The sequence below is a fragment of the Winogradskyella sp. ABM4_392 genome (genome assembly GCF_056160445.1).
The window spans coordinates 115,343-173,013 of the sequence record NZ_JBSWXE010000001.1 but is presented as its reverse complement, the minus strand read 5'-3'; the positions used below and the strand labels follow the sequence as shown (position 1 = coordinate 173,013).

The 57,671-nt window shown below is 33.7% G+C and carries 46 protein-coding genes (3 of these 46 only partly in view); 28 read left to right on the top strand and 18 right to left on the bottom strand.

The window, feature by feature from the left end:
* Window positions 1–4, top strand: the 3' end of a protein-coding gene (locus tag ACXAFS_RS00645) for an aminotransferase-like domain-containing protein (protein WP_475304628.1). The gene continues 1,493 nt to the left of window position 1, outside the view; the window shows 4 of its 1,497 coding nt (coding positions 1,494–1,497); its start codon lies beyond the left edge, outside the window; its stop codon occupies window positions 2–4.
* Here ACXAFS_RS00645 and ACXAFS_RS00640 read toward each other — a convergent pair.
* Window positions 1–410: the 5' portion of a putative signal transducing protein gene (locus ACXAFS_RS00640; protein ID WP_475304626.1), read on the bottom strand. The gene continues 10 nt to the left of window position 1, outside the view; 410 of the gene's 420 nt are visible here — the first part of the coding sequence; it begins with the start codon at window positions 408–410; its stop codon lies beyond the left edge, outside the window. The two genes, ACXAFS_RS00645 and ACXAFS_RS00640, sit on opposite strands and share 14 nt — an antisense overlap.
* A gap of 114 nt (window positions 411–524) precedes the next feature.
* Between ACXAFS_RS00640 and ACXAFS_RS00635 the strand changes: the two genes are divergently transcribed.
* Entirely contained in the window at window positions 525–1,334 is an 810-nt protein-coding gene (locus ACXAFS_RS00635; protein WP_475304625.1) for a DUF2975 domain-containing protein, read from the top strand.
* A 2-nt stretch (window positions 1,335–1,336) separates the two neighbouring features.
* Window positions 1,337–1,543, top strand: a complete 207-nt coding sequence (locus ACXAFS_RS00630) for a helix-turn-helix domain-containing protein (protein ID WP_475304624.1) — start codon at window positions 1,337–1,339, stop codon at window positions 1,541–1,543.
* On the opposite strand, the gene dinB is transcribed toward ACXAFS_RS00630, so the two are convergent.
* Together dinB and ACXAFS_RS00620 are read right to left on the bottom strand one after the other, a co-directional pair.
* On the bottom strand, window positions 1,544–2,761 hold the full coding sequence (gene dinB, locus ACXAFS_RS00625; protein WP_475304623.1) for a DNA polymerase IV: 1,218 nt from the start codon (window positions 2,759–2,761) through the stop codon (window positions 1,544–1,546).
* A gap of 117 nt (window positions 2,762–2,878) precedes the next feature.
* Entirely contained in the window at window positions 2,879–5,986 is a 3,108-nt protein-coding gene (locus ACXAFS_RS00620) for a DNA polymerase III subunit alpha (RefSeq protein ID WP_475304621.1), read from the bottom strand.
* A gap of 51 nt (window positions 5,987–6,037) precedes the next feature.
* Between ACXAFS_RS00620 and ACXAFS_RS00615 the strand changes: the two genes are divergently transcribed.
* A complete protein-coding gene (locus ACXAFS_RS00615; protein WP_475304620.1) occupies window positions 6,038–6,802 on the top strand; it encodes an XRE family transcriptional regulator in 765 nt (254 codons plus the stop codon).
* Window position 6,803: 1 nt separating this feature from the next.
* Window positions 6,804–7,778 (top strand): Gfo/Idh/MocA family protein, encoded by a 975-nt coding sequence (locus ACXAFS_RS00610; protein ID WP_475304619.1) that lies wholly within the window; start codon window positions 6,804–6,806, stop codon window positions 7,776–7,778.
* A gap of 57 nt (window positions 7,779–7,835) precedes the next feature.
* On the opposite strand, the gene ACXAFS_RS00605 is transcribed toward ACXAFS_RS00610, so the two are convergent.
* From ACXAFS_RS00605 to ACXAFS_RS00575, 7 genes are all read right to left on the bottom strand, one after another.
* Window positions 7,836–8,129 (bottom strand): F0F1 ATP synthase subunit delta/epsilon, encoded by a 294-nt coding sequence (locus ACXAFS_RS00605; protein ID WP_475304617.1) that lies wholly within the window; start codon window positions 8,127–8,129, stop codon window positions 7,836–7,838.
* Window positions 8,130–8,153: 24 nt separating this feature from the next.
* Window positions 8,154–9,662: a F0F1 ATP synthase subunit beta gene (gene atpD, locus ACXAFS_RS00600; RefSeq protein ID WP_475304616.1), complete on the bottom strand. Its 1,509-nt coding sequence runs from the start codon at window positions 9,660–9,662 to the stop codon at window positions 8,154–8,156.
* 181 nt (window positions 9,663–9,843) lie between these two features.
* Window positions 9,844–11,376 (bottom strand): SGNH/GDSL hydrolase family protein, encoded by a 1,533-nt coding sequence (locus tag ACXAFS_RS00595; protein ID WP_475304615.1) that lies wholly within the window; start codon window positions 11,374–11,376, stop codon window positions 9,844–9,846.
* Window positions 11,377–11,395: 19 nt separating this feature from the next.
* Entirely contained in the window at window positions 11,396–14,197 is a 2,802-nt protein-coding gene (locus ACXAFS_RS00590; RefSeq protein WP_475304614.1) for a TonB-dependent receptor, read from the bottom strand.
* 167 nt (window positions 14,198–14,364) lie between these two features.
* Window positions 14,365–16,212 (bottom strand): glutamine--fructose-6-phosphate transaminase (isomerizing), encoded by a 1,848-nt coding sequence (gene glmS / locus ACXAFS_RS00585; protein WP_475304612.1) that lies wholly within the window; start codon window positions 16,210–16,212, stop codon window positions 14,365–14,367.
* Window positions 16,213–16,224: 12 nt separating this feature from the next.
* Complete coding sequence (locus ACXAFS_RS00580; protein WP_475304611.1) at window positions 16,225–17,979, bottom strand: DUF4270 domain-containing protein; 1,755 nt, start codon at window positions 17,977–17,979, stop codon at window positions 16,225–16,227.
* A 7-nt stretch (window positions 17,980–17,986) separates the two neighbouring features.
* A complete protein-coding gene (locus ACXAFS_RS00575) occupies window positions 17,987–18,799 on the bottom strand; it encodes a glycogen/starch synthase (protein WP_475304610.1) in 813 nt (270 codons plus the stop codon).
* A gap of 110 nt (window positions 18,800–18,909) precedes the next feature.
* Between ACXAFS_RS00575 and panC the strand changes: the two genes are divergently transcribed.
* From panC to ACXAFS_RS00515, 12 genes are all read left to right on the top strand, one after another.
* A complete protein-coding gene (gene panC / locus ACXAFS_RS00570) occupies window positions 18,910–19,761 on the top strand; it encodes a pantoate--beta-alanine ligase (RefSeq protein ID WP_475304608.1) in 852 nt (283 codons plus the stop codon).
* 13 nt (window positions 19,762–19,774) lie between these two features.
* Window positions 19,775–20,125 (top strand): aspartate 1-decarboxylase, encoded by a 351-nt coding sequence (panD, locus tag ACXAFS_RS00565; protein ID WP_138432327.1) that lies wholly within the window; start codon window positions 19,775–19,777, stop codon window positions 20,123–20,125.
* Window positions 20,126–20,131: 6 nt separating this feature from the next.
* On the top strand, window positions 20,132–21,091 hold the full coding sequence (locus ACXAFS_RS00560) for a lysylphosphatidylglycerol synthase transmembrane domain-containing protein (protein WP_475304607.1): 960 nt from the start codon (window positions 20,132–20,134) through the stop codon (window positions 21,089–21,091).
* 43 nt (window positions 21,092–21,134) lie between these two features.
* Entirely contained in the window at window positions 21,135–22,283 is a 1,149-nt protein-coding gene (locus tag ACXAFS_RS00555; RefSeq protein ID WP_475304605.1) for an alpha/beta hydrolase, read from the top strand.
* 77 nt (window positions 22,284–22,360) lie between these two features.
* The gene (locus tag ACXAFS_RS00550) at window positions 22,361–23,545 is read left to right on the top strand and encodes an alpha/beta hydrolase (RefSeq protein ID WP_475304604.1); all 1,185 of its coding nucleotides are present in this window, start codon (window positions 22,361–22,363) and stop codon (window positions 23,543–23,545) included.
* On the top strand, window positions 23,532–23,681 hold the full coding sequence (locus ACXAFS_RS00545) for a hypothetical protein (RefSeq protein ID WP_475304602.1): 150 nt from the start codon (window positions 23,532–23,534) through the stop codon (window positions 23,679–23,681). The genes ACXAFS_RS00550 and ACXAFS_RS00545 overlap by 14 nt, the downstream gene beginning before the upstream one ends.
* 179 nt (window positions 23,682–23,860) lie before the next feature.
* Window positions 23,861–25,219, top strand: a complete 1,359-nt coding sequence (gene radA, locus ACXAFS_RS00540; RefSeq protein ID WP_475304600.1) for a DNA repair protein RadA — start codon at window positions 23,861–23,863, stop codon at window positions 25,217–25,219.
* Between the two features lie 247 nt (window positions 25,220–25,466).
* Window positions 25,467–26,264, top strand: coding sequence for a T9SS type A sorting domain-containing protein (locus ACXAFS_RS00535; protein WP_475304599.1), 798 nt, complete (start codon window positions 25,467–25,469; stop codon window positions 26,262–26,264).
* Between the two features lie 279 nt (window positions 26,265–26,543).
* A complete protein-coding gene (locus ACXAFS_RS00530; RefSeq protein WP_475304598.1) occupies window positions 26,544–30,794 on the top strand; it encodes a LamG-like jellyroll fold domain-containing protein in 4,251 nt (1,416 codons plus the stop codon).
* 125 nt (window positions 30,795–30,919) lie between these two features.
* Window positions 30,920–34,351, top strand: a complete 3,432-nt coding sequence (gene ileS / locus ACXAFS_RS00525; RefSeq protein ID WP_475304596.1) for an isoleucine--tRNA ligase — start codon at window positions 30,920–30,922, stop codon at window positions 34,349–34,351.
* 5 nt (window positions 34,352–34,356) lie between these two features.
* Window positions 34,357–34,740 carry a TraR/DksA family transcriptional regulator gene (locus ACXAFS_RS00520; protein ID WP_475304594.1) on the top strand — a complete coding sequence of 128 codons (384 nt, stop codon included), beginning with the start codon at window positions 34,357–34,359 and terminating at the stop codon, window positions 34,738–34,740.
* A gap of 226 nt (window positions 34,741–34,966) precedes the next feature.
* Entirely contained in the window at window positions 34,967–35,632 is a 666-nt protein-coding gene (locus tag ACXAFS_RS00515; protein WP_475304592.1) for a lipoprotein signal peptidase, read from the top strand.
* Here the strand turns inward: ACXAFS_RS00515 and ACXAFS_RS00510 are convergent.
* From ACXAFS_RS00510 to ACXAFS_RS00495, 4 genes are read right to left on the bottom strand one after another with little or no spacing between them, the layout of a single operon-like run.
* The gene (locus tag ACXAFS_RS00510) at window positions 35,586–36,149 is read right to left on the bottom strand and encodes a 5-formyltetrahydrofolate cyclo-ligase (RefSeq protein ID WP_475304591.1); all 564 of its coding nucleotides are present in this window, start codon (window positions 36,147–36,149) and stop codon (window positions 35,586–35,588) included. The genes ACXAFS_RS00515 and ACXAFS_RS00510 overlap by 47 nt on opposite strands.
* Window positions 36,149–37,114, bottom strand: coding sequence for a succinylglutamate desuccinylase/aspartoacylase family protein (locus ACXAFS_RS00505; RefSeq protein WP_475304589.1), 966 nt, complete (start codon window positions 37,112–37,114; stop codon window positions 36,149–36,151). The genes ACXAFS_RS00510 and ACXAFS_RS00505 overlap by 1 nt, the downstream gene beginning before the upstream one ends.
* A 41-nt stretch (window positions 37,115–37,155) precedes the next feature.
* Window positions 37,156–38,031, bottom strand: a complete 876-nt coding sequence (rimK, locus tag ACXAFS_RS00500) for a 30S ribosomal protein S6--L-glutamate ligase (protein WP_475304588.1) — start codon at window positions 38,029–38,031, stop codon at window positions 37,156–37,158.
* Window positions 38,006–38,449, bottom strand: coding sequence for an ATP-dependent zinc protease family protein (locus ACXAFS_RS00495; protein ID WP_475304587.1), 444 nt, complete (start codon window positions 38,447–38,449; stop codon window positions 38,006–38,008). Before ACXAFS_RS00495 ends, rimK begins: the two co-directional genes overlap by 26 nt.
* Window positions 38,450–38,543: 94 nt before the next feature.
* Here ACXAFS_RS00495 and uvrC point away from each other — a divergent pair, with 94 nt between their 5' ends.
* From uvrC to ACXAFS_RS00450, 9 genes are all read left to right on the top strand, one after another.
* Window positions 38,544–40,337 (top strand): excinuclease ABC subunit UvrC, encoded by a 1,794-nt coding sequence (gene uvrC, locus ACXAFS_RS00490; protein ID WP_475304585.1) that lies wholly within the window; start codon window positions 38,544–38,546, stop codon window positions 40,335–40,337.
* Between the two features lies 1 nt (window position 40,338).
* A complete protein-coding gene (locus tag ACXAFS_RS00485; RefSeq protein ID WP_475304584.1) occupies window positions 40,339–42,603 on the top strand; it encodes a patatin-like phospholipase family protein in 2,265 nt (754 codons plus the stop codon).
* Window positions 42,604–42,815: 212 nt separating this feature from the next.
* Entirely contained in the window at window positions 42,816–43,973 is a 1,158-nt protein-coding gene (locus tag ACXAFS_RS00480; protein ID WP_475304583.1) for a homogentisate 1,2-dioxygenase, read from the top strand.
* Window positions 43,974–44,060: 87 nt separating this feature from the next.
* The gene (gene hppD, locus ACXAFS_RS00475) at window positions 44,061–45,221 is read left to right on the top strand and encodes a 4-hydroxyphenylpyruvate dioxygenase (protein WP_475304582.1); all 1,161 of its coding nucleotides are present in this window, start codon (window positions 44,061–44,063) and stop codon (window positions 45,219–45,221) included.
* 284 nt (window positions 45,222–45,505) lie between these two features.
* Window positions 45,506–46,300 (top strand): DUF3108 domain-containing protein, encoded by a 795-nt coding sequence (locus ACXAFS_RS00470; protein ID WP_475304580.1) that lies wholly within the window; start codon window positions 45,506–45,508, stop codon window positions 46,298–46,300.
* A gap of 3 nt (window positions 46,301–46,303) precedes the next feature.
* Window positions 46,304–47,236, top strand: a complete 933-nt coding sequence (locus ACXAFS_RS00465; RefSeq protein ID WP_475304579.1) for a tryptophan 2,3-dioxygenase family protein — start codon at window positions 46,304–46,306, stop codon at window positions 47,234–47,236.
* A 10-nt stretch (window positions 47,237–47,246) separates the two neighbouring features.
* The gene (locus ACXAFS_RS00460) at window positions 47,247–48,563 is read left to right on the top strand and encodes a peptidoglycan DD-metalloendopeptidase family protein (RefSeq protein ID WP_475304578.1); all 1,317 of its coding nucleotides are present in this window, start codon (window positions 47,247–47,249) and stop codon (window positions 48,561–48,563) included.
* Window positions 48,563–50,212: a glucose-6-phosphate isomerase gene (gene pgi / locus ACXAFS_RS00455; protein WP_475304577.1), complete on the top strand. Its 1,650-nt coding sequence runs from the start codon at window positions 48,563–48,565 to the stop codon at window positions 50,210–50,212. Before ACXAFS_RS00460 ends, pgi begins: the two co-directional genes overlap by 1 nt.
* 159 nt (window positions 50,213–50,371) lie before the next feature.
* Window positions 50,372–53,128 carry a TonB-dependent receptor gene (locus tag ACXAFS_RS00450; protein WP_475304576.1) on the top strand — a complete coding sequence of 919 codons (2,757 nt, stop codon included), beginning with the start codon at window positions 50,372–50,374 and terminating at the stop codon, window positions 53,126–53,128.
* A 67-nt stretch (window positions 53,129–53,195) separates the two neighbouring features.
* On the opposite strand, the gene gldD is transcribed toward ACXAFS_RS00450, so the two are convergent.
* The 4 genes from gldD to mutY form a co-directional block, all read right to left on the bottom strand.
* Complete coding sequence (gene gldD, locus ACXAFS_RS00445) at window positions 53,196–53,768, bottom strand: gliding motility lipoprotein GldD (protein WP_475304575.1); 573 nt, start codon at window positions 53,766–53,768, stop codon at window positions 53,196–53,198.
* Between the two features lie 28 nt (window positions 53,769–53,796).
* Window positions 53,797–55,143: a gliding motility-associated protein GldE gene (locus tag ACXAFS_RS00440; protein WP_475304573.1), complete on the bottom strand. Its 1,347-nt coding sequence runs from the start codon at window positions 55,141–55,143 to the stop codon at window positions 53,797–53,799.
* A 16-nt stretch (window positions 55,144–55,159) separates the two neighbouring features.
* Window positions 55,160–55,606, bottom strand: coding sequence for a single-stranded DNA-binding protein (locus ACXAFS_RS00435; RefSeq protein WP_138432303.1), 447 nt, complete (start codon window positions 55,604–55,606; stop codon window positions 55,160–55,162).
* A gap of 83 nt (window positions 55,607–55,689) precedes the next feature.
* The gene (gene mutY / locus ACXAFS_RS00430) at window positions 55,690–56,730 is read right to left on the bottom strand and encodes an A/G-specific adenine glycosylase (protein WP_475304572.1); all 1,041 of its coding nucleotides are present in this window, start codon (window positions 56,728–56,730) and stop codon (window positions 55,690–55,692) included.
* Window positions 56,731–56,863: 133 nt separating this feature from the next.
* Between mutY and ACXAFS_RS00425 the strand changes: the two genes are divergently transcribed.
* Both ACXAFS_RS00425 and ACXAFS_RS00420 read left to right on the top strand, forming a co-directional pair.
* The gene (locus ACXAFS_RS00425) at window positions 56,864–57,154 is read left to right on the top strand and encodes an HU family DNA-binding protein (protein ID WP_076619727.1); all 291 of its coding nucleotides are present in this window, start codon (window positions 56,864–56,866) and stop codon (window positions 57,152–57,154) included.
* Window positions 57,155–57,474: 320 nt separating this feature from the next.
* A protein-coding gene (locus tag ACXAFS_RS00420; protein WP_475304570.1) for an Rne/Rng family ribonuclease crosses the window boundary here: on the top strand, window positions 57,475–57,671 show its 5' portion. 1,348 nt of this gene lie beyond the right edge of the window; the window shows 197 of its 1,545 coding nt (coding positions 1–197); the start codon lies at window positions 57,475–57,477; its stop codon lies off the right edge, out of view.

The following is a 57,671-nucleotide window of genomic DNA, read 5'->3' as shown; positions in this document are numbered from 1 at the left end:
TTAAAGTTAACAATAGTATTGCAATTATCGCATTTATACTCGTAACGTGCGCTTAGCGGAAGTGAGCCAAAAACAAAACCTATTATAAAATGAACCAAGGATTTAAAACTATTAATAGTAGAGTAGAGGCTAATATTGTTGCTACCGCAATTAGAACAGGTAACAGCATTACCATTATCATCTAAAGTATAAGCCGAAATAGAATTTAAAACAGCTTTCGCTTTGCTTTCATCTTCGGCCAAAACATTCAATTTTACACCACCAATGGCATTACTAACTAAAGGATCGGTATCTATGGTAATGCTATCTTTTAAAAATACTTTAATGCCTTCAGCTTCGAGACGACCTTTTATGATTTCGGCTTCAGAAGAGTAGGTGTAACGTGCTATAGTTGTGAATGTGTTTTGCATAGCTCAAATATAGGCAATATTGAAAGCAAATAAATTTGCCATGTTATTATGATTTATTCTTAAAATTATTGTTTTTCGATAATTTTTTATATTTGTTATCGTTAAACGATAATTATGAAGGTAACATCTTTTTTTACAGATATATTATATCTAATATGTAATATTTTCTTTTATATATTAATTACAGTCTTTGTATTTACATTAATCATAGAAATTTTTACAAACAATGGTAAAATAGGTACCTTTTATTCTAAGTTTCACAGCTCTTTTGGTTATGAGTTGCCTGTTGATATTAGTATAGAACCTCAGGATTTAATGTTTAATGATATTCTTTATGATGATTATAAACAAAAGATTGAGAAAAATGATAGTAGAGTATTTCATTGGGTTATCGAATATACAGATAAAATAACCTTAGAAGATTCTTTAAGATTCAAATCAATTGTTGGTCCCTATAATTATGGATTGGAAAATAGTTTAGAGCTTACTTCTGATATATACAAAGGTGAAGGCTATGTGCGTGTAAAACCTAAAAAGCTTTTCGATAGAATTATTATAATCTTTAGAAGCTATGCGAATTTTATTTTGTTGATAGCCATTTTCTTTATTCTTAAGAAAATTTTTAGGACATTAATTACAAGTATTAAGTTTTCACATAAATTATTTAAGTCAATACAGGTTTTAGGTATATTGATTATTCTGATGGTTTTTATTTCTGTAATATCTAATTCAATTTTAGGTGAACAAGTTAATTACTTTGCAATTGAGCCTTTAAACAATAGTGTAAAATATATTAAAGTAAGAATGACTCCACGTTTAGATTTTAACTTCACATTATTTATCGCAGGACTGTCAATACTAGTTTTAAGCATGCTGTTAAAGGAAGGTCATAGGATTCAAAAAGAGAATCAGCTAACCATATAATTATGCCAATAGTAATCAACTTAGATAAGGTACTCTCAGAACGCGGTATAAAAAGTTATGAATTAGCTGATACTATAGGTATTACTACAGCCAATTTATCCATCCTAAAAACAGGTAAGGCAAAGGCGATTCGATTTTCAACTTTAGAAGCTATTTGTAAAACACTAGATTGTCAACCGAGGGATATCTTAGAATATGTAGAGGATTAACTAGCGATGTCTATTAGCAAGTAGAGGAGGAGGCTCACCAGTAAATGGATTCCAACGACTAATGGTTTTGGCTTCCATTCCTGCAGCAGACATTACGGCTCTGTCACCAAAACGTTCACGCATTTTGTCCATAGCTTTACTTAAGTTGAGGTGTGTTTCATTATCTTCAAATAAATTGATTTGATGGCCACCTTCTACCAAATGGCTAAACTTTACACCAATAAGTCTGACCAATAATCTACGGTTATAAAGTTTTTGGAACAAATCTAAAACTACCGGAATTATAGTATGATCCATAGCACTGTACGGAATACGTTGTTGTTGCGTGTAGGTTTGAAAATCGGAATACCGAATCTTAAACGTTACACAAGCAGTTAGTTTATTACCACGACGTAACTGAAAGGCTAAATTTTCTGCCATGGCAATTACTAAACCTTTTAATTTATGTATATCTGTGGTGTCTTGCCCAAAGGTGCGTTCTGTAGAGATGGATTTGCGTTCGTGGTATTGTATTACAGGACTATTGTCTATACCGTTGGCCTTTTTCCAAATAGAAAGGCCGTTTTTACCCAATACCTTATGCATTAATTCCATAGGCATATCTTGTACAGTCTTAATACGTTTTACACCCAAATCGCAAAGTGTTTTATAAGTAACATTACCAACCATAGGAATTTTTTTTACCGAAAGAGGAGCTAAAAAAGGCTTTTCAGTTCCTGAAATTATACGAATTTCATTATTAGGTTTAGCTTCGCCTGTTGCAATTTTTGAAACAGTTTTGTTGAGCGATAATCCAAACGAAATAGGAAGTCCGGTTTCTTTAATAATACGTTGGCGTAGTTCTGAAGCTAATTTGTGGCATCCAAAAAACTTGTCCATTCCGGTGAGGTCTATATAAAATTCATCAATAGAGGTTTTTTCATAAAGCGGTACGCTTTCTTTGATGACGTCGGTAACATCATTAGAAAATTTAGTGTAAATACCAGAATTACCTCTAAGTATAATAGCTTCTGGACAAAGCTGTTTTGCCATACGCATAGGCATGGCAGAATGTACGCCAAACTTACGAGCTTCGTAACTGCACGAAGCCACAACACCTCTATCACTTGTACCACCAATAAGCACAGGTTTACCTATAAGACGACTATCTTTTAGACGCTCACAAGACACAAAAAAAGTGTCTAAATCCATATGTACGATGCTACGGTTGTTGTTCATTCTTATATTTTACAATTGACGTCAGTTCGAGTGGCAATTTTGTAGCCTTAGCGAAAAAGTTGTTGTATCGAGAATTTCGCTATGGATAAAAACTTCTCGATACAATTTGCTTATGCTTCACAAATCACTCGAAGTGACATTGGTGGTATTATTTTTTGATATTCTATTTTGAAATCCAATCGGATTATGTGTCTTTTTCAAATCGTTAAAACTTTTCTTTCTTTGAAATGTTGGATTTGCTGACTTTACAGCATAACGTGGATCTTCAATCACTGCAAGACGTTCAAATTTGGAAACTTCAATAGAGACACAATCAAACTCTATCATCACCTTTCCTGTAATGGCATAAATGCCTTTTCCTCTAAAAGGATACTTAGAGGCAATTGGAGGAAAATGTACTGTATCTAAAAAATCTCCATCGCGATCTAAGAAAGTGCCAAAGTGCATTAATTTTCCATTTGCTGTTTTGGTGTTCTTGGTTGTAATTAAATAACCTTCTATAATTACTAGTTTACCTTCTAACTTTTGCAAGTGCTTAGCTCTTAATTTGCTTAAAGAGGTGTTTTCTAAAAGCTCAAAAGGATTGCAAAGGGGAAAACCTAACAGTTCTAATTCGTCAAAAGCATTTTCTAAAGCTGTACTAGGCAATTCTGGAGTATTATAATTAATGCGTCTGGTTTTGAATAGCGTTACGACATGCTCTTGAATTATGGTTTTGCTAATTTTTAGGTGAGCTTCCCAAAGCAGTTCACGCTTATTAATTTTTGTAAACCTGAAAGCATTTATTTTTATAAGAATTGAAATTTGCTCAATGGAAATAGAAACACGTTCTATAAAGTCATCCAAAGATTGAAACTTTCCGTTTTTCTCACGTTCTGTAACTATACGCTGTACAGTTTTAGCTTCTAAGGCATGCAAAAGCATAAAACCCAAATAGATAGTTTTGCCTTTGATAATTGCTTGGTTGTATGAGTTATTTATGCAAGGAGCTTCAATAATACCATTGTGCATTCGTGCTTCGTGTACATAAAGTTCTGTGCTATAAAAACCTCCAAAATTATTAATAGTAGCCGTCATATATTCCAGCGGGTAGTATGCCTTTAAGAATAAGCTTTGATAACTTTCTACGGCATAAGAAGCTGAGTGACCTTTTGCAAATGCGTAACCAGCAAAACTTTCTATTTGCCGCCAGATATCAGCCGTAAGTTCTTTAGATTCACCACGAGCAATACAGTTATCAAAAAACTTTTGTTTTACCTTAAGAAATTCTTCACGAGATCTAAATTTACCAGACATACCACGTCGCAGCATATCGGATTCTCCCAAGTCCAATCCGCCAAACATGTGAGCAACTTTTATAACATCTTCTTGGTAGACCATAACACCATAGGTTTCTGGCATAATATTTTGCAGTACAGGATGCGCTTCTTTTCGTTTTTCAGGATAGCGATAGCGCAAAATATATTCTCGCATCATACCACTTTTTGCAACACCAGGTCTAATGACCGAACTTGCGGCTACTAGCCCCAAATAATTATCTACTTGTAATTTTTTTAATAGCATACGCATGGCAGGAGATTCTACATAAAAACAACCAATAGCCTTGGCGTTTTTTAGTAAGAATTTTATACGCTCGTCTTCTTTAAAACGTTTGATATCATGAATGTCTAAAGGGGATTGATTGTTATAATTTTGATCAATGATTTCTACAGCATCTTTAATTTTCCCTAAGCCACGTTGACTTAAAATATCGAATTTATACAGACCAATATCTTCTGCTACAACCATATCAAATTGTGTGGTTGGAAACCCTTTTGGAGGCATAAACGTTGCTCCATAATTATGAATGGGCTGTTCTGAAATTAAAATTCCGCCAGCATGTATGCCCAAATAATTCGGAAAACCTTCAATATATTTACTGTATTTGATTACGAGTTGAGATAGCTGATCTAATTGATTAAAATTAAACTTACCACGGGTTAGGTTGTCCATTTCAGATTTTGGTAACCCAAAAACCTTACCCAATTCGCGTACGGAAGCTTTAAATTTAAAGGTGTTATAAACAGTAATAAGAGCTGTGTTTTTAAAGGTTTTGAATATAAATTCAGTAATATCATCTCTGTCTTTCCAAGAGAAATCAATATCAAAATCGGGTGGATTTTGTCTAAAGAGATTGATAAAACGCTCAAAATATAAGTCGAGTTCAATAGGATCTACATCTGTAATACGCAATAAATAAGCGATAATACTATTGGCTCCACTACCACGACCAACATAGTAATAGCCTTTGCTGCGCGCATATTCTAAAATTTTCCAATTGATTAAAAAATAGGAGACAAACCTTTTTTGTTTAATAATGTCTAACTCTTTTTTAATGCGCTCGAATATTTTAGGATCTGGATTATCTCCATATCTATAAGAAATGCCATTGTAGGTTAATTGCTCTAATAATGTATAATCGGTGGTTTCGTTAGCGGTTAGGCATTTCTGATTTTTGGGCTGTGGATTTTCAAAATCAAAATGAATAGAACAAGTGTTTAATAGCTGTTCTGTGTTTTTTAATAGAGAAGGGTAATCTTTATAAAGTTCGCACAACGCATCATATGGTAACATCTTATCATCTTCATGACCTTCTTCAGATTTTGGAAGTTTACTCAGTAAGGTGTTATTATCAATGGCACGTAGTAGGCGATGCGTATTAAAGCCTTTTTTATCTTGAAAGGAGACTGTTTTTAAAACCACCAATTTCTCTCGGTGCGCATTCCATTTAGAAAATTTTAATTGGTTGAAGTCTTTAGGTGTAATTCCTAAAAATTCGTTTTGTTTAAGTTCAAAATGCTTTCCTTTTTGGTAAGGATAGACGATGAAACAATCTTCTAAAACGTCATCAGGTTGTTCAGGAATTTTTAAATCTTGATTATGAAGAAATTTTGATAGATATGCGTTTATATTTTGAAAGCCTTGGTTGTTTTTTGCGATGATAATAAATTGTTGCTCTGCCTTATTTCTAAAGTCGACACCAAGTACAGGTTTTACCTTGTATTTTTTTGATAATCGTACAATATCTAAGCATGCTGAGGTCGTATTAATATCGGTTAGCGCCAAAGTCTGAACACCGTTTTCTGAAGCAATAGCAAGTAATTGCTCAGGTTTTATGGTGCCGTAACGCAGGCTGTAATATGTATGACAGTTTAAATACATGGGACTAACAAAATTAGCTACCATATGTAGTATATATTGCTTATATTTGTAGTAAATAGTGTTAAAATTATTTCGATGAAGCCAATACAAGCCAACATAAAACATCTTAGATCTTTAAAGAAGCTATCTCAAGAGCGTTTTGCAGACGATTTAGGATGGACACGCTCAATGGTAGGATCTTATGAAGAAGGACGAAGCGAACCACCAATTGAACGCTTAATAGATCTGTCAAATTATTTTAATATACCTATAGACATCCTGGTTCGTAAAGATTTGCGGAAAGCCAAGGACACCTCTTTTATTGAGATAGGGAATAAGCGCGTTTTATTTCCTGTAACGGTTAATGAAGACAATGAAGATTTAATCGAAATCATTCCAGCAAAAGCGTCGGCAGGATATTTATCTGGTTATGATGATCCGGAATATATAGAACAGCTTCAAAAAATAAAGTTACCGTTTTTACCTACAGGAACACACCGTGCCTTTCCTATAAAAGGAGATTCTATGTTACCGGTTAAAGATGGTGCTTTTGTCGTGGCAAAGTATGTGGAGGATATTAATGATATTAAAAACGGCAGAACCTATATTGTTCTAACAAAGGATGATGGTTTGGTTTATAAGCGTGTGTATAGCGCGGATGATGAGAATCTACTATTATTGAGCTCAGATAATAAGTCTTACAAACCTTATTTTGTATCAAAAGAGACTATCTTAGAACTTTGGGAATTTACATGTTGTATTAATACACAAGAGTACGATGAGAAGGAACTGAAGTTAAGTAGTATTATGACCATGTTTCAAGAACTTAAGGTAGAATTAGAAGCTGTAAAACAGATGTAGAATGGCAAAAACTGTTAAATGGGGAATTATTGGTTGTGGTAATGTTACCGAAGTTAAAAGTGGACCAGCCTACCAAATGACAAATGGTTTTGATTTGATTGCTGTAATGCGCAGAAATTTAGTTTTAGCAAAAGACTATGCCAAAAGGCATAATGTTCCAAGTTATTATAATGATGCAGATGCCTTAATCAATGACCCTGAAGTAGACGCAGTTTACATTGCAACACCACCAGATACACATCATTATTATGCCTTGAAAGTCGCTGAGGCAGGTAAAATATGTTGTATTGAAAAACTAATGGCGCCGAGTTATGCAGAGTGTCTAGAGATACAAACTGTTTTTAATGAAAAGAATCTTCCATTATTTGTAGCGTATTATCGTAGGTCTTTACCTCGTTTTAATAAAGTGAAATCACTTATAGAAGAAACTGCTATTGGAGAGGTGAGGCATATAAGTTGGTACTTGAGTCGTACACCAAGCGATTTAGATATATCTAATACTTATAATTGGAGAACCGATGCTAAGATTGCACCAGGTGGTTACTTTGATGATTTAGCAAGTCATGGATTAGACTTGTTCATTTATTTACTGGGAGATATAAAAGAAGCAAAAGGCATTAGCTCTAACCAACAACAACTATACACGGCAAAAGATATTATTTCAGCATCATGGGAACATGAGAATGGTGTTTTAGGAACAGGAATGTGGAGTTTTGGTACTTATAAACGTGAAGATAAAGTTAGGATTGTTGGTAGTGATGGGGAGTTATCATTTTCTGTATTTGGGGAAGAACCAATTGAAGTAATAAAAAGTGATAATATAGAACAAGTTTTTATTGAAAACCCTAAGCACATTCAACAATATCACGTTGAAAATATATTGAAGTATTTGCAATTAGGTATTGAGCATCCTTCTACAGGTAAAACCGCAACACATACTGCTTGGATAATGGATTCTATTTTAAATCGGCTATAAAAGAAAAGCGCCAAACATAATGTTTAGCGCTTTTTTATTTTGAAAGAATATTATTTCTTAATCAGCTAAAATGATAAGTTTATTGTCTTTCATTTCAATAGTTCCTGAGTTAATCTTTACGGTTAACACTTTATTATCGTCAGCATGAGGAACAACATCTCCATGCAACTCATCAAAAACTAAATGACTTTGAGAATGCGTATTGATTCTAATAGTACCCTCACTTAAGATAGAAACTATAGGAGCGTGATTTGATAACATTTCGAATTCACCATTTATACCTGGTACTACTACAGAATCAACTTCTGAACTAAATAACGTAGCTTCTGGTGATACAATTTCTAAATGCATAATTTAATTTTCTAAGAATTTATATTAGGCTTCAGCAAGCATTTTCTCACCAGCTTCAATAGCTTCTTCAATAGAACCTTTAAGGTTAAAAGCAGCTTCTGGTAAGTGATCTAATTCACCATCCATAATCATGTTAAAACCTTTTATTGTTTCTTTAATGTCTACTAATACACCTGGTATACCTGTAAACTGCTCAGCAACATGGAAAGGCTGAGATAAGAAACGTTGTACACGTCTAGCTCTAGATACAGCTAACTTATCTTCTTCAGATAATTCTTCCATACCAAGGATAGCAATAATATCTTGTAATTCTTTGTAACGTTGTAATAACTCTTTTACGCGTTGTGCACAGTCATAGTGTTCATCACCTAAAATGTCTGGAGTCAAAATTCTTGATGTAGAATCTAAAGGATCTACTGCAGGATAAATACCAAGCTCAGCAATTTTACGAGATAATACTGTTGTTGCATCTAAGTGAGCAAACGTTGTTGCAGGAGCAGGATCCGTTAAATCATCTGCGGGTACATATACCGCTTGTACAGAAGTAATAGAACCTTTCTTAGTAGATGTAATACGCTCTTGCATTGCACCCATCTCAGTTGCTAATGTTGGTTGGTAACCTACCGCAGAAGGCATACGTCCTAAAAGTGCAGATACCTCAGAGCCAGCTTGTGTAAAACGGAAGATGTTATCTACGAAGAAAAGTACATCTTTTCCTTGTCCGTCACCAGCACCATCACGGAAATACTCAGCGATAGTTAAACCAGATAATGCTACACGAGCACGAGCTCCAGGAGGCTCATTCATCTGACCGAAAACGAAAGTAGCTTTAGAATCTTTCATAGCAGTTTTATCTACTTTCTGAAGATCCCATCCGCCTTCTTCCATTGAGTGCATAAAGTCATCACCATATTTGATAATTCCAGACTCTAACATCTCTCTTAAAAGGTCATTTCCTTCACGAGTTCTTTCACCTACACCAGCAAATACTGATAAACCACCGTGACCTTTTGCAATATTATTAATCAACTCCTGAATCAATACTGTTTTACCTACACCAGCACCACCAAATAATCCAATCTTTCCACCTTTAGCATAAGGCTCTATAAGATCAATTACTTTAATACCTGTAAATAAAACTTCAGTAGATGTTGATAATTCTTCAAATTTAGGAGCTTGTCTGTGAATAGGTAAACCTGCTTCACCAGCTTTAGGCAAATCACCTAATCCATCAATAGCATCACCAATTACGTTAAATAGACGTCCGTAAACATCTTCGCCAATTGGCATTTGGATTGGTGCACCAGTTGCAACAACTTCTGTACCTCTACTTAAACCATCAGAAGAGTCCATCGCGATAGTTCTTACAGTGTCCTCACCAATGTGTGACTGTACTTCTAATACTAACGTTGAACCATCTTGGTTCTTAATTTCTAATGAATCATAAATTTTTGGAAGTTCTGAGCCAGCACCAAATTCTACATCGATAACTGGTCCTACAATTTGTGCAACTTTACCTGTAACTTTAGACATTACTTATATGTTTTTGTTTTGCAATAATTTAAATCTGAAAAACAACACTTTTCAATTATGTTGAATACGTGTATTTTTCGCGCTGCAAAGATATAGTTTTATTTAAAAAAATAGTTCTTTTTTGAATAAAAAAAACACGCTCAATTTGAGCGTGTTTTTTCGTTATAAATAAAAGCTGTTTCTATTGTAAAGCTGGGGAGTAATTTGTTGGGAAATCACCTGCATCTGCAAGGTTACCAGAAGCTTCAAAATTAGAACCGTAAGTTGCATCAATAGCCTGTAAAAAGCTATTAGCCATTAAAGCATAGCCTCTTGCTGTTAAATGTACACCATCTAAACTCACTAAACCACCAAAAACTAAATCTGTATTCATATTATAGTCTCCAAACATAACTCCTGTAGAAGACGCTTGTTCTAAAATAGAATTTAAATCTACTAAAGCTAAGCCATTAGAGCTCGCTACAGATGATATTGTTGCATTATAAGCTGCTGTCGCGTCAGCAATTTCTTGTTGCTCCTCAGGTGTTAAAACCCATTTATCTGCTAATGGAATAGCAACGCCATTAACTGTCTGTGGGTTTCCAGGTACAGCCTCAGTTCCAATAAAGCTTGAGGCAGGCAAAACTATCAAATCTTCAGCCGTTGCTTGTCTCATGCTTATAAGTGCAGGATTCAAGCTAGTTAAGTCAATTAAACTCTCGTCCAAAATTACTACAGCATTTCCCTCACCGGCAGAAAAAGTAATTGTTCTTTTTGCTAATTCTGCATCAGCCATTTCTTGTGTTATTTGACCAAATTGTACTAAACCAGCTAAAGCTTGAGCAACACCAGCATTGTAAGCGCCATATGCACTAGCACTATTTAGAAAACCTGCAGTAGCTGCGTCCAGAGGTACTGGATTGTGGGGCACAGTTGTAAAATGAGATAAACTCGTAATATTAGGAAGATTACCAATAACACCATTTGCACCATTTGCAGTTAAACCAGCAACTAAAGCATTTAAAGATGCATCAAAGGTAGCTGTGTCAGTTATTGGATTTGTACCATCTCCACCAGAAAGTGCATAACCTAAAACATCATTCCCTCCTACTTCAGATATTGAAAAGAACGTAGGATTTTGAGCTACAGCTAACTCTAAAATACTTGCGTTTGGGGCATTTCCTGTAACACGAACAGCATAAGGATTTGCAGCAGAAGGGAAATTAGCTAAATTACCATAACCTGGTGCTAGTAAATGAAAACTTTTAGCACCTGGAATTCCTAAATTATTGAATGGTCCAGTAGGATTATTTAAAGCTATGTCTGTTGAAACCGTAACAGGACCAATGACAGCTTCAAGAGGAACAGGACCTGCACCGCCAAAAACTAGTCTTGGGTCTGTAATTCTCATTCCTCCAGCAGCTAGGCCTCCAAAATTATCACTCATTAAAGGTTGAGTAAAAGTACCACCACCAATATTGGCAAACTTGCTTGCCATAATATTTGGAAAGGAATTCTCTTGGCTGGCCATAAAAAGAGCATTATCTGTAAAGCCAGCTGTAAAAGAAGCACCTATAGAAACGTAATTTGAAAAATCTGCTGAGCCGGCAGTTAATTCTGGTAATGGCTCAGAGTCAAAGCTGTTTCTGTCTCTTAAATCTTCTACTAGTTCGTTTTCGCAAGCTACCATTCCTAGGGTTAGTAATGATAGAGCTATATATTTAATTTTTTTCATCTTAATTTCTTTTCCGTTATTATAAGTTATTTATAGTCCAAGACAAGTAATATTGAGAACCGATGAAACCTGTACCAAATGCAGTAAAGTATTCGTCCTGTAATAAATTAGTAGCACCCGCTTTGAAAGTAGATTTTAAGCTTGGGACTCTAAAGTTGATTTGTGCATCAAGAACATTGAAAGATGGTACATCTCCATCGCCAAAAGAAGCTTCCCAGAAATAATTGTCACTCCATCTCCAAGATACATTAAAACCAAAGTTTTTGAATAATTCAGTTTTGCCGAAAGATGCTTTTACCTTATGTTCTGGTGTGTTGAAGTTAGTCCTAAAGTCAGGATTTTGTTTTACATCAAAATCTAATTTAGAGTAAGTATAGTTTGCGCTTAAATCAAAACCATCAAACACTTTTGCAGAAACTTGAATTGCTGCACCATAAGAATTTACAGTTTCGTCTGAATTAGTATAGGTTTGGTAAGCTTGGAAGTCTCCATTAGCAATAGCTGCTACAGCTAATGGTGTACCGTTTGGTAACGTTTGGGTTAATTCTACATCACCATAAAAAGGTGCAATAACGGTTTCATTAGCTAAAAAGTCTTGATATTGGTTATAATACGCAGAAGCATCTACAATAATACCATCTAATTTACCACGATAACCAACTTCTATTGAACTTACTTGTTCAGGCTTTACTAAGTTAGAATTTGCTATTTCTAGAGCAGCTGGATTCCCAGATGCTGCAAAAGCACTTACTGAGTTTGCAAAGAAAGAATTATTGTATGCACCAGTACCATCAAAATCGATATTAGTCTGACCAGTTATTGCTGTTCCATTAGTACTTAAATCGTAATTTCTAACATCCCTTGCTGGATTATCAGGCGCACCACCAACTAAAATAGCTCTACCAACATCTAAGCCAATATATAAATCTTGGGTCGTTGGATTTCTAAACCCTGTTTGGAAAGAAGCTCTTATATTGTGGTCTTGATTAATTGTAAAACCTGCTGATAATCTAGGTGAGAAAAATCCATCAAATAATTCTGATTTATCATATCGTAAAGAACCTGTAAGTTTAAGTTCTACACTTTCAGATAATTCTAAGGATTTTTGCAATTGTGTATAAACACCCACTTCAGAATAGTTAATAGGTCCGTCATTATCAGTATAAATTGTTCCAAAAGAATTTAAACGATATCTTCTGTAAGATCCACCTACTTGAATTTCAGCGAAATCTACTAAGTCTCCAAAATTGTAATTAGCATCTGCATGATAAATTTTCGAATTATCTTGGAATTTTGAGCCTGTAGTTAAATCAGGATCATTAATACTTCTATTAAAAGCAGCTTGGAATTCAGGTGTGCCAGGTAAATAACGCCCTGTATCAGCTTGAGCTCTAGCTGCCGCATGAGCTTGAGTGTCTGTAGCACCACCTAAAGTAGCTCCGATATAAGCTCCAACATACTCACCAAACCATGTAGAATCATCTTTCCAAGCTCTATTGATATTAATACCTGTAAAAACCATATCGTAAGAATCACCAGCTTTGTCTTCGGTTACATAACCTCTTACAAAGAAGTTGTCATTTCTAATTTCAAGTTTATGTTGTTGTAAGAAAAAGTTTTTGATATTATATCTGTTAGCTCCTTGGTAAATAGTATTACCAGAACCTACTTTACCGACATATTGGATTTCGAAATCATTTTCCCAAGGGCGGAAGTAAAGTCCCCAATCAGCTTTAATACTCTCAGCATTATAGTTGGTTAAATCTCTTTCATTGTAACCTGTTCTACTTACATCAACGGACGGTACTAATGCAGAAGATCCGGCGGGAGCTAAACCTAAACTTTCTAGAGTTTGAGCTACACCATTTATATCGGTACTAACCTCGTCTCCGTACACATTAATTCCGTCATAATCAATATCAGCCCTGGTTAGTCCTCGATTAAGCTTATCGTCTTCATTTACAGCAAACCAATCAGTGCCTTTTAAGTAGCCGAAATTCACTTTAGCTGCAAATTTTTCGTTAAACTTATAAGCCATTCTAATACCCAAATCAGTATAATCATTATCACCTGCTGCTTCTTGGGAAGTAATCCCTCTTTTGATAAACCCACTTATGCCTTGATGATCAAAAGGGTTCTTGCTGCGCATGAATAATATACCATTAAAAGCATTTGCACCATATAATGCTGAAGCAGCACCAGGTAGTAACTCTACGCTTTGCACATCAGTTTCGGTCATACCTAATAAGTTTCCAAGTGGGAAATTAAGTGCTGGTGCAGAGTTATCCATACCATCTACCAATTGCATGAAACGTGTATTAGCGAATGTAGCAAAACCTCTTGTGTTTATGGATTTAAAGGTTAAACTGTTAGTATTTATGTCTACTCCTTTAAGGTTTTCTAAACCGTCGTAAAAGTCTACAGATGCGGTATTCTTGATTTCTTTTATACCAAAACGTTCTACAGTTACTGGAGATTCAAAAATACGCTCTGGTGTACGAGAAGCAGAAATAACAACTTCATCCAATGAGTTGCCTTCTTTGAGAGTGACATCAACAGTTTGTTCATTACTAGTTATCTCGATAGTTTGAGCTTCAAAACCTGTATAACTTACACGAATTGAAAATGGTGGATTTTGGTCTACAGATAAGGTGTAGTTACCGTCAAAATCCGAAACAGTACCTGTGCTAGTACCAACTACCACAATATTTGCACCGGGTAAGGGTAACCCAGTTTCATCAATAATTTTTCCTTTAACCGTGGTCTGAGCAAAAGATACCACGCAAAAAAGCATTGTAAAAAGCTTTAAGATTGTCTTCATTTTAGAGAATTAGTTAATTTATTTGACGCCAATTTAATTAAATATATGAAAATTAGGTAAGAATTTCTCAAAAAATTATGCATGCATAGCAATATTTGAAAAATAGAAAGCCTTAAAATTGCGGAATTCTCAATTTTAAGGCTTTAAGTATTATTTTAAAAAATTTATTACTCTACAGTAACTGACTTTGCTAAGTTACGAGGTTGGTCAACATTTTTTCCTAACATAACTGCGATGTGATACGACAGTAGCTGTAAAGGAATTGTAGTTAAAAGTGGTGTAAGACATTCTATGGTTTCGGGAACCTCAATCACATGATCGGCCAACTCTTTGACACTTTTATCTCCTTTAGTTACTATTCCTATAATTTTACCTTTTCTAGATTTTATTTCTTGGATGTTACTTACAACCTTTTCGTAGTGTCCTTTTTTGGTAGCAATAACAACAACTGGCATTTGTTCATCAATTAAAGCAATAGGACCATGCTTCATTTCCGCAGCTGGATAGCCTTCAGCATGTATATAAGAAATCTCTTTTAATTTTAAGGCACCTTCTAATGCTACTGGGAAATTATAACCACGTCCAAGGTATAAGAAGTTTTTAGCATCTTTATATATATCTGCGATAGTTTGAACATATCCGTCAGATTCGAGAGCTTCTTTAACTTTATTAGGAATAGTTTCTAACTCTATAAGATGGTGTCTAAATTCTGAACTTGATATAGTGCCTTTTGCTCTAGCTAACCTCAAGGCTATCAACGTTAAGACTGTTATCTGCGTAGTAAAAGCTTTTGTTGATGCTACACCAATTTCTGGTCCAGCATGTGTATATGCACCAGCATCTGTCTCTCTTGCTATTGAAGAACCAACAACGTTACAAACACCAAACACAAATGCTCCTCTGGACTTTGCCAATTTGATAGCAGCAAGAGTATCTGCTGTTTCACCAGATTGAGAAATAGCAATTACGATGTCGTTTTCTGTTATTACAGGATTTCTATACCTAAATTCTGAAGCATACTCAACTTCCACAGGTATTCTTGCTAAATCTTCAAAAATATATTCAGCAACTAAACCAGCATGCCAAGAGGTGCCACAAGCAACAACAATTATTCTGTCTGCAGCTAAGAATTTCTTCATGTTGTCCTCAACACCTGCAAGCTTTATTAATGCTTCATTGCTCAAAAGTCTACCTCTGAATGTATCAAGAATGGCTTCAGGCTGTTCATATATTTCCTTAAGCATGAAGTGTTCATAGCCTCCTTTTTCGATTTGTTCAAGGTTAAGTTGAAGTTCTTGGATATAAGGGTCTACTAAAGCATCATTTTTGATTTTTCTAACCTTGACGTCTTTGTGCCTTCTTATAATTGCCATTTGTTCATCTTCTAAATAAATGGCATTCTTAGTAAATTCTATAAAAGGTGAAGCATCACTAGCAATGAAAAATTCATCTTCACCAATACCTATAGCTAACGGACTTCCTAGCTTGGCAACAACAATTTCATTTGGCTTGTTTTTATCAAATACTGCTATAGCATATGCTCCTACTACTTGGTTTAATGCAATTTGTACAGCTTTGCCAAGTTTTGTGTTTTCATTTTTCTTTACATCCTCAATAAGATTTACTAATACCTCAGTGTCAGTATCAGATTTAAAAGTATAACCTCGCTTAATAAGTTCCTTTTTTAGAGAATCATAGTTTTCTATAATTCCGTTATGAATTATTACTAAGTCACCAGAGTTAGAATAATGAGGGTGAGAGTTTACATCATTCGGTACGCCATGTGTAGCCCAACGTGTATGACCAATACCCAATGAACCAGAAGTTGAAATTTCATTCTCTAATCTTTCTTTAAGGTCAGAAACCTTTCCTTTAGTTTTTGAGAGTTTTATATCAGTGCCATCATATAGAGCAATACCTGCACTATCGTAACCACGATATTCTAGTCTTTGAAGTCCTTTAATTACTATTGGATAGGCTTCTCTATGGCCAATATAACCAACTATTCCACACATAGGGTAATTTATTTAATTGTTTGGTTCTGTATAATATATTTCTAGATATACCTTTCTGCTTGGGTCACTTGTGTTATTGCCGTGTAAAACGGTACCTCGAGGTGATAAAACTGAACTTAATGGTGATGATAAATCAGGATTATCCGTTGTTTGTGTTAGATTTTGAATAAACTGTTCTTCTAAATTTACGTTTAATGATACAGCTAAACCTAATTCAACATTGGTAGAATCGTTAATCAATAAATTATTTATGTGTTCTGTAATTCTGAATTTATATTTTACACCATTTTCATCAGGATCATCATTTTCTCGTTCTAATGCTCCAAGATGGTTAATCTTTGAAATCGAAGGTAAACTATTGTTAGAAAACTCATTAGAAAAATCCCTCAAAGGTCCTTTATTTTCGATATCATACAAATACAGACGGTGTGGTTCATTTTCTGGGTCATATGCTCCAGAAGAACTCAAAAAATCATTATCAACATAAAAAACAAGGTTTGCTTCGTTAACAATTCTTTTAATGCTTTCAAAATTACCTTCATTATCTGTTTCAACAAATTCATTTTTCCAGCGTTCAAATGTATTCATTGTGTCATCATCGTCATCAATATCATCTCCATTAAACAATTTTATTTTAGCAATAGATCCTTCACCTCCTTTTAAGAATAACCTACTATCACCATTGGTAGCATCACCATCTGGTATTGTAACGTTATAGGTTGGATTTAAGAAATTAACCCTGTTACCCCCAAAGTTCATAGTAAACGTAGCTTGTTCTGTGGCATCTTCATCATCTACAGTAGATTCTGATATTCTCTTATAGTATATTGTAATACTTGCGGCATTTGCGCTAGTACTAAGGATGTAATAGCTGCCCGTGTTATTAACAGGTTGTGCTTTGAAGTAAATGCCTCTAAAATATTCTAAGAAATTATTTTGGTTGCTAAGAACTACAGGATCACCTATTTCAGGGTCGGCTTGATCTAAAATGGTTTCTTTCCAGTAATCGTTATCTAGTTTTAATCTTATGCCAGGAATTTGTCTAACCACTGTAGTTTCCTCTTCTTCACCTTCGCCTTCTGTGGTTGTTAATACAAATCCGTTCTCACTAAATACAATATCTCCGTTAGAGTCTAAGGTAATATGTTTGTTTGTTGTTGGGTCTGGATTTGGTAAAATTGTTATTTCTTCTCCCTCTAATGATGTTTCACTAATTAATTCATTTTCAGAGGCTGATTTGTTAGAAAAATAAGGTTGGGACTCATTGAATTCTGCATTTGGATCAAAATCTCTTAAGAAGTAATTGCTTCTATACATATTCAATGTAATTGGTTGACTACCAAAAATTGAGTCTGTTACATATGTAATGTTTCCTTCTTCATCAACATCAGATATTGCTGAAAAAAAAGGAAGGTTTAATATAACAGAGTCTACTTCAGTTACTTCTCCAAAATCCGGTGCATAAGACGAAAGGGTTAACTGTGCTAAAAAACTAGATTCAACCCTGCCATATGCATCGTCGTAAACACCCAAAGTGCTTAAACCTGGACCGTTATTTGATTGTACAGGACCTAAGGTTTGTGAATAAGTGATGATATCTGTAAATTCAGGGTAAGTCTCACTCATTTTTTTTATGTTGAAGTTTGTCGCTACATCACTATTTAAGACATCTGAATCTAAGGTATTAAAATCATTATCACAGGCTATAAAACTACCAACAAAAAGGAAGGTTATAACTGCATTAAGGGCAAATTTGTTCTTCTTCATAGACATATTAACTGTTTAATACAGTTTCTTTATAAAATTCTGTGTACGGATCTGCAAACTCTTCAATAGAGTGAAAATCTAGTACAGGTTTTTCTAATTCATTAATATAGCTGTCTAGTTCTTTAGGTAATTCTTCAGAACCTCTAATTATGGCATCTGAGTTGTCGATAGCTATTTTCATAAGGTTTATATAATCAGGTTTTTCTAAGGACTTTATAGCTTCTTCATCTATCCCGTCAAATTTCACCTTACTAATCATTCCTTTATCTAACGTACCTTCAAAGTTTTGATTGTATACAGAGGTTACTATTTTACTTTCAGTGAATAACGGTTCTGTTTTATAGAATTCTTTGAGATATAAAGGTAACAATGAAGCTAACCATCCATTTACATGAATAATGTCTGGAGCCCAATTTAATTTTTTAACAGTTTCTATAACACCTTTAGCAAAGAAAATAGCACGCTCATCATTATCTGGGAATAGCTTTCCATCTTCATCAGTTAAAGTTGCTTTTCTTTTAAAGTACTCTTCATTATCTATAAAGTATACCTGAATACGTTCTTTTGGGATAGAAGCAACTTTAATGATTAGAGGCATGTCTAAGTCATTGATTACCAGGTTGATTCCAGAAAGTCTGATTACTTCGTGTAATTGATGTCTTCTCTCGTTAATATTACCAAAGCGTGGCATAAATATTCGTATTTGCCCTCCTTGTTTGTTTACCATTCTTGGAGCTTCAAATGACATTGAAGAAATCTCAGTTTCTGGTAAATATGGAACTACTTCCGAGGACACATACAATATTCGTTTATCTTTCATAAATCTGCTGCTTTTGTAAATTAAAAGTAAAAAACATGCAAAATTACAAAAATTTGTGCAGATTGCCAGTAAAATATTATGTTTGCACGCGTTAATTTTTTGTTACTAAAGTGAAAATTTTTCATAATAAATCTGAATTGTCTCATCTTATTGATGAGTTCAGGGCTAATAATAAAGCAGTTGGTTTTGTGCCAACAATGGGTGCACTCCATAACGGACATTTATCACTTGTAGAAAAAGGACTTAGTGAAAATGACATTGTTGTGGTTAGTATTTTTGTTAATCCTACACAGTTCGACAACAAAGAAGATTTAATTAAATATCCTAGAACTCTAAACGCAGATGTAGAGCTGCTAAAAACTGTTAGTACCGATAAAATTATAGTGTACGCACCTTCAGTTGAAGATATTTACAAAGATGACGTACAATCTCAATCTTTTAAGTTCGATGGGCTCGAAAATGAGATGGAGGGAGCTTTTAGAGATGGACATTTTGATGGAGTAGGCACTATCGTAAAACGACTATTCGAAATTGTAACACCAAACAGAGCGTACTTTGGCGAAAAAGATTTTCAGCAGTTACAAATCATAAAGAAACTAGTTGAGCTTTATCATATCCCTGTAAAAGTCATAGGTTGTCCGATTCATAGAGCAAAAGATGGCTTAGCCATGAGCTCAAGAAATACTAGGTTATCAGAAGAGCATAGAAATGCTGCGCCATTTATATACAAAACATTAAAAACTGCCAAAACTAAGTTTGGCACAAAAAGTGCTAAAAAAGTAACGGAATGGGTTGAGAAGCAATTTAATAAACAACCTCTTTTAGAATTAGAGTATTTTATTATTGCAGACACAAAAACCTTAAAACCAGTAAAACGTAAATCAACAAAAAAGACATACAGAGCTTTTATTGCAGTGTATGCTGGTGATATAAGACTAATAGACAATATCGCCTTAAATTAATTATCTTTGCCTCATGCAAATTCAAGTTGTAAAATCTAAGATACATCGCGTTAAATGTACAGGAGCAGACCTTAACTACATTGGTAGTATAACTATTGATGAAGACTTAATGGATGCTGCCAATATTATACAAGGTGAAAAAGTTCAGATTGTTAATAATAACAATGGTGAGCGTCTCGAAACCTACTGTATACCTGGCCCAAGAAACAGTGGAGAAATTACATTAAATGGAGCGGCTGCACGTAAGGTAGCAGTTGGTGACATTTTAATTTTAATCACTTATGCTTTTATGGATATTGAAGAAGCTAAAGTGTTTAAACCCTCTTTAGTGTTCCCAGACGAAGCTACCAATCTTCTAAAATAATTTTGTTTGAGCAAATTCAAATCCATCCTAAAAGTTGTGATTCCCTTACTCTTAGGAGTGGTGCTGGTTTGGTACTCATTATCTCAAATTTCTGTTTCAAAGTTAGTTCAGTATTTTAAGGATGCTGATTATTTTTGGATCATACTTGGCGTAAGCTTTGGGATTTTAAGCCATTTGTCTAGAGCATATCGTTGGCTTTTTATGGCAGAGCCTTTAGGCTATAAACCAAAGTTGGCCAATAGCTTTATGTCGGTGTATTCGGCTTATCTCATCAACTTAACTATACCTAGAGCAGGTGAAGTGGCAAGAGCTTCAATTTTAGCTAACTATGAAGGTGTAACTTTTGAAAAAGGTTTTGGAACAATAGTAGCCGAGCGTGTTGCGGATACTATAATGCTTTTTTTAATTATAGGTTTGGCATTGGTGTTAGAGTTTGAGTTTATTTATGAGTTTTTTGCCAGCAAGTTTAATTCTTCAACCTTAATAATAGGAGCATTAGTTCTTTTTGCATTGGTTATCATAATATATGTTTTTGTCGTTAGAAGCGGTTCTAAAATAGCATTAAAGATTAAAGAGTTTATAGGTGGATTGGTGGAAGGTGCACTTAGTATTTTTAAAATGAAAAAGAAATGGTCTTTCATTTTTCATACAATCTTCATTTGGGTGATGTATCTATCTATGTTTTATGTTACAACATTTGCCTTACCTGAATTAGATAAAATACCATTGGCAGCTATTTTAATAGGATTTATTTTAGCAAGTTTTAGCATTGCTGCAACCAATGGAGGCATAGGCTCATTTCCCGAAGCAATAGTCATAGCATTTGCTCTATTTAATATTGCCGAAGACCCAAGCAGAGCCTTTGGTTGGATAATGTGGTCTACACAAACTTTAGTAATTATTATTCTTGGTGGTATTTCTTTAATCTATTTGCCAATCTATAATAGAAAGCAAGAAAGTATTTAGAAATATTTTTTACCTTGCTTTAACTTTAAAGTCAACCATCAATATGAAGACATTCTTCACTTCCCTGTTTTTAGTATGTTTTTTAATAAATAGCCATGCGCAAGCTATTTATAAGACCATCGATTCTTACAAATTAGATGGTACAAGAGAATTAAAGATTCAACTACCTAGAAATTATGATCCTGAAGCAGAACGAGCGTATCCATTAGTAATTGTTTTAGATGGAGACTACCTGTTTGAACCTGTTGCAGGTAATATTGATTATCAAGCGTATTGGGAAGATATTCCAGATTGTATAGTGGTTGGTGTTAAACAAGACAAAACGCGCGAAGTAGATTTTGCTTACGACGATACTACATATTTTCCTTCTGATGGAGGAGCTGATTTTTATGAGTTTTTAAGTGGTGAATTAATTCCTTACATAGAAGAAAGTTATAAAGTATCTAACTTTAAGGTTATTATTGGGCATGATCTTGGTGCTAACTTTATCAATTACTATCTTTTTAAGGATAAACCATTGTTTAGAGCCTATATTAGTCTAAGTCCAGATTTGGCTCCAGAAATGGTTAATCGCTTGCAAGAACGTTTATCTATTTTAGAGCAAGAAACATTTTATTACATGGCAACTGCAGATGCAGATATTAAAGCCTTAAGGAATGATATTGTTGAATGCGATGCCAAGTTAAAGTCTATTCAAAATGAGAAACTCCACTATAAGTTCGACAATTTTGAAGATGCTAACCATTATTCTCTTGTTGGAAGAGGTATTCCAAAAGCATTGAATGAAATATTCACACTCTATAAGCCGATTAGTGGTAAAGAATACAGAGAAAAAATACTCACTTATGAAGGTTCACCGTATGATTACCTAATAAAAAAATACGAAAACATTGAGTATTTCTATGGTTTTGAAAAAAAGCTGACAGAAAATGATATTAGAGCTATTGCTGCAGCATGTAAAAAACGAGATGATTTAGATTCGTTAGAAAAGCTGGCTAAATTGGTTAATAAAGAGTTTCCTAAATCTATGCTAGGTGCTTATTATATGGGTATGTACTACGAAAAAGAAGGAAATCTTAAAAAAGCATTACTCCGTTACAAAGCAGGCTTAATGTTAGAGCCCTCTCAGTATATTGATAAAGAAATGATGCTAGAAAAAATGTACGACGTTCAAGATGCTATGGACGACTAGTTGCATTTCATCGAAAAAAATTCACAACTTAACGATATTTTAGTATGTTTGATATCCCAAGTCAAACCTACTTATAAATGAAAAAAGCTACCCTAATACTTTTGGCATGTTTTCTTTGCATGCCAATTTTTGCGCAAATTAGCTATGATGAAATTAATTCATCAAAATTAAATGCAGTTCGTAAACTTAAAATTAAGTTACCCAAAAACTACGATCCTTCATCAGAAATTAAATATCCCTTAATTATTGTTTTTGATGGTGACTATTTATTTGAACCTATTGCTGGTCAAGTAGATTTTCAAACGTATTTTGATGATATGCCAAGTTCTATTATAGTGGGTGTAGTGCAAGGTAGCGAAAGACGTTATGATGGCTATTGCGATGAAGTTACAGGTCTACCAAAAGAGTCTGGTTTACGCTTCCATGATTTTGTTTCTGAAGAACTTATACCATACTTAGATAATAGGTATAACACCAGTAAGTTTAGAGTTGCAGTAGGTCATGATTTAATGGGTAATTTTATTAATTCATATTTGTTTAAAGAAGATCCTTTGTTCAATGCATATGTATGCATTAGCCCAGATTTGTCTGGTACAGTAAGGGATTATTTGGGTAAACGATTAGAGTTTTTTAAAGATGATATTTTCTATTATATGGCAACATCAGACAAGGATTTACCATACATTAGAGAAGCTGTATTAAATGCTGATTCTCAAATATCTCAAGTAAAAAATCAGTACCTAACCTATTATTTTGATGATTTTGAAAACGACAACCATTATACTTTGGTTAATAGTGCAATAGCAAGATCTTTTGATAAAATTTTTGAACTGTATAAACCACTTCGCGAAAAAGAGTTAGAAGAAAAGGTGCTGCCATATGAAGGTACACTAGACGAATATCTTGTTGATAGATACGATAGAATTGAAGATTTATTCGGAATAAAAAAGTCAATTACAGAAGAAGAGTTTGAGAAAGTTGTTAAAGTTGCTGAGCAACGAAACGACTTAGAGTCTTTGGAAAAAATAGGAAGGTTGGCTAAAAAACTTAATCCAGAATCTTTATTAGGAACTTATTATTTAGCACAGCACTCAGAGAAAATTGGTAAAAACAAAAAAGCCAAAAAGCTATATGAGTCTGCATTAGAGTTAAACGATGTAAGTCATATAGATAGGGATTTTATTTTTTCTAAAATAGATGAACTAACCGTAGTTGATACAGACGAACAAGAAGAAGAGGAGGAGGACAATGAAGAAAACTAAAAGAGGTATATCCACAGATTATTTTTTTGAAGCTATATTTAAAAAAGCAAAGACTTTGGTAGTAACCAATAGAACTTCAAAACTACACATAATAAAACTTTTGGCGTTTGTAAATTGGTTTAAGGACATCAATTAAAACGTGTTCCCGTGAAAACGGGAATCTCAATTGTTTATTGACATCGTCATCATTCTTTTGAAACGTGTAATTAGTATAATTCATACTAAAAGCTAAGTAACTACTGCTGTAAATAAAGAAATTCTTTAACTTAGCCTTTCCTTAATTTAAGAAGACTTCCACTTTCGCGGAAGATAAATATGGCTAAAGTAAAAACAACTTTTTTTTGTCAAAATTGCGGAACGCAATATGCTAAATGGCAAGGACAATGTAACTCTTGTAAGCAATGGAATACGATTGCTGAAGAGGTTATTCAAAAACCAGAAAAAAACGATTGGAAACCGAGCTCATCAACAACAAAGCGAGTTTCAAAACCGCTTAAAATTAATGAGATTGACACAGCTCAAGAAGCTCGATTAAATATGCAAGATGCTGAATTTAATCGTGTTTTGGGAGGTGGTATGGTACAAGGGTCACTAACACTATTGGGTGGTGAGCCAGGAATAGGTAAAAGTACTTTGTTGCTTCAAATAGCTTTGAGCTTGCCTTATAAAACCCTTTATGTTTCAGGAGAAGAAAGCCAGAAGCAGATAAAAATGCGAGCTGAACGCATCAATCCTAAAGAGAATAACTGTTACATTCTTACAGAAACCAAAACCCAAAACATTTTTAAGCAAATAGAAACTGTCGAGCCAGATTTGGTAATAATAGATTCTATCCAAACACTTCATAGTGATTATATTGAGTCTTCTGCAGGAAGTATTTCGCAAATAAAAGAATGTACTACAGAGCTTATAAAGTATGCTAAAGAAACAGCAACACCAGTATTGTTAATAGGTCATATTACTAAAGATGGCCATATCGCAGGACCAAAGATTTTAGAGCATATGGTAGATACTGTTCTTCAATTTGAAGGTGATCGCAATCATGTGTTTAGAATTTTAAGAGCACATAAAAACCGATTCGGATCTACCAATGAACTTGGTATTTACGAAATGCAAGGCTCTGGTTTACGTGAAGTTTCAAATCCATCAGAAATATTGATTTCAGAAAAAGACGGAGAATTATCAGGTAATGCAGTTGCAGCAACTTTAGAAGGTTTAAGACCATTGATGATTGAGGTGCAAGCATTAGTCAGCACAGCAGTTTATGGTACTCCTCAGCGTTCGGCAACAGGTTTTAATGCTAAACGGTTAAATATGTTATTGGCAGTTTTAGAGAAACGTGCTGGTTTTAGATTGGGAGCCAAAGACGTCTTTTTAAATATTACTGGAGGAATCACTGTTGACGATCCAGCAATAGATTTAGCAGTTGTGGCTTCAATTTTGTCTTCAAACGAAGATGTGGCATTACCAAGCGATTACTGTTTTGCGGCTGAAGTTGGACTCTCTGGCGAAATAAGACCAGTACAGCGAGTGGAACAACGCATTCTTGAAGCTGAAAAATTAGGCTTTTCTACAATTTTCGTTTCTAAATACAATAAAATTACGTTAAAGAACCCTTCGATTAAAGTGCAACTCATTTCTAAGATCGAGGATTTGGTAGATTTCTTGGTCTAACTACCTGGAAATGAGTGTCTGTTTGTCGATTTTTTTTGTCTTTTTGGTTAAAAACTAATGGTTTAACGACTTTATTTTCACTTTATCGAATAAGAATTGCAAGTAAATTTCTTGAGGCTACTATTGTATTGTAATTGTAAATCAGATAATTACAATTCTCACCCTCAGAGAACAAAATCCATTAGACTTAAAATTTTATTGTAGTACATAGTTAAAAAGGACTCAAACAACCATTAAACCTTATACTATGAAAACAAAACTACTTAACCTGAAAAACGTTGCACTATTTGTTCTTTTAGCTTTTAGCTATACACAAGTTTCAATTGCACAAAACACATCAAGTAACAATGTTGCAGATGAAATGCAAAGATTTACTTTGGAATTTATCAGCTTAGACGGATTAGACGTGGCAAGAGAACTTCAATTGAGTTTTAGCTCAATGACATCTGACAGTTTTGATGATGGGTACGAAACTAAAAATTTAGATGTTCTTGCTGACGATTTAAATTTAATTTTAGATGAAGAACTTATGCTTGCACAAGCCTATGGGCCAATTACAGAAGAAAAATTGGTGCCATTAGTTCTACAAAGTACGGGAAATTATGACTTCACTATTCAATTGACTTCTATGGACAATATGGGTGACCAGAGTATTAGGTTGAGAGACAAATACACAGGGAACATTTATGATTTAAGAAGTGGTGATGCATTTCAATTTTCTTCTGATTCTGGCTTTTTTACAGATAGATTCGAGATATTTTTCAAAACGCAAACATTATCACATTCTCAATTTGAACTTGAAAATATTGATATAAATTTTATTGTCAACTCCAATACAATGATTATTAATAACCCAAAGAATGTAAAGATTAGCAATGTAGAAATGTATGCTATTTCTGGTCAAATGGTTGAAAATAGAATTATTGAAAATGAAAATCAGCGTATAGAATATACTCTTAGTAATATGAGTACAGGCATATATATTGTAAGTTTGATTACAGAAACTAAAGGAGTATTAACTAAAAAGATTTTAGTGAAAAAATAATAAAAAATTTAAGGGTTATCTTAATCTTTTTTAAAGTGTCAAGATAACCCTCAACATTTAAAAAGTAATATGAAAACTACTTAAAAAGTCATTTTATCGAATAAAAAATACATTTTATCGATATTATATTTGTTTAACTCATTGTTAATCATTACTATTGCAGAGTGTAATTTCTCCCTAACTATTTTAAAACACACAAACTTCCCTCAAAGTTTATAATCCTATTGGCATAAAACTTGTTTTAAGTGCATAAAAATTAGTCCCCAAACTATAAGGCTTATGTACAAAACTATTTTCTATTTTCTTTTTTTAGGAGCTATCTCAAGTGCAATTGCTCAAACTAACGCACCTAGCATACAGTCTGGTGTAACATTTCAATGGAGCGATACGCAAACTCATAAAAATCATCCGGCAACTATTGAGAGTATTACTGTTAACGGTAATATCTATTTCAATTTTGGCGTCCCTTCTGGTTATGAAATGACACAACTTGGTCCTGCAGGCCATAACATTAATAAGATTACAAAAAATGGTACTAAAGTTGAAAATAAAAGTGACAGCCCAACATGGGATGAAACTGCATTAGATGCTTTTAGGTCTCTAAATCTTAATTATTATTTCGAGGCTAACGGAAATGGTGACAATATCTGTAATGATTACACAGCAAAAGAAACTACAGATGCACAAAAACTTTCCCTTTTTTATGATGGAGGAATTGTAGCAAGTTCTAGTGGTATAATTGCAGTTACAGAACGTAATGCTAATAATTGCTTACATATAGAGTTTTTCGGTTATTTGGAGGACAGTACTATTGAGGAATCTTTAGGAGAAACATTTATCAACCAAACATCTACGGAGTATGGTTTTGGTGGTACGGGAACAGCTGGACAATTGGGTACAGTGGGAGCAATTAACCCTCCACCAACAGGAACTGATTATTGGTTAAGTGATAGGGTAGTAAATACAGGTGGTACTATTGGTATAGCTCTTTTTTACTTAGATGACATTGCACCAACAGGTTCATTAATTACAAGAGCAACAATTACTTCTGCTACTGATGATAATGGAGATGGCAAAATGTTCATTCTTACTTTGCCAGATTATGATAAGGACGGAATGAGTGATATTGATGATCTAGATGATGATAATGATGGTATAAAAGATATAGATGAATCAAATAATATCGATCCTTCAGCAGACCATGATTTTGATGGAACACCAAATTACGAAGATGCGGACTTTTGTACTCTAAATGCCCATGGAGTATGCGCAAATTTAGATTTCGATTCAGACGGTATACCTAATCATTTTGATAAAGATAGTGATAATGATGGTATTACAGATGTTCTAGAATCTAATGGAACAGATAGCAATAAAGACGGTATGGCAGATGGTAAAGTTGGGAAACTAGTTGCAACCATGGGAATACCACAAACAGCTGGTACAGGAAACGTACCTATAAATACAGACGGAATTTCTAATCCAGATTTTATGGATATTGACTCAGATGATGACGGTATTCCTGACAATATTGAGGCGCAGCCAACAATAACTTATTTAGATCCAAGTGGTGTAGGAAATTTGTTTGTAGATTTTAACGAAGATGGAGTTGATGATGCCTACGGTACTTTTTTAGTGCCAGAAGATACAGATGGTGATGGTATTTATGATTATATAGATTCTGATAGTGATAATGATAATATACCTGATATCGAAGAAAATGGTATGCCTGATGTAATATTAAGTGCTGATTCAGACTTTGATGGATTAGATGATAATTTTGAAGGAGCAAACTCAAATGATCCATTAGACGTTAATGACGAAATAAATAACCCTAATATTTCAATATTACCAGATTCAGATGGAGACTTAAGTTCTGGAGGTGATTTAGATTATAGAGATTTATTCAATATTAACCCTTCAGCTACTGCAACTATAGATTTTGATGGTATAGATGATTATTTAACAGGTGATAGTCTTATGAATGGCCTTGGAGAGGTCACAATAATGGCCTGGATAAAAATAGATCAATCTAATAGTGGAAATACAAATGTTACTATTGCAGGAGAAGATACAGCATCTAGACTATATGTTTTTAATGGTAACAAGTTAATGTATTCTGTTAGAACAACCACTGGATCAACGAATGTGGTTAATGGTATAAATATTAACTATAATGAATGGCATCATATAGCTGGGACATTTTCAAACCAATCAGGTGCTGTCACTATTTACGTTGATGGAGTTAAGGTAACAGAAACAATCCAAACTAATCTAATTGGAAAAACACTAAGTGCAACAAGTAGTTGGAATGGTAAGTTTGAAGTTGGGCGTTTCTCTCGTTCTGTGAATGATCAACAATATTTTCCAGGTAATATTGATGAGGTTAGAGTTTTCAATAAAGCCTTATCAGAGGAACAAATACAACAAATGGTTTATCAAGAAATTGAAAACAATAATGGAGTTTTAAAAGGAAAAATCATTCCAAAAGATGTTATAGATACTAAAACACTAGAAACAGTTTCTTGGAATAATTTAATCGGCTATTATCCTATGTCTGGAATAAAAAACAGCACAACTGTAGATTATTCTGGAAACAATAAGACATTAAGGCTTGTTAATATAACTACTGTACAAGAACAAACAGCACCTATGCCTTATGTGACAATTGCTAATGGATCTTGGACAACTGAAGGGACTTGGTTACATGGAGATGTCTGGGATATTGAAGAGGTTAACGAAAATAAAGATTGGAGCATTGTTCAAATTAACAATAACATTACGTCAAATAGTTCTCACACTAATCTAGGGTTAATTGTAGAATATGATAAAAAGTTTACAATTACTGGAGATAATAAAATTGAGAACAGCTATTATTTAGAATTAAATGGAGCTATTGATTTAGAAGGAGATTCTCAGCTTGTACAAACAAAACATAGTGATTTAGTAACTTCTGCATCTGGTAAAATTTTAAGACGCCAAGAAGGTAATAGTAGTGTGTATTGGTATAACTATTGGTCTTCACCAATTGGAAGTATATCGTCAACAACATTAACAGATAACAACACATCATCAAATAATAACAATAACACCGACTTTAATATTTCCATGTTAAAGCAACCCAATGGTAATAATTTTCAATTCACCAATAGTTATCACGAAGTTGGTAAAATAAGTACGTATTGGTTATACACCTATAAAAATGGTGTTACCTATTATGATTGGGCTTGGCTAAACACAGCGAATGCGGTAGAACCAGGTGTTGGTTACACGCAAAAAGGGACTGGTGTTGGCACCCAACAACAATACTTATTTGAAGGAAAACCTAATAATGGAACCATAATAGTACCAGTATCAGATACAGGAGGTAATGGCTCCGTACCAGCAGTTTCAAAAACTGACTATCTGCTTGGTAATCCTTATCCATCAGCATTAGATATTCATAAATTTATAGATGATAATGCAGGTGTTATAGATGGAACTCTTCAGCTTTGGCAACAATGGAGTGGTGACTCTCATATCTTAGACGAGTATAATGGAGGTTATGCTCAGGTTAATAAAACAGGAGCAATACGAGCATATCAATTTGTTGGGATAGAAGGTGCTACAAATGGCAATCAAGATGGTACCAAAGTACCAACAAGATATTTGCCAGTAGGACAAGGGTTTATGACTGAGATTGTTGCGGATGGAAATATAGTATTCAATAATGATCAACGTATATTTATAAAAGAATCAGATGCAAATGGATCTTATAGTTCTGGGTCAGTGTTTTTTAGAGGAAACCCTAATCCTCAAAATTCAACGGAACAAGACAGTTCAGATTCAGAAGAGAGTGTTATGCAAAAGATTCGTATTGAGTTTAATTCAGTAGATGGTCCACAAACAAGAAGAGAATTGCTATTAGGTTTTAGTGAAAATACTTCAGATGAATTTGATTATGGTTACGAAGCTAAAAATACTGAAGAAAATGATGACGACCTTAATTTAGTAATGGCAAATGATAGATATACAATTCAGGCATATAGTATCATAGAAGAAGATAAAGTTGTTCCTTTAATGCTTAATGCTTCAGGTGTATATAATTATACAATTAAGTTAACCGAAACCGAAAACATTTCAGATAATCAGGAAATATATCTCAAAGATAATCTTACAAATACATATTATAATTTAAGAGAAGGGGAGCCATACGAGTTTTTGTCTGAAGCAGGCGAGTTTAGCAATAGATTAGAAATTGTTTTTCAAGGAGAGGCAGCATCTTTATCTCTAACAGATGAAATCATAGAGGATTTAGACATGTATTACGCTATTGGTAGAAAAAAAATGGTAATTCTTAACCCAAACAATAAAGCAATAAAGCAAATTGATATTGTAAACATGCTAGGACAGTCAGTTTATACAATAAACAATGTGTTTGAAGGAAGCTACAATGAATATGATTTGCATAATCTAAATACAGGTGCATATATTATAACCTTAACCACTGATACTAATACAGTACTAACAAAAAAGATTATTGTAAAGTAAGATTCAAAACTTAATAAAAGCAAAGGCTATTTCGTAACTAATAAGATAGCCTTTTGTTTTCAATAAACACACCTTATTTTTAGCAAAAAATCATTAATTTCGCACCTCGAAAAGAAATGCGAATAATGAGTACAAAGTTCCCTGAATATAAAGGACTTAACTTGCCAAAAGTTGCTGAGGACATCAATAGCTATTGGGAAGCTAATAATATCTTTGAAAAAAGTGTAACTACCAGAGAAGGCAAAGAACCTTACGTGTTTTTTGAAGGACCACCTTCTGCCAACGGTTTGCCAGGTGTACACCACGTCTTGGCTCGTGCTATAAAAGACATCTTTCCACGTTACAAAACCATGAAAGGATTCCAGGTAAAGCGTAAAGCAGGTTGGGATACACACGGTTTGCCAGTAGAATTGGGTGTTGAAAAAGAATTAGGCATTACCAAAGAGGATATTGGAACTAAAATTACGGTTGAAGAATACAACGAAGCGTGTAAAAAAGCCGTAATGCGTTATACAGATATTTGGAACGACCTTACCAAGAAGATGGGTTATTGGGTAGATATGGATGACCCATATATTACTTACAAGTCCAAATATATGGAAAGCGTTTGGTGGTTGTTAAAGCAGATTTATGATAAAAATTTGTTGTACAAAGGCTACACCATTCAGCCATATTCGCCAAAAGCAGGTACAGGATTAAGTTCGCACGAGCTTAACCAACCAGGAACCTATCAAGACGTTACAGATACAACGGTTGTTGCTCAGTTTAAAGCCATAGCTGAAACATTGCCAGATTTCCTTCAAGATGAAGGCGATATTCATTTCTTAGCTTGGACGACTACACCTTGGACCTTGCCAAGTAACACAGCTTTAACTGTTGGACCAAAGATTGACTATGTTTTAGTCGAAACAATAAATCCTTACACTAATACTGTGAATAAAGTTATCCTTGCCAAGGATTTATTTCATAATCATTTTGTAGATCCATATAAAGGTGCTGTAGAGGTCGGAAGAAAAGTGAAAGTTGAAGAGCACGAAGATCCAGATATACTTTTTAAAGGTGCAAAACCAAAAGAATGGGCAATTCTTAAAGAATTCAAAGGAAAAGATTTGGTTGGTATCAAGTACGAGCAATTGCTAGACTACGCTTTACCAAACGATAATCCTGAGAATGCCTTTAGAGTAATTTCTGGAGATTTTGTTACCACCGAAGATGGTACAGGTATTGTTCACACAGCACCAACTTTTGGTGCAGATGATGCCTTGGTGGCAAAACAGGCTACACCAGAAGTGCCACCAATGTTGGTAAAAGATGAGAATGGAAATTTAGTGCCTCTTGTAGATTTACAAGGTCGTTTTAGACCAGAAATGGGTGAGTTTGCAGGTAAGTACGTAAAAAACGAATATTACAACGATGGCGAAGCACCAGAGAAATCTGTAGATGTAGAACTTGCCATTAAATTAAAAATAGAAAACAAAGCCTTTAAGGTTGAGAAATATAAGCACAGCTACCCAAATTGTTGGAGAACAGATAAGCCAATTCTATACTATCCGTTAGATTCTTGGTTCATTAAAGTCACTGACGTTAAAGGTAGAATGCACGAGCTGAATACTACTATAAACTGGAAACCTAAATCAACAGGTGAAGGTCGTTTTGGTAATTGGTTGGCTAATGCTAACGATTGGAATTTATCACGTTCACGTTTTTGGGGAATTCCATTGCCAATCTGGAGAACTGAAGATGGTAAAGAGCAGTTGTGCATAGGTTCTGTTGAAGAATTAAAAAGTGAAATCGCAAAAGCTGTTGGAGCAGGAGTAATGCCTGAAGATATATTTGCAGACTTCGAAGTCGGTAATATGTCTGAAGCTAATTACGAAAAAATAGACCTACATAAAAATGTAGTTGATAAAATCGTTTTAGTATCACCTTCAGGAAAACCTATGAAGCGTGAAAGCGACTTAATAGACGTTTGGTTCGATTCTGGTTCTATGCCTTATGCACAATGGCATTATCCGTTTGAAAACAAAGATTTCATTGACAAGAAAGAAGCATTTCCGGCCGATTTTATTGCAGAAGGTGTAGACCAAACACGTGGTTGGTTCTATACATTGCACGCTATCGGAACAATGGTTTTCGATTCTGTGGCATACAAAAATGTAGTGTCAAACGGATTGGTTTTAGATAAGAATGGACAAAAAATGTCTAAGCGTTTAGGCAATGCTGTAGACCCATTTGAAACTTTGGCAAATCACGGAGCAGACGCAACGCGATGGTATATGATAAGCAATGCCAACCCTTGGGACAATTTAAAGTTTGATATTGAAGGCGTAGAGGAAGTAAAGCGTAAGTTTTTCGGAACGCTTTACAATACGTATTCATTCTTCAGTTTATATACCAATTTAGATGGATTTAAATACGAAGAAGCAGATATTCCTCTAAATGAAAGACCAGAATTAGACCGTTGGATTTTGTCTGAATTAAATACTTTAATCAAAAAGGTAGATGCGTTTTATGCAGAGTATGAGCCAACAAAGGCTGCGCGAGCTATTTCAGACTTTACTCAAGATTATCTAAGTAACTGGTATGTGCGTTTAAGTAGAAGACGTTTCTGGAAAGGCGATTACCAATCTGATAAAATTTCTGCATACCAAACGCTATATACGTGTATGGAAACCATCGCTAAACTTGGTGCACCAATAGCGCCATTCTTTATGGATCGTTTGTATTTAGATCTTAATGCAGTAACTCAAAAAGAAGGTTTTGAGAGTGTGCATTTAGCGGAATTCCCTAAAGTAGATGAGAGTACTATTGATAAAGTACTAGAGCGCAAAATGGAAAACGCGCAGACAATATCTTCTTTAGTATTATCGTTAAGAGCTAAAGAGAAGATTAAGGTGCGTCAGCCACTTCAAAAAATAATGATTCCTGTTGATAATGACCAACAAAAGGAAGAGATAGAAGCGGTTTCAAGTTTGATAAAACACGAAGTAAATATCAAGGATATTGAGCTTCTACAAGACGCTTCAGATATTTTGGTAAAACAAATAAAACCAAATTTTAAAGCACTTGGTCCACGTTTTGGTAAGGATATGAAGTTGATAGCCAGCACAATAAGTGCGTTTTCGGCAGAAGACATCAAAAAAATCGAGCAAAACGGAAATTTAGACGTTGAAATTAACGGAAAAAACATTAATTTGGGACTTGATGATGTTGAAATTACGTCTCAAGATATTGAAGGATGGCTTGTTGCAAATGAAGGTGCTTTAACGGTAGCTTTAGATGTTACAATCACAGAAGAACTGCGTAAGGAGGGTATTGCACGTGAGCTCGTAAACCGCATTCAAAATTTGCGCAAAGATTCTGGATTTGAAGTTACTGATCGTATAGATGTACAACTCCAAAATGATGCCCAAGTTGCAGCTGCAATCGCTTCAAATGAAGATTATATCAAGTCGGAGACATTAACCGAAGAATTACAATTAATGGATAATTTAAACGATGGTATAGAAATTGCTTTCGATGAGGTAAATACTAAGTTATTCATTCAAAAACATTAAAAACTATGGCAACAGATACTACAAATAGATATTCAGATAAGGATTTAGAAGAATTCAGAGTTTTAATTCAGGAGAAAATCGATAAAGCTGAGCACGATTTAGAGTTAATTAAAAGCGCTTATATGAACGACCATAATAATGGTACAGACGATACATCACCAACTTTCAAGGCTTTTGAAGAAGGTAGTGAGACTATGAGTAAGGAAGCAAACTCGGCTTTGGCAATTCGTCAGGAAAAGTTTATTCGCGATTTAAAAAATGCCTTAATCAGAATTGAAAACAAAACCTATGGTGTTTGTCGTGTTACAGGAAAATTAATCAATAAAGAACGATTAAAACTTGTACCACACGCAACGCTAAGTATCGAAGCTAAAAACATGCAGAAGTAGCAGAATCCCTTTGAAAAAAGGGATCTCATGATAGAGTTAAGTAATTTAATTACGATATTAGATTAGACCTCACAGGTTTCTAAAACCTTTGAGGTTTTTTGTTTTATGTCTATTGTGTAGAGCTTAAGAACATCAATGTTCTTATTCAGTTGCAAGACAAGAATAATCCGTTACATTTGTGATATTGTTTAACATCAAGAGATTTCTGCCTTCGCAGGAATATATTATGTCTTTAAAGAAAGCCTCGATAATTATTATTCTTATTTTACTAGTTGATCAGATTAGTAAAATTTACATCAAAACTCATTTTGCGTTAAATGATGATGTCACTGTGTTTTCATGGTTTAAAATTGCTTTTGTGGAGAATGATGGCATGGCTTGGGGAACTAAACTGAGCGATTTCTTCACTTTTATTTCAGATAAATCAGCAAAACTTATTTTAACGCTTTTTAGAATTGTGGCTGTTACAGGTATTGGTTTTTGGTTGGTAGATGTCACCAAAAAGAAAAAATCTAAAACATTAATATTTGCTATTTCTATAATATTTGCAGGTGCCTTGGGTAATATTTTAGATTCTGTTTTTTATGGGATTTTATTTGGTGATAGTCACATGCAAGTGGCTGAGTTTCTTCCTGAAGATGGAGGTTATGCAGGTGTGTTTTATGGTAATGTAGTAGATATGTTGCACTTCCCAATTTGGAGTGGTGTTTTGCCAGAATGGTTACCAATAATTGGTGGAAAGTACTTTTCTTTTTTTGATCCTGTTTTTAATGTCGCAGATATGGCTATTAGTACAGGAATCGGTATTCTGATTTTATTTAATAAAAAGGCTTTTAAAGAAGATTCTAAAACTGATATACTAGGTTCGGAGTTACACAATAATCTAGACTAACATCATTATCGTCTATTTCAAAAAGTTCGGTTTCAACTTCAAAAAATGACAATCCAATTTTTATAGTTTCAGGTTTGCAGTTGCTCAAAAAACGGTCGTAAAATCCTTTGCCGTAACCGATTCGGTTTCCTGTTTTATCAAAAGCTAAAAGTGGTACAAACACGACTTCTATTTGTGATGAATTAATTTCTATACCATCAACAGGCTCTGGAATATTATGATTATTTTTTCTGATTGTAGTATTATCTGTTAAAAGAAAATGTGTCATAGAAGTATCTTCAAAATTACTTTTAGATATTACTATGTTTTTATCTTTTCCTGCTAGAATATTTAAGATGTATTCTGTGTTTACTTCTTTTTGTTCTTCAATACTCAAAAAAGTATGATAGAACGACTTATTCCAAATATCAAGTTGTAATAATTGATTAGCAATGGCTAGACTAAAATCTTCAACTTGCTCTAAGCTATGTGATTTCCTTAAAGCTTTATATTTTTTACGAAGCTCAGATTTTGTCATTATTTCATCTTTGTTGAAATATGAAAAATAGCATCTCCTTGATAAATAATTGGAGATTCGTTTACATTAAAAATATAACCATTATTAGGTGCTTTTACAAAATGGTTAAAACTACCGTAAGGATCTGTAATATGGCCTAAAACATCACCTTTCTTTACTTGAGTGTTTACATTTACAGTAGCCTTAAACATACCAGAATGGCTGGCTCTAATCCATTTACTCTCTAAAATTTTAATACAGTTTTTCTTAGGTTTAGAGGCTTTGAATTTTCGGTTGAGCATACCCAAATGATTCAAAATACGTTTAGTACCATTAACACCTGTGTTTGTTACTGTATTGTCTATGTGGAAGGATTTTCCGCCTTCAAACAAAAGCATTGGAATCCCTAATTTGTAGCAGGTGTTTCTAAAGGATTTATTAAGATTTTTAGAATAATAAATTATTGGTGCACCAAAAACTTGAGCAAGTTCGTCAAGGACAATTTCATTTTTAATAATTCTGATTTGAGCTGCATTAAAACGGTCTGCACCACCTGTATGAAAGTCTAAAATTAAATCTGCATGTGGTACAATTTCAGTCATCAATTTATGAGCTACTCTGCTGGCTAATGAGCCGCTTTTAGCACCAGGAAATACTCGATTTAAGTCTCTTCCATCAGGAAACTCTCTGTCCATATGAATAAATCCAAAAACGTTAATAACAGGAATACAAATAATAGTTCCCTTTTTTGGTTTATTGATGCCTTTAGAAATGATTTGACGTACTACCTCAACTCCATTAACCTCGTCACCATGGATTCCTGCAGTAATTAAAACCGTTGGGCCAGGCTTTTTAGAACGTTCTATAATTACTGGGACTTCTATAGTGTTTTGAGTGTGTAGTTTGGCAACACTAAAACTAACCTTGGCACTTTCTCCAAGTGCAACTTTTTTTCCTAAAATATGTAGTACTTCCTTTTCGCTCATATTTATGTCTTGCAAAAGCAATAGTCACTTTTTAATAAAACTTATCTTCTATTCCTTTCAATAAAGGTAATGATAGCACGAGCTATGTTTTTTTGGGTAGCTCCTTCTATGCCTTCTAATCCTGGTGTTGAGTTTACCTCCATAATTAATGGACCTCTTGAAGATTGTAGCATATCAACTCCACAGACAGGAAGTTTTAATGCACGTGCTGCTTTTATGGCTAATTTTAGTTCATCTTCCGAAAGTCTAATGAGATTAGCTTTACCTCCTCTGTGTAAGTTAGATCTAAATTCTCCTTCTTTTCCTTGTCGTTTCATTGCACCAACAACTTGTCCATCTACAATTAATGCTCTTAAATCTGCACCTTTTGCTTCTGCAATAAATTCTTGCACTAGTGCTCTGGCTTGTAATCCGTTGAAAGCTTCTAGAACAGACTCAGCCGCATTCTTGGATTCTGCTAAAACAACACCAAGACCTTGTGTGCCTTCGAGCAATTTTATAATAACTGGTGGTCCACCAACATGGTCTAAAACTTCTTCAACATCTCTAGAGTAGTTTGTGAAAACAGTCTTAGGCATACCAATGCCAGCCTTAGATAAACGTTGAAAACTGCGTAGCTTGTCTCTACTTCTTAAAATAGCATCAGAGGTTACGGTAGTAAAGACATTCATCATTTCAAATTGTCTAACTACAGCACATCCATAAAAAGTAACAGATGCGCCAATACGAGGAATTACAGCATCTACGTAGTCTAAATAACGATCTTTATAATAAATAGTTGGTTTTTCCTTTTCTATTATTATATCGCATTTTAGAGGGTCGATAACTTCAACCTCATGACCTCTGTTTTCACCTTCCTCTATTAGGCGACGCGTAGAATATAATTGCGAATTACGCGAAAGAATGACAATGTTCATTAGCAGTGTGTTTAAACGATTGATTTTCTAAGTCAACATCGACTAAGAATTTTTGCTTTAGAAATTGACGACCAATTAAGACCGGAAATTTCATATCGTCTCTAGTGCTTAAAGTTAAGTTAATCTTATAGCTTTTTCCAAAGAATATAGCCGTAGTTTTTATTTTGTAACGATTTTCTCTATGACCATTACTGCTTTTAACATCTGTAAAAGAATAGTTTTTAAAGATGACTTCTTTACCATTAAAGTTAGGATGCCCTTTACTTTCAAAGGTGCAGTAAAGTTTACCATTCTCTTCTTTTATTTTAGAGCAATGTATTGCTGAAGTGTAGGCGCCAGTATCTATTTTTACATCAATATTACTGAGATGTAATTCAGGGAAGTTTATTTTATCAACGCGTCCCAAAACTTTCTTCATAGTCTATTTTTATTTTTTAAAAAAGTGGCGCAAGATAGTCATAAAGTTTATTCAAAAAACATAAAAAAATTATCTAATTGTTACCTTTGAAACAATGCCAAAAACAAGTCTAGATATACAGATAAAAACGCTTCCGCACCAACCTGGTGTTTATCAATATTTTGATGAAAATGATAAGTTGATTTATGTAGGTAAGGCTAAGGATTTAAAAAAACGTGTTAGTAGTTACTTCACCAAGCACCATGATTATGGTAAAACCAGAGTACTGGTAAAAAACATTACTTCTGTAAAACATATTGTCGTTGAGACAGAGAGTGATGCCTTACTGCTTGAAAACAACCTTATAAAAAAATATCAGCCTAAGTATAATGTAATGCTTAAGGATGATAAATCTTATCCTTGGATTTGTGTAAAGAATGAAAGATTTCCGCGTGTTTTCCCCACACGTAGAGTGATTAAGGATGGTTCAGAATATTTTGGACCATACACTAGTATGAAAACCGTAAAAACCTTGCTAGGATTAATTAAGGGATTATATCAATTACGGACATGTAACTACGATTTGTCAGAAACTAAAATCGAATCAGGCAAATACAAAGTATGCTTAGAGTATCATTTAGGAAATTGCAAAGGTGCTTGCGAAGGTCATGAAACAGAAGAAGAATATCAATCTAATATTGTCGCTATACGCGAAATTTTAAAAGGAAATTTTAAAGATTCCTTGCAGCAATTCAGAGTTCAAATGAAACAGTATGCAGAAGCCATGCAATTTGAAGATGCTCAGAAAATCAAAGATAAACTTGAAATTTTAGAAAACTATCAGGCCAAGTCTACCATTGTAAACCCAAGAATCAGTAATGTAGATGTCTTCTCAATTGTGAGTGACGAAACGTATGCTTACATTAACTTTTTGCAATTAAGTTATGGTTCTATAATAAGGTCACATACGCTAGAGTTAAAGAAAAAATTACAAGAAACCGATAAAGAGCTTCTAGAGATTGCTATAACTGAAATAAGACAGCGTTTTAATTCAAATTCTAAAGAAATATTTGTACCGTTTAAGGTAGATTTAGGAGAGGAAGTTAAGGTATCAGTGCCAAAACTTGGCGATAAAAAAAGTTTGGTAGACTTATCGCAACGTAATGCCAAGTATTACAGAATGGATAAGCTAAAGCAAATAAAAATAGTAGATCCAGACCGTCATGCCAATAGAATTATGGCACAAATGAAAGCCGATTTGCGGTTGTCTGAAGAACCAAGACACATTGAATGTTTTGATAACTCAAACATACAAGGTACAAATCCTGTAGCAGCATGTGTAGTTTTTAAAAATGGAAAACCAAGTAAAAAAGACTATCGTCATTTTAATATAAAAACGGTTGAAGGTCCAGATGACTTTGCGTCTATGGAGGAGGTAGTTTATAGACGTTACAAGCGCTTGTTAGAAGAAGATGAGCCATTGCCTCAACTCATAATTATAGATGGAGGTAAAGGGCAATTATCATCGGCATTAAAGAGTCTTGATATCTTAGGTTTAAGAGGGAAGATAGCTATTATCGGAATTGCAAAACGTTTAGAAGAATTATTTTATCCAGATGACCCAATTCCCTTATATTTAGATAAAAAAAGTGAAACACTAAAAATCATTCAGCAATTACGTAACGAAGCGCATCGTTTTGGTATAGAACATCATAGGAACAGACGTAGTAAAGGAGCTTTAAAAACAGAACTCGAAAACATTCCTGGTGTTGGTGAGCAAACCATTATAGATTTAATGAAGCAATTTAAAACCGTTAAACGTATTGCCAATGCTAAACTTGACGAGTTAGAAGGAGTAATAGGTGTGTCACGAGCAAGTAAAGTTTATAATTATTATCATAAAGAATAAGTTGAAAGAAAACCTCAAACATTACATAAAAACTGGCTTATGTACATTTCTACTATTTCAAATATTCTTTTGGAATAGTAAACTGATTGCCCAAGAAACCAAAGCCAAAGAGCCAAAAGTAGGTTTGGTGCTAAGTGGTGGAGGTGCAAAAGGATTTGCACATATAGGTGCTTTAAAAGTGATAGATAGCTTAGGAATAAAAATAGATTATGTTGCTGGCACTAGTATGGGAGCTATAATAGGCTCCTTGTATGCTACAGGATATTCTGGCCAGCAATTGGAAGACTTATTTAATACTGTAGATTTTGATGAACTTATTAATGATGAATTTCCTAGGGAAGCAAAATCGTTTTATGAACGAGAAAGTGAAGAAAAATATGCTATAAATCTGCCATTCGATAACTTTAAAATAAACTTACCTTCAGGTTTATCAAGAGGTCAGAATGTATACAATCTTTTATATCAACTCATGCTTCCTGTAAATGAAGTTAGAGATTTTGAAAAGCTTCCGATTCCTTTCTTTTGTATGGCAACTAATATAGAAACAGGTGAGTCTTTAATTTTAGATAAAGGCAGTTTAGCTGAGGCTGTAACAGCAAGTGGTGCACTACCTTCAATTTTTCAACCCGTTGTTATTGAGGACAAGATTTTGATAGATGGAGGCGTAACCAATAATTTTCCTATAGAAGAATTAAAAGCTAAAGGGATAGATATAATTATTGGTGTGGATGTACAAGATGATTTGAGAGATAAGGAGGCTTTGAAAACTGCACCTGAAATATTATTACAGATTAATAATTTCAGAACTATCAATGCCATGAAGAATAAAGCATCAATGGCTGATATTTATATAAAACCAGATATTGCTAATTTCTCTGTGCTTTCATTTGATGAAGGTCACGATATTATAGCTAATGGAGAAGCGGCAGCCAGGCAAAACTTAGATGCATTACATAGGATTAAATTATCTCAAAAAAATAGTATTACACGTCCATATTTAAAGATTGTAGACAGTATAAAGATTAGGTCAATAACAATTGATGGCAATGAGCGCTACACAAGATCATATCTTCTTGGTAAATTGAAATTAAGAGGAAAGGAAATTCTAAGTTATGAGGATTTTAAAAAGCGAATAAACAATGTTATTGCAACAAATAATTTTGAGACTTTCAGATATCAGTTAAAGCCAACAGATAGCATAAATGAATTTAGGTTGTATGGTAATATCCGAGAATCTGAGGCAACTATGTTTTTGAAATTAGGAATACATTATGATGCTTTGTATAAAAGTGCCATTTTAGCAAACCTTACGAAGAAAAGATTGCTGTTTGACAATGATATAGCGTCTTTGGATATTGTTCTTGGTGATAATTCCAGATTTAATTTTGACTATTTTGTAGACAAAGGTTTTTATATAAGCTTAGGTATAAAATCAAGGTATAATCAATTTGATAAAAATATTAATCCTCAATTAACTTTAGAAGAAGGTTCTCCACTTTTAAATGATTTGAACAGAATAGATGTAAAACTTCAAGATTTTACCAATCAAGTATATTTACAAACACTTTTTAGAAAAGATTTTTCTTTACGTTTAGGTGGTGAGCATAAAAGATTAAAAATAACTTCAGAAACATTGTTCTCAGAAAATCAGGAGGATGATTTTGTGTTTGAAAACACAGACTATTTCAGTGTTTTTGGAAAATTGAAATATGACAGTTATAGCCATCCTGTTTTTCCAAAAAGAGGTGCTTACTTTAGTGGCGATTTCCATTGGTATTTAAATGCCTCAGATTTTATTCCAGGTTTTGAACCTTTTTCTATAGCAAAAGCAGATTTAGGGTATGCATTTAGCTTTAGTGATAAAGTCGCATTTAAAACCGAGACAAGTGGTGGCTTTAGAATTGGTAATGCTTCAACATCTACTCTAGGTTTTGCATTAGGTGGCTATGCCGAAAATTTTATAAATAATTTTTATAGTTTTTACGGTTATGATTTTGTAGATATCACAGGTGATAGTTTTGTAAAAGCATGTTTTACTTTAGATTATGAATGGTTAAAAAATCATCATATAATTCTGGCGGCAAATTACGCCAATGTAGAAAACGGACTATTTGACACTGGTAATTGGCTTTCATCACCTGACTATACAGGTTACGCCATAGGATATTCTCTGGAGACCTTCATTGGTCCATTAGAGGCTAAGTACACTTATTCCCCAGAAACAGGTGAAGATTATTGGTTTTTTAACCTTGGGTTTTGGTTTTAAATTAAAATTTATAAACTTTGTAACACTATGACACCATTCTGGGAAAACTTAAAACTTCATTTACACTTCCTAATCAAAAGGAATCCAGAATAAGTATGCATTTTTGTTTTTTCTGTTAAACCAGAAATCTCTTAATTTTTGTACCTTTAAAAGCGTTGTTCGGTTACTTCAAATAAACGAATAAACAAATCAACAATTAAACTAAAACACAAATGCCATTTTATCATAAATTAGGAAAAATTCCACCAAAGCGCCACACGCAGTTTAAAAAACCAGATGGCAGCTTTTACTACGAACAGTTATTTGGCACTATAGGTTTTGATGGTATGTCAACCAATAGTTACCATGAACAAAGACCAACGCAAGTAAAAGAAATAAGAAAGCAATACAGTGTAGCTCCAAAAATTGCTAAAGCAAATAACATGCAATCGTACCGTTTGCATGGGTTTAAAGTAAAGCCAGAAAATGACTATTTAGACAGTAGAAAAATAGTGTTGACTAATAGCGATTGTAATATCATATTGGCTGCGCCAAAAGAATCTACAAGAGATTATTTTTATAAAAACACAGATGCAGACGAACTTATTTTTGTACACAAAGGCACAGGTAAGTTGCGCACCATGTTGGGTAATTTAGATTTTAAATATGGGGATTATCTATTAGTACCAAGAGGAATTATCTACAAAATGGATTTTGATACTGAGGATAATCGTCTATTTATTGTAGAGTCTTACAGACCAATTTATACACCAAAACGTTACCGAAATTGGTTTGGACAATTATTGGAGCATTCTCCTTTTTGTGAGCGCGATTTGCGTCAACCGCAAGAATTAGAAACATATAATGAATCTGGAGACTTTTTAATAAAAATAAAAAAGCAAGATGAAATCATAGAAATGGTTTATGCATCACATCCTTTTGATGTTATTGGATATGACGGTTATAACTATCCTTATGCCTTTTCTATACATGATTTTGAGCCTATAACAGGTCGTGTACATCAACCACCACCAGTACATCAAACTTTTGAAACCGATGCCTTTGTGGTGTGTAGTTTTGTGCCACGCTTGTACGATTATCATCCATTGGCAGTGCCAGCGCCTTACAATCATAGTAATATAGATAGCGATGAGGTATTGTATTACGTTGATGGAGATTTTATGAGCAGAAATGATATTGCCGCAGGTCATATATCATTGCATCCAGCAGGTATACCTCATGGCCCACATCCAGGTGCTATGGAGCGCAGTATTGGTAAAGTAAAAACAGACGAATTAGCTGTTATGGTAGATACTTTTAAGCCATTAAAGGTTACAGAAGAAGCATTAAAAATTGCCGACGAAGATTATTATAAATCTTGGTTGGAGTAAATTTCATTCCTGCAAAGACAGGAATCTCATTATAAAAAAATAACAAAATAGATTCCTGTTGTCACAGGAATAATAAATAAAGAAAAGATGTCAAAAGAAATAAAATCCGTTGAATACGGTCTAGAAAAAATTTTTGAGGGTGCTCAAGATTTTCTTCCGCTTTTAGGAACAGATTATGTGGAATTTTATGTGGGTAATGCCAAACAAGCAGCACATTTTTATAAAACAGCATTCGGTTTTCAATCTTTTGCTTACAAAGGTTTAGAAACAGGAAGTAAAGACACTGTATCTTATGTGTTAAAGCAAGACAAAATAAGATTAGTATTAACAACACCTTTGAATTCTAAGCATCCAATTAATGACCATATTGTAAAGCATGGAGACGGAGTTAAGGTTGTTGCACTTTGGGTAGAGGATGCACGTAAGTCTTACGAAGAAACCACTAAGCGTGGTGCCAAATCTTACATGGAACCAACAGTAGAAACTGATGAGTTTGGCGAGGTCGTAAGAGCAGGAATATATACTTATGGAGAAACGGTACACATGTTTGTAGAGCGCAAAAACTACAACGGAGTATTTATGCCTAAGTTCGAAAAATGGGAATCCGATTATAATCCTGAGCCAGTAGGTCTAAAGTATGTAGATCATATGGTAGGCAATGTTGGTTGGGGAGAAATGAATACTTGGGTAAAATGGTACGAGGATGTTATGGGATTTGTTAACTTCCTATCGTTTGATGATAAGCAAATCCATACCGAATACTCAGCATTAATGAGTAAAGTGATGAGCAATGGTAATGGAAGAATCAAATTCCCAATTAACGAGCCAGCTGAAGGTAAAAAACGTTCTCAGATAGAAGAATATTTAGATTTTTATGAAGGGCCAGGAGTACAGCATATAGCTGTTGCAACGGATGATATTATAAAAACAGTATCAGAAATGCGTAAAAGAGGAGTTGAGTTTTTATCTATTCCGCCAGAAGAATACTACAGAGCTGTACCAGGTCGATTAGAAGAATTTAGCCACGAATTAAGAGAAGATATTGAAGTTTTAAAAGGACTTGGTATTATGATTGATGCTGATGAAGAGGGCTATTTACTTCAAATTTTCACTAAGCCAGTTGAAGATAGGCCAACGTTATTCTTTGAAATCATTCAACGAATGGGAGCAAGAGGTTTTGGTGCAGGTAACTTTAAAGCCTTGTTTGAATCCATAGAGAGAGAACAGGCAAAAAGAGGAACGTTATAAAACAAAGCGCGTTTAGATCCCTATTTCTAAACGCGCTAATAAAAACCAACTCTTAAATTCATAACACAAAAAATAAATACTTCTATACTTAATGTGTTGTGGTTTGCTCTACTTTGTTATCGAGAAATATTAAAAATGTGAGCACTAAATCGGAAAAACAATAAATTAACCCAATGTTTTTGCTTGTATTTCAGGGTTTTAATAGATTTGGAATAGTAATTGTAATTAAGATAATTGTAACACAAAAATTGAGTTACATTATTTAAATTTACAAACGGAATATTATGAAATACATACTTACAATATTAGTTTTTTTAGTTGGTCTTAAAGCACCAAGTTCAGAGCAAGAACCTGCATTTAAGTCTGGTGAGTGGTTTAAGTTTAGGATGAGTTACAGTGGTTGGTTTAAGGCAGGTGAGGCAACGCTTAAAGTTGATGAAAAAAAGCTTAATGGTAAGTCAGTATATCATGTTGTTGGAAAAGGGAAAACTACAGGTCCTGTTAACTTATTCTTTAAAGTTAGAGATCGTTACGAAAGTTATTTCGATAAAGAAACTGGTGCACCATATAAGTTTATTAGAAAGATAGATGAAGGAGGACATACCAAAGATATTGAGATTGAGTTTAATCATGAGGAGCAAAAAGCTGTTGTAAATAATAAAAAACACAAAAAGATTAAGACTATTGCAACTGAGAAAGATGTACAGGATATGGTTTCTATGTATTACTATTTAAGAAATAGTATTGACACTGATAATCTTAAAATTGGTGATGAAATAAAAACAAATATGTTTTTTGATGAAGAAAACTACGGTTTTAAACTAAAATATCTAGGTAAGGAGACAATAAAAGTGGACATCAACGGTTCAAGGGTTAAGGTAAAATCTTTAAAGTTTAGACCTTATGTTATGGCTGGTCGTGTGTTTAAAGAAGAAGAAAGTTTAACTTTGTGGGTAAGTGCAGATAAAAATAAAATCCCACTAAAAATAAAGGCAGATTTAGCAGTAGGTTCGCTTCGTGCCGACTTAGAAGAGTTTAAAGGATTAAAACATGCCTTTCCGATAGTATTTGATAATTAATTTATGTCAGACCAACCAAATTACGATGAGATTTTAGAACAACTTCAAGAGAAGTATGTTAAGATAGACCAAGATACAGATGACCATTTATACGGCTTGCTATACAGCAAGCCGATTACATATTGGGATTATATACAAACAGATGCGTTGCTAAATCTTCAGATACAGCGCACAACTTTACCAGATGAGATGGTGTTTATAGCCTATCATCAAATAAATGAGCTCATTTTTAAAATGATCCTTTGGGAAATCTCTCAAGTCGCCGAAAAAGAAAATCTAGATGTAGTCTTTTTTGAAAATAAAATAATGCGAATAAGCCGTTATTTTGATATGCTCACGACCTCTTTCAATATTATGAGAGAAGGTATGGAGGTAGAACAATACATGAAGTTTAGGTATACACTAACGCCAGCAAGTGGTTTTCAAAGCGCTCAGTATCGACTCATTGAATTTGCTTCTACAGAGTTAATCAATCTTATAGATTATAGATTTAGAGCAGATATTGACCGAAACACTCCATATACACACGCTTTTGAACATTTATACTGGCAAGCCGCAGGAAAAGATCACAAAACAGGTAAAAAATCTACACTTTTAGTTAATTTTGAAAAGCGTTATAAGGACGAGTTTTTAAGATTTATGCAAAAATACAACACCAAAAATCTTTGGACTCGTTTTAAAGAGTTGCCTTCTGAAGATCAAAAAGATAAAGGTTTGGTAAAAGCCATGCGTCATTTTGATTATACGGTTAATGTAACTTGGGTAATGGCGCATTATAATGCTGCTAAGCATTATATAGAAAGTGGAATTGGAGATGGTGAGGCAACTGGAGGAAGTGACTGGAAAAAGTATATGCATCCAAGATATCAAAGACGTATCTTCTTTCCAGATTTATGGTCAGAAGAAGAATTAGAAAATTGGGGAAATAATATATAATTAGCGATTAATGCGTTTAAAGGGATTATTAGTACTTGCTGTTTTTACGGTGTTTTTTTATGCATGTAAAGAAGACAATTCTGAAGAGAATTATAAAAAGGAAATTGCAGAAAAGAAACAAGAAGAAAAAATTCTAGAATTCGGTTTTGATTTAAAAAAGTTCGAATTCAAAAGAGATACTGTAAGAAAAGGGGATACTTTCGGTATTATACTAGAGAGAAATAATATTGGCTATCCAGAAATATTTCAAATAGCAGAGAAAGCTAAAGATACTTTTGATATTGCTAGAAAACTTCAAGTAGGTAAACCGTACACTTTATTATATGATAAGAATAATGTAAATGATAGCATTCAAAAGCCTACAACATTTATTTATCAGCAAAATTTAGAGGATTATGTAGTTATAGATTTTAAAGATTCTATACAAGCTTACACACGTACAAAGCCAATAACTTATGTAGAAAAAGTAGCTACAGGCATTATAGAAAACAATATTTCTTTAACCTTAGAAAGTAAGGGCTTAAGTCAGGTTTTGGCAAATAAGATGGCAGATGATATATATGCTTGGACCATAGATTTTAGACGTCTTCAGCCTGGTGATAGATTTAAGGTAATTTATACAGACAAATACATAAACGATTCTATCTATGCAGGAGTGCACGATGTAAAAGCAGCTTATTTTGAACACAATGGTGATTCGTTATATGCTTTTCAGTTTCAAACAGATTCAATAAAAGGTATTAAAGACTACTTTAATGAAGAGGCAAAAAATCTTAGACGAGCTTTTTTAAAAATGCCAGTAAAGTTTGGAAGGTTATCTTCTCGTTATAATCTAAAAAGACGAATAGCTTATTATGGTTACAAGCTTAGGCCTCACAAAGGAACCGACTTCGCAGCACCTATTGGCACACCTATTATGGCAACGGCAAATGGTACAGTTACAGAATCTACCAGACGAGGTGGAAATGGTAAATATGTAAAGATTAGACACAATGCTACTTATAGTACCCAGTATTTGCATATGAGTAGACAGACTGTTAAAAAAGGACAATACGTTAAACAAGGCGATATCATTGGCTATATTGGAATGACTGGTAATACTGGTGGACCACATGTGTGTTATCGTTTTTGGAAAAACGGTAAACAAGTTGATCCTTTTAAACAAAAATTACCAGAAGCAGAACCAATTTCAGATAGTTTAAAGGCAAGATATTTAGAACATATTAAGCCTATAAAACAAAGACTCGATAATATTTTCTTTTTAGAAACGGAGTCTGAAAATACTGAAAACACTATAACAGAAGATAATACAGCAGATATACAATAATGGCACTTAAATCTACAAACCCAACAACAACAAAATCTTGGAAAAAATTACAAGCTCACTTTGAAGGTATTAAGTCTACTCATCTAAAAGATCTTTTTAAGTCTAACTCTAAAAGAGCGGATGAGCTTACTGTAAAGTGGAATGATTTTTATGTGGATTTTTCAAAAAACAGAATCACACAAGAAACGCTTGATACTTTAATTGAACTAGCAAATGAGGTAGATTTAAAAGATGCTATCACCAAGTATTTTGAAGGTGATATTATTAACGCTACAGAAGGTAGAGCGGTATTGCATACGGCTTTAAGAGCTGAAGAAAACTCAGAAGTTTTTGTTGATAGTAAAAATGTAATGCCAGAAGTTTATGAAGTAAAGCAAAAGATTAAAACTTTTACTGACGCTGTTGTAAATGGAAAGCATAAGGGATACACAGGCAAAAACATAACAGATATTGTAAATATTGGTATTGGTGGCTCAGATCTTGGGCCAGCAATGGTTGTTGATTCGCTTCAGTATTACAAAAACCATCTAAATACACACTTTGTAAGTAATGTAGATGGTGACCATCATAAAGAGATTGTTAAAGATTTAAATCCAGAGACAACATTATTTGTCATTGTTTCAAAAACGTTTACAACTCAAGAAACACTATCTAATGCAAATTCTATTAGAACTTGGTTTTTAGAGCGTTTACCAGAAGATGCAATTTCTAAGCATTTTGTGGCCGTATCTACCAATATTGAGAGTGTAAAAGCTTTCGGTATAGATGAAAATAACATCTTCCCAATGAAAGATTGGGTTGGAGGTCGTTTTTCATTGTGGAGTGCTGTTGGTTTATCAATTAGCTTATCTCTAGGTTATAATAACTTTGAAAACCTATTAGAAGGTGCTCGTAAAATGGATGAGCATTTTAAAACTACCGAGTTTAACAAAAACATACCAGTAATATCGGCTTTACTCACAGTTTGGTACAATAATTTTTTTAATGCAGAAAGTGAAGCTATAATACCATATACGCAATATTTAAATCAATTTGCAACTTATCTGCAACAAGGTATTATGGAAAGTAATGGTAAGTTTGTAGATAAGTCTGGTGATGTGGTGAATTACCAAACTGGTACAATTATTTGGGGCGAGCCTGGTACAAATTCACAACATGCTTTTTTTCAATTAATACATCAAGGTACTAAATTGATACCAGCTGATTTTATTGGTTTTATAGAATCATTACACGGTAATAAAGGTCACCACGATAAATTAATGTCTAATTACTTTGCCCAAACAGAAGCCTTAATGAATGGAAAAACTAAGGAAGAAGTATTGGCAGAGTTTGAAGGAACAAATCTATCTGACTCTGAAAAAGAAAGATTACTACCATTTAAAATTTTCGAAGGGAATAAGCCAACAACTTCAATATTAATTCAAAGATTAACGCCAGAAAGCTTAGGTAAGCTTATAGCCTTGTATGAGCACAAAATTTTTGTACAAGGTATCATATGGAATATTTATAGCTATGACCAATTTGGTGTTGAGTTAGGTAAGCAATTAGCAAAAACCATCCTTAAAGAGCTAACCATTGGTTCAAATTCAGTTAAACACGATTCTTCAACGCAACATTTAATTGATTTTTATAAAGAAAACCGCAAATAATTGTTAAAAAAAATATAATAAATTAATTATGCATGCATATAATATGCGAAAAGTATAATTAAATTGCACTGTTAAATTTCTTAACATTTAGGTAATATTATAACCATTGTTATATGTAATTTTGCGCCACTAATAGAAACCAATTAACTTAAATTTTATATGAAAAAATTTAACCAATTTTTATTTGCAGCTGTAATGATGCTATTCACTACAGTAGCGTTTGCTCAAGCCACTGTTACAGGTAAAGTAGTAGATGGCGAGACAAGTTCACCATTACCAGGTGCTAATGTATTAGTAAAAGGCACAACAAATGGTGCAACTACTGATTTTGATGGTAATTTCTCTCTTACTGCACAATCTAATTCGGGAGAGATAGTGATTTCTTACGTAGGCTTTGGTTCAAAGACTATCAAGTTTAGTGGAGACACAAATGTAGGTACCATAACTTTAAACCCGGACAATTCATTAGATGAAGTTGTTGTTGTTGGTACAGGTATTATCGATTTAGCTGATGACAGAAAAACACCAGTTGCTGTATCTACAATTAGAGCTACAGAAATTCAACAAAAAATCGGTGCTCAAGATATTACTATGACCTTAGTTAATACTCCGTCTGTTTATGTTGCTGGTCAAGCAGGAGGTTTTGGTGATTCTAATATTCGTGTTCGTGGATTTGATCAAGATAATACAGCATATCTATTAAATGGTCAGCCTATCAATGGAATGGAAGATGGTAAAATGTACTGGTCTAACTGGTCTGGTATGAACGATGTTGCTAACGCTGTTCAAATCCAAAGAGGTCTTGGTTCTTCTAAATTAGCAATCTCTTCTGTTGGTGGTACAGTAAACTTTGTTACCAGAACAACAGATAAAAGAGAAGGTGGTTATTTTTACACTGGTATTGCTAATGACGATTATTTAAAAACGACGTTGTCTTATAATACTGGAAGAAATGAAAAAGGATGGGGAACAAGTTTTATGCTTTCTCATTGGCAAGGTGATGGTTACAACGAAGGTACTTTTGGTCAAGGTCAAACTTACTTCTTCTCTTTAGGTTACCAGCCTAATGATAAGCATAATTTTAACTTTTTGATTACAGGTGCTCCTCAGAGACACGACCAAAACTTTACTAAGGCTATATCTTCTTATTTAGAATATGGTAGAAAATACAATAACAACTGGGGAACTTACAAAGGTGAGTATATGACAGAAAGAAGAAACTTCTATCATAAGCCAGTAGCTAATTTAAACTGGGATTTTAACATTAACGAAACTACAAATCTTTCTACTGTATTATATGCATCTTGGGGATTAGGTGGAGGAACAGGTAACAGAGGTAACCGTATCCGTACTGATGAAGGAAGAATAGATTATGATGCTATTTATGCATTTAACGAGAGCGTAGAAGATGGTGCTGGTGGTTATTTTGCTGCTGGAGGTGGTTATGTGACTAGATCATCTATGAATTTACATAGCTGGTATGGTTTAGTAACTAACTTAGAAAAACAGTTATCTGAAAACTTAACATGGAATGTTGGTTTTGACTTAAGAACTTATTATGGTAAGCACTTTAGATTAGTTGAGAATTTCCATGGCCTACAATCTTGGCAAGAAAATATTCGTTTAAGAGATCAAAACAATAATCATGATACTTACGGTAGTTTTGGAACTTATAAGCGAGTTATTGCTACAGAAGATTTATCTGCTGATCCTTGGCAAGTATTATTTGCTAATGCATATAACTGGGATGAAGACCAAAAGATTGCATATAGTAATGACGAAAGAATCTCTTACGGTGGATTGTTTACTCAGTTAGAATATTCTAACGACAAATTATCTGCTTTCTTCCAAGGTTCTGTTTCTAATCAATATCACCAAAGATTTGATTTCTACCAATATGCAGATCAAGATTTAATTGATGGCACTTCTAGTCAAAATGTTTTAGATGTTAACGGTGACCCGGTTCCATTACCAGAAGGAATTACAGATGGTGTAGATTCTGAAAAAGTAAACAACTTTGGTTTTAACGTAAAAGCTGGTGGTAGTTACTTAGTTGCAGATGATCACAGAGTATATGCTAATGTTGGTTATTACGACCGTCAGCCATACCACGATAATATTTACTTAAACTTTACAAACTTAGTTAACCCGTTAACAGAGAACGAAAAAATCTTCGGATTAGAAGCAGGTTACTCTTTTAAGAGCCCATATTTCACTGCTAATGTTAACTTATATAGAACCTCTTGGAAAGATAGAGTTGTAACTTCATCAAACGTTGTTGATGATCAGTTACAATTTACAACTAACCAAGGTGTAGAGCAAGTACATACAGGTGTTGAGGTAGATTTTGTTGCTAGACCAATGGCAGATTTAAGAGTAAATGGATTTGTGTCTGTAGGTAACTGGGAGTATAAAGGTGAAGGTGTAACAAGAATATTAGATGAAGAGCAGGTTCTTATTGATACATTTAATCAAGATTTTGATGGTGGAAAAGTTGGTGGTGCAGCTCAGTTTACTGCAGGTTTAGGTGCTAACTGGCAAATTAACCAAAACTTCTCTGTAGATTCTGATATAAGATATTATGATAAGTTATATGCAGATGTTGGTGCAGTTAAAGAAAACTTAGAGTTACCATCTTTCAACTTAGTTGATTTAGGGATGTCTTATAAAATGTTCGTAGGTAAAGAAAAAGATAAGACGGTTAATTTCCGTGTCAACATTAACAACTTATTTGACTACGTATATTTATCTGAGCTTACTACAAATATCAAAGCTGATGATTTAATTGATTCAGATGACCCATCACTTGGTACTTATGAGTCAAATGGACAAGTATATAATGGTATTGCTACAGCTAACCAAGGTTACTTTGGTTTAGGTAGAACATGGAACTTTGCAATTAGATATAACTTCTAATTACAATAGTGATAGTAATAAAAAAAGCAGCCAATCGGCTGCTTTTTTTATTATTAAAATCTTAAGTTTAATTTTCTTTCCACTTTATAGATTCCATTAAACGCTTAATATCTTTTTTAAGATATTCTGATGCTGGATAAATAGAATCGTAATTAGGTTTAGCATAAAAGTATAAAGAACCACTAAGAAAATGTTCTGTGCTATCTGTAACATAAAATTGAGATTGAGAGGCAGCATCACCACCAACCTCGTACAACATGCCATAAACCTTATCTACAGGATTTTCAAAAGGTTTGTAAGTTATTTCATCTGCCTTCATGGTATGCTTTTGTGTAAGATTTTGAGCATCACGTAGCAGACTATCCAAATTATTATCTACTGTTTTATAACTTAAATAAATCGTAGCTTTTAATGAAGGGTATTTTACATCTAAACCTCTAACATTTCCCGAGGTTTTAACCTTAGAAACTGATGCTGATAAAGCATTTTTATCAAAAGAAAAAGGAAGTGATGAGGTTACTTTTTTATATTGGGCATCAGGATACTCTAAACGCAAGTAACCTTTTGGTTTTGGTAATGATGGATCATTACCACAACCTAACATAAAGAGACTGATTATAGGTATTAATATACGTTTCATATAACGTCCTTCTAAAGAAGGATATTTTTTAATTTAAATTATCTAAAAGCGTAAGCTTAATTTGTTTTATGCGTTTGCGCTCTAAGGCTTCAATAGTAAAAACGTAATTTTTAAAATTTATTTTACTTCCAACTCTTGGGAACCCTCCTGATATTTCTAAAACAAAACCAGCTAGTGTTTCTGCATCACCTTTTTTATTCTCAAAATCATCAGCTTCATTGTCTTCTAAGGCAATGATTTTATAAACATCTTTTAGAGGTGTTTTACCTTCAAAACTATAATTATTATCATCAAGTTTTGTGTAAACTAAATCCTCATCATCATATTCATCACTTATATCACCAACAATTTCTTCAATAATATCTTCTAAAGACACCAAACCAGAAGTGCCGCCATACTCATCAACAACTACAGCTAAGTGTACTTTTTTAGTTTGAAACTCTACCATTAAATCATCTAGCTTTTTATTTTCTGGCACAAAGAAAGGCTCTCTTAGTAAAGTTGTCCAATTAAATTTTTTCTCATTTAGATGTGGTAGAAGGTCTTTTACATATAGTACACCTTTAACATCATCTATGCTTTCTTCATAAACCGGAATCCTAGAATAACCATTATCTACTATTTCTTTTATGATAGTGTCAAAAGGAGTGTCAATATTTAAGGCAAACAAGTCCATTCGAGGTCGCATTACCTGTTTAGTATCTGTATTACCAAAAGATACAATACCTTGCAGTAACTTTTGTTCTTCTTGCGTGGTGTCCTCGTCATTAGTAAGCTCTAAAGCTTGGGATAATTGGTCTACGCTAAGATTAGAACGTTGTTTACCAAATCGTTCCTGTATTTTAAGTGTAGTATAACGCATTGGAAGGCTTATTGGAGAAAATATAACATCCAAAACCTTTAAAGGTCTTGCCATAAAGGAAGCAAACTTAACACTGTTCCTACTTGCATAAATCTTAGGAATAATTTCACCAAAAAGAAGTATAATAAATGTAACAACACCAACCTTCAAGAAGAAGGCTAATTCAAGCTCAAAAACATATAAATCTACAGAATAGTTAAGATTTTCAAAGTAATTTTCACTAATACTTGCAAATAGTAAAACAATAGCAATATTTATAAAGTTGTTAGCAACAAGAATAGTAGCTAATAACTTTTTTGGGCGTTCTAATAATGAAGAAATTAACTGCATGGCAGAAGAGTTATCTTCAATACCCTTATCTATGTTAGATTTGGTTAAAGAAAAGAGTGCAACTTCGGCTCCCGAAATAAGAGCAGAGCAGGCTAATAGTATAATAAGTAAAATTATACTAGTTATAAACGATGTATTGGTAACTAATAAATTTGAAAGTAAAACCGAGGGTTCTGGATCCAAAATAAAATTAATTTAATTAAAATGGTAAATCGTCATCCTCTTCTGGAACAACACTGTTTTGAGCAGGTTGCTGAGGTTGAGATGGTTGTTGAGCAACAGGATTAGATGGTCCTTGTTGCTGTTCGTTTTTATTGGTTAAAAAGGTGAAGTCGGTACATTGTATCTCTGTAGAATAGCGCTCCATGCCTTTATCATCAGTCCATTTTCTTGTTTTAATACGTCCTTCTATATAAACCTTATCACCTTTGCTTAAGTATTTTTCACAAATCTCGGCAGCCTTATTTCTTACCACTATATTATGCCACTCGGTATTAGTTACGCGTTCATTGGTGGTTTTGTTGGTATAAGTTTCGTTTGTTGCTAAAGGAAAACGGCCAACACAGTTTTTATCATCGAAATAATGCATTTTTACTTCATCTCCTAAATGCCCAATTAGCATTACTTTATTCAATGTTCCTGACATATTAAAATGGTTTTAGCTTGCAAAGTTACTTAATTTGTAATCACACAATTAAAATTAAGAAAAAAATGTGATTCTTGTAGGAATTAGAAATTAAAAGCTTCAATAAAGTCTCCAATTAGCACAGGTACAGGATAACTTTTTAAATCTGTAATTGAGATGGTATTTTTTGACAGCTCTTCTGTTTCAATAATCCAGAATTTTGTATGAAGATGTTGGTGCGATAATTTATGTATTTTATCCTCTGTATTATATAAGGAGTAATCAAACTCTAGATTGCGTAAAATAGAATCTTCTATGTTGAGCAAATGAAATTCTTCAGGAGATAAACTCTTATTAGATTCTATTAATGGAAATTGATATAAATTTTGCCAAATACCTTTTGAGGTTCTTTTCTCGAGTATAGTATTCTTTCTTTTATCAATACACACTAAGAAGTTGAAAAACCTGTTCTTTACTTTCGTTTTTTTTAGTTTTACAGGTAATGAATCAATTAAATTCTTTTGAAGAGCAACACAACTTTCATTTAAAGGACAAACAATGCAATACGGATTTTTTGGTTTACACTGGGTGGCGCCAAATTCCATAATAGCTTGGTTAAAGGTTGCTGGTTCATTTTTATCGATAAGCGAAGATGCTAGCTCTTTAAATTCCTTTATACCTTTTGTTGAGTTTATTGGCGTATTGATGCCATAATAACGCGATAGTACTCTATAAACATTACCATCTACTACGGCTGCAACTTCGTTAAATGCTATTGAAGCTATAGCACTGGCTGTGTAATCACCAACACCTTTAAGTTTTATTAAACCATTGTAGTTATCCGGAAAATTACCATTAAGTTCAAACGCCACATATTTAGCAGTGGTATGAAGATTTCTTGCTCTGGAGTAGTAGCCTAGCCCTTGCCATAGTTTTAAAACGTCTTGTTCAGATGCATTTGCAAGATCAAAAACAGTAGGATATTGCTTAATAAAAGCATCATAATAAGGTAATCCTTGCTTAACTTGTGTTTGCTGTAAAATTATCTCTGAGAGCCAAATATGGTATGGATTTTTAGTGTTTCTCCAGGGTAAATCTCTTTTATTGTTTGAATACCAGTAAGTTAGTTTGTTTTTAAAATCCATTGAATTTTTAAATGCTAAAGCAAAATTAAATCTTTATTACGTTAAATTTTAATTAATTACGCTTGAAATATTGAAATTAAATTACATATATTTGCATCCCTTAAGATTTATAGTAACCCTAAAACTAATAACAATGACAAAAGCCGATTTAGTAGCTAAGATATCTGATAAATTAGGTATGGAGAAAGGTGACGTACAAGCTACAGTAGAAACTTTTATGGAAGAAGTAAAATCATCTCTAGAGAGTGGTGATAACGTATATTTAAGAGGTTTCGGAAGTTTTATTATTAAAACTAGAGCTGAAAAGACAGGTCGTAACATTTCCAAAAACACGACTATCAAAATTCCAGCTCACAACATACCAGCTTTTAAGCCAGCTAAAGTATTTTTAGAAGGTGTAAAATCTAATGTTGAAGTTAACTAAAGACATTAAACAAAATATTAATTTAAAAAAGCATTATTCATTATGCCAAGTGGTAAAAAAAGAAAAAGACACAAGGTAGCGACGCATAAGCGTAAAAAACGTAGACGCGCTAATCGTCACAAAAAGAAATAAGCTGGGAAAAAGTAGTTTTTAGACTACTTTTTTCAGTTTTAACAAGCGTTCTTTGATATAAAATTAGGTGTATTTAATAGAGTACATCTTAATTTGTTTGGATTTTCCGATATTTTATCGGAATCCTGTGTCAAATAATTTAGTAAAATCCATCTACCTCAATGAAGAGATAGATATAAATTAACATTATGAACAAAGAATTAATCGTAAGATCGAGTTCAGATATTGTTGATTTTGCCTTATTAAAAGATGGAAAACTTATTGAATTACATAAAGATGAAGAGGATAACAACTTTGCAGTAGGCGATATTTTTATTGCCAAAATCCGTAAAGTTATTCCAGGATTAAATGCAGCTTTCGTTAACGTGGGCTACGAAAAAGATGG

Bases quoted from the DNA above. Each gene is read 5' to 3' on its own strand.
- ACXAFS_RS00635 (WP_475304625.1), top strand. From the start codon at position 525: ATGAAGGTAACATCTTTTTTTACAGATATATTATATCTAATATGTAAT.
- ACXAFS_RS00630 (WP_475304624.1), top strand. From the start codon at position 1,337: ATGCCAATAGTAATCAACTTAGATAAGGTACTCTCAGAACGCGGTATA.
- dinB (WP_475304623.1), bottom strand. From the start codon at position 2,761: ATGAACAACAACCGTAGCATCGTACATATGGATTTAGACACTTTTTTT.
- ACXAFS_RS00620 (WP_475304621.1), bottom strand. From the start codon at position 5,986: ATGGTAGCTAATTTTGTTAGTCCCATGTATTTAAACTGTCATACATAT.
- ACXAFS_RS00615 (WP_475304620.1), top strand. From the start codon at position 6,038: ATGAAGCCAATACAAGCCAACATAAAACATCTTAGATCTTTAAAGAAG.
- ACXAFS_RS00610 (WP_475304619.1), top strand. From the start codon at position 6,804: ATGGCAAAAACTGTTAAATGGGGAATTATTGGTTGTGGTAATGTTACC.
- ACXAFS_RS00605 (WP_475304617.1), bottom strand. From the start codon at position 8,129: ATGCATTTAGAAATTGTATCACCAGAAGCTACGTTATTTAGTTCAGAA.
- atpD (WP_475304616.1), bottom strand. From the start codon at position 9,662: ATGTCTAAAGTTACAGGTAAAGTTGCACAAATTGTAGGACCAGTTATC.
- ACXAFS_RS00595 (WP_475304615.1), bottom strand. From the start codon at position 11,376: ATGAAAAAAATTAAATATATAGCTCTATCATTACTAACCCTAGGAATG.
- ACXAFS_RS00590 (WP_475304614.1), bottom strand. From the start codon at position 14,197: ATGAAGACAATCTTAAAGCTTTTTACAATGCTTTTTTGCGTGGTATCT.
- glmS (WP_475304612.1), bottom strand. From the start codon at position 16,212: ATGTGTGGAATAGTTGGTTATATTGGCCATAGAGAAGCCTATCCAATA.
- ACXAFS_RS00580 (WP_475304611.1), bottom strand. From the start codon at position 17,979: ATGAAGAAGAACAAATTTGCCCTTAATGCAGTTATAACCTTCCTTTTT.
- ACXAFS_RS00575 (WP_475304610.1), bottom strand. From the start codon at position 18,799: ATGAAAGATAAACGAATATTGTATGTGTCCTCGGAAGTAGTTCCATAT.
- panD (WP_138432327.1), top strand. From the start codon at position 19,775: ATGCAAATTCAAGTTGTAAAATCTAAGATACATCGCGTTAAATGTACA.
- ACXAFS_RS00555 (WP_475304605.1), top strand. From the start codon at position 21,135: ATGAAGACATTCTTCACTTCCCTGTTTTTAGTATGTTTTTTAATAAAT.
- ACXAFS_RS00550 (WP_475304604.1), top strand. From the start codon at position 22,361: ATGAAAAAAGCTACCCTAATACTTTTGGCATGTTTTCTTTGCATGCCA.
- ACXAFS_RS00545 (WP_475304602.1), top strand. From the start codon at position 23,532: ATGAAGAAAACTAAAAGAGGTATATCCACAGATTATTTTTTTGAAGCT.
- radA (WP_475304600.1), top strand. From the start codon at position 23,861: ATGGCTAAAGTAAAAACAACTTTTTTTTGTCAAAATTGCGGAACGCAA.
- ACXAFS_RS00535 (WP_475304599.1), top strand. From the start codon at position 25,467: ATGAAAACAAAACTACTTAACCTGAAAAACGTTGCACTATTTGTTCTT.
- ACXAFS_RS00530 (WP_475304598.1), top strand. From the start codon at position 26,544: ATGTACAAAACTATTTTCTATTTTCTTTTTTTAGGAGCTATCTCAAGT.
- ileS (WP_475304596.1), top strand. From the start codon at position 30,920: ATGAGTACAAAGTTCCCTGAATATAAAGGACTTAACTTGCCAAAAGTT.
- ACXAFS_RS00520 (WP_475304594.1), top strand. From the start codon at position 34,357: ATGGCAACAGATACTACAAATAGATATTCAGATAAGGATTTAGAAGAA.
- ACXAFS_RS00515 (WP_475304592.1), top strand. From the start codon at position 34,967: ATGTCTTTAAAGAAAGCCTCGATAATTATTATTCTTATTTTACTAGTT.
- ACXAFS_RS00510 (WP_475304591.1), bottom strand. From the start codon at position 36,149: ATGACAAAATCTGAGCTTCGTAAAAAATATAAAGCTTTAAGGAAATCA.
- ACXAFS_RS00505 (WP_475304589.1), bottom strand. From the start codon at position 37,114: ATGAGCGAAAAGGAAGTACTACATATTTTAGGAAAAAAAGTTGCACTT.
- rimK (WP_475304588.1), bottom strand. From the start codon at position 38,031: ATGAACATTGTCATTCTTTCGCGTAATTCGCAATTATATTCTACGCGT.
- ACXAFS_RS00495 (WP_475304587.1), bottom strand. From the start codon at position 38,449: ATGAAGAAAGTTTTGGGACGCGTTGATAAAATAAACTTCCCTGAATTA.
- uvrC (WP_475304585.1), top strand. From the start codon at position 38,544: ATGCCAAAAACAAGTCTAGATATACAGATAAAAACGCTTCCGCACCAA.
- ACXAFS_RS00480 (WP_475304583.1), top strand. From the start codon at position 42,816: ATGCCATTTTATCATAAATTAGGAAAAATTCCACCAAAGCGCCACACG.
- hppD (WP_475304582.1), top strand. From the start codon at position 44,061: ATGTCAAAAGAAATAAAATCCGTTGAATACGGTCTAGAAAAAATTTTT.
- ACXAFS_RS00470 (WP_475304580.1), top strand. From the start codon at position 45,506: ATGAAATACATACTTACAATATTAGTTTTTTTAGTTGGTCTTAAAGCA.
- ACXAFS_RS00465 (WP_475304579.1), top strand. From the start codon at position 46,304: ATGTCAGACCAACCAAATTACGATGAGATTTTAGAACAACTTCAAGAG.
- ACXAFS_RS00460 (WP_475304578.1), top strand. From the start codon at position 47,247: ATGCGTTTAAAGGGATTATTAGTACTTGCTGTTTTTACGGTGTTTTTT.
- pgi (WP_475304577.1), top strand. From the start codon at position 48,563: ATGGCACTTAAATCTACAAACCCAACAACAACAAAATCTTGGAAAAAA.
- ACXAFS_RS00450 (WP_475304576.1), top strand. From the start codon at position 50,372: ATGAAAAAATTTAACCAATTTTTATTTGCAGCTGTAATGATGCTATTC.
- gldD (WP_475304575.1), bottom strand. From the start codon at position 53,768: ATGAAACGTATATTAATACCTATAATCAGTCTCTTTATGTTAGGTTGT.
- ACXAFS_RS00435 (WP_138432303.1), bottom strand. From the start codon at position 55,606: ATGTCAGGAACATTGAATAAAGTAATGCTAATTGGGCATTTAGGAGAT.
- mutY (WP_475304572.1), bottom strand. From the start codon at position 56,730: ATGGATTTTAAAAACAAACTAACTTACTGGTATTCAAACAATAAAAGA.
- ACXAFS_RS00425 (WP_076619727.1), top strand. From the start codon at position 56,864: ATGACAAAAGCCGATTTAGTAGCTAAGATATCTGATAAATTAGGTATG.